General features: G+C 70.4%; 60 protein-coding genes (2 of these 60 only partly in view). 39 read left to right on the top strand and 21 right to left on the bottom strand.

Annotated features, from left to right (window positions below; translation table 11 throughout):
• The 3 genes from DMP23_RS06120 to DMP23_RS06110 all read left to right on the top strand — a co-directional run.
• Window positions 1–48 carry the end of an L-aspartate oxidase gene (locus DMP23_RS06120; RefSeq protein WP_337820414.1) on the top strand. 1602 nt of this gene lie to the left of the window's left edge, so the window shows 48 of its 1650 coding nt (coding positions 1603–1650); its start codon lies off the left edge, out of view; it ends in the stop codon at window positions 46–48.
• Window positions 45–938, top strand: a complete 894-nt coding sequence (gene nadC / locus DMP23_RS06115) for a carboxylating nicotinate-nucleotide diphosphorylase (RefSeq protein WP_337820413.1) — start codon at window positions 45–47, stop codon at window positions 936–938. Before DMP23_RS06120 ends, nadC begins: the two co-directional genes overlap by 4 nt.
• Before the next feature lie 62 nt (window positions 939–1000).
• Window positions 1001–2173, top strand: a complete 1173-nt coding sequence (locus DMP23_RS06110) for a S8 family serine peptidase (RefSeq protein ID WP_337820412.1) — start codon at window positions 1001–1003, stop codon at window positions 2171–2173.
• A 15-nt stretch (window positions 2174–2188) separates the two neighbouring features.
• Here the strand turns inward: DMP23_RS06110 and DMP23_RS06105 are convergent, their stop codons facing one another.
• The 6 genes from DMP23_RS06105 to DMP23_RS06080 all read right to left on the bottom strand — a co-directional run bounded on the left by DMP23_RS06105 (window position 2189) and on the right by DMP23_RS06080 (window position 6293).
• The gene (locus tag DMP23_RS06105) at window positions 2189–2566 is read right to left on the bottom strand and encodes a hypothetical protein (protein ID WP_134733519.1); all 378 of its coding nucleotides are present in this window, start codon (window positions 2564–2566) and stop codon (window positions 2189–2191) included.
• Complete coding sequence (locus tag DMP23_RS06100) at window positions 2563–3840, bottom strand: alpha/beta hydrolase (protein ID WP_337820411.1); 1278 nt, start codon at window positions 3838–3840, stop codon at window positions 2563–2565. The genes DMP23_RS06105 and DMP23_RS06100 overlap by 4 nt, the downstream gene beginning before the upstream one ends.
• Complete coding sequence (locus DMP23_RS06095; RefSeq protein ID WP_337820410.1) at window positions 3837–5159, bottom strand: WXG100 family type VII secretion target; 1323 nt, start codon at window positions 5157–5159, stop codon at window positions 3837–3839. The genes DMP23_RS06100 and DMP23_RS06095 overlap by 4 nt, the downstream gene beginning before the upstream one ends.
• On the bottom strand, window positions 5156–5539 hold the full coding sequence (locus DMP23_RS06090) for a hypothetical protein (protein WP_337820409.1): 384 nt from the start codon (window positions 5537–5539) through the stop codon (window positions 5156–5158). The genes DMP23_RS06095 and DMP23_RS06090 overlap by 4 nt, the downstream gene beginning before the upstream one ends.
• A 96-nt stretch (window positions 5540–5635) precedes the next feature.
• Window positions 5636–5935, bottom strand: a complete 300-nt coding sequence (locus DMP23_RS06085) for a hypothetical protein (RefSeq protein WP_037809581.1) — start codon at window positions 5933–5935, stop codon at window positions 5636–5638.
• Between the two features lie 16 nt (window positions 5936–5951).
• The gene (locus DMP23_RS06080; protein WP_337820408.1) at window positions 5952–6293 is read right to left on the bottom strand and encodes a WXG100 family type VII secretion target; all 342 of its coding nucleotides are present in this window, start codon (window positions 6291–6293) and stop codon (window positions 5952–5954) included.
• A gap of 214 nt (window positions 6294–6507) precedes the next feature.
• Here DMP23_RS06080 and DMP23_RS06075 point away from each other — a divergent pair, with 214 nt between their 5' ends.
• Together DMP23_RS06075 and DMP23_RS06070 are read left to right on the top strand one after the other, a co-directional pair.
• Entirely contained in the window at window positions 6508–7482 is a 975-nt protein-coding gene (locus tag DMP23_RS06075) for a hypothetical protein (protein WP_134733514.1), read from the top strand.
• Window positions 7483–7531: 49 nt separating this feature from the next.
• Window positions 7532–8974: a class I adenylate-forming enzyme family protein gene (locus DMP23_RS06070; RefSeq protein ID WP_337820407.1), complete on the top strand. Its 1443-nt coding sequence runs from the start codon at window positions 7532–7534 to the stop codon at window positions 8972–8974.
• Window positions 8975–9029: 55 nt separating this feature from the next.
• Here the strand turns inward: DMP23_RS06070 and DMP23_RS06065 are convergent, their stop codons facing one another.
• Window positions 9030–9734, bottom strand: a complete 705-nt coding sequence (locus DMP23_RS06065; protein WP_037809585.1) for a S1 family peptidase — start codon at window positions 9732–9734, stop codon at window positions 9030–9032.
• 138 nt (window positions 9735–9872) lie between these two features.
• On the opposite strand from DMP23_RS06065, the gene DMP23_RS06060 reads away from it, so the two are divergent.
• The 7 genes from DMP23_RS06060 (at window position 9873) to DMP23_RS06030 (ending at window position 13745) form a co-directional block, all read left to right on the top strand.
• Complete coding sequence (locus DMP23_RS06060; protein ID WP_337820406.1) at window positions 9873–10031, top strand: hypothetical protein; 159 nt, start codon at window positions 9873–9875, stop codon at window positions 10029–10031.
• Window positions 10032–10042: 11 nt separating this feature from the next.
• Window positions 10043–10489, top strand: a complete 447-nt coding sequence (locus tag DMP23_RS06055; RefSeq protein WP_337820405.1) for a hypothetical protein — start codon at window positions 10043–10045, stop codon at window positions 10487–10489.
• A gap of 173 nt (window positions 10490–10662) precedes the next feature.
• Entirely contained in the window at window positions 10663–11211 is a 549-nt protein-coding gene (locus tag DMP23_RS06050; protein WP_337820404.1) for a hypothetical protein, read from the top strand.
• Window positions 11208–11966, top strand: a complete 759-nt coding sequence (locus DMP23_RS06045; RefSeq protein ID WP_337820403.1) for a hypothetical protein — start codon at window positions 11208–11210, stop codon at window positions 11964–11966. The genes DMP23_RS06050 and DMP23_RS06045 overlap by 4 nt, the downstream gene beginning before the upstream one ends.
• 43 nt (window positions 11967–12009) lie before the next feature.
• A complete protein-coding gene (locus tag DMP23_RS06040) occupies window positions 12010–12774 on the top strand; it encodes a colicin immunity domain-containing protein (protein WP_337820402.1) in 765 nt (254 codons plus the stop codon).
• On the top strand, window positions 12764–13129 hold the full coding sequence (locus DMP23_RS06035) for a hypothetical protein (RefSeq protein ID WP_337820401.1): 366 nt from the start codon (window positions 12764–12766) through the stop codon (window positions 13127–13129). The genes DMP23_RS06040 and DMP23_RS06035 overlap by 11 nt, the downstream gene beginning before the upstream one ends.
• Before the next feature lie 163 nt (window positions 13130–13292).
• Window positions 13293–13745, top strand: coding sequence for a hypothetical protein (locus DMP23_RS06030; protein ID WP_337820400.1), 453 nt, complete (start codon window positions 13293–13295; stop codon window positions 13743–13745).
• 8 nt (window positions 13746–13753) lie between these two features.
• Here the strand turns inward: DMP23_RS06030 and eccCa are convergent, their stop codons facing one another.
• Entirely contained in the window at window positions 13754–17698 is a 3945-nt protein-coding gene (gene eccCa, locus DMP23_RS06025) for a type VII secretion protein EccCa (protein WP_337820399.1), read from the bottom strand.
• A 135-nt stretch (window positions 17699–17833) separates the two neighbouring features.
• Here eccCa and DMP23_RS06020 point away from each other — a divergent pair, with 135 nt between their 5' ends.
• Genes DMP23_RS06020 through eccD form a run of 6 tightly spaced genes read left to right on the top strand, consistent with a single transcriptional unit; the run spans window position 17834 to window position 23226 of the window.
• On the top strand, window positions 17834–18613 hold the full coding sequence (locus tag DMP23_RS06020; RefSeq protein ID WP_037809590.1) for a WXG100 family type VII secretion target: 780 nt from the start codon (window positions 17834–17836) through the stop codon (window positions 18611–18613).
• 27 nt (window positions 18614–18640) lie between these two features.
• Window positions 18641–19690 carry a WXG100 family type VII secretion target gene (locus tag DMP23_RS06015; RefSeq protein WP_337820398.1) on the top strand — a complete coding sequence of 350 codons (1050 nt, stop codon included), beginning with the start codon at window positions 18641–18643 and terminating at the stop codon, window positions 19688–19690.
• Between the two features lie 3 nt (window positions 19691–19693).
• Entirely contained in the window at window positions 19694–21040 is a 1347-nt protein-coding gene (locus DMP23_RS06010) for a WXG100 family type VII secretion target (RefSeq protein ID WP_337820397.1), read from the top strand.
• Between the two features lie 5 nt (window positions 21041–21045).
• On the top strand, window positions 21046–21537 hold the full coding sequence (locus DMP23_RS06005) for a hypothetical protein (RefSeq protein ID WP_337820396.1): 492 nt from the start codon (window positions 21046–21048) through the stop codon (window positions 21535–21537).
• Window positions 21530–21853: a YbaB/EbfC family nucleoid-associated protein gene (locus DMP23_RS06000; protein ID WP_037809598.1), complete on the top strand. Its 324-nt coding sequence runs from the start codon at window positions 21530–21532 to the stop codon at window positions 21851–21853. The genes DMP23_RS06005 and DMP23_RS06000 overlap by 8 nt, the downstream gene beginning before the upstream one ends.
• Window positions 21850–23226 (top strand): type VII secretion integral membrane protein EccD, encoded by a 1377-nt coding sequence (gene eccD / locus DMP23_RS05995; protein WP_337820395.1) that lies wholly within the window; start codon window positions 21850–21852, stop codon window positions 23224–23226. Before DMP23_RS06000 ends, eccD begins: the two co-directional genes overlap by 4 nt.
• Here the strand turns inward: eccD and DMP23_RS05990 are convergent.
• Complete coding sequence (locus tag DMP23_RS05990; RefSeq protein WP_337820394.1) at window positions 23216–24169, bottom strand: Lrp/AsnC family transcriptional regulator; 954 nt, start codon at window positions 24167–24169, stop codon at window positions 23216–23218. The two genes, eccD and DMP23_RS05990, sit on opposite strands and share 11 nt — an antisense overlap.
• A gap of 96 nt (window positions 24170–24265) precedes the next feature.
• Between DMP23_RS05990 and DMP23_RS05985 the strand changes: the two genes are divergently transcribed.
• Window positions 24266–25585, top strand: coding sequence for an MFS transporter (locus DMP23_RS05985; protein ID WP_337820393.1), 1320 nt, complete (start codon window positions 24266–24268; stop codon window positions 25583–25585).
• Here the strand turns inward: DMP23_RS05985 and DMP23_RS05980 are convergent.
• Window positions 25530–26483 (bottom strand): helix-turn-helix domain-containing protein, encoded by a 954-nt coding sequence (locus DMP23_RS05980; protein ID WP_134665769.1) that lies wholly within the window; start codon window positions 26481–26483, stop codon window positions 25530–25532. The two genes, DMP23_RS05985 and DMP23_RS05980, sit on opposite strands and share 56 nt — an antisense overlap.
• An 84-nt stretch (window positions 26484–26567) precedes the next feature.
• Here DMP23_RS05980 and DMP23_RS05975 point away from each other — a divergent pair, with 84 nt between their 5' ends.
• The gene (locus DMP23_RS05975) at window positions 26568–27161 is read left to right on the top strand and encodes an NIPSNAP family protein (protein ID WP_337820392.1); all 594 of its coding nucleotides are present in this window, start codon (window positions 26568–26570) and stop codon (window positions 27159–27161) included.
• 475 nt (window positions 27162–27636) lie between these two features.
• A complete protein-coding gene (locus DMP23_RS05970) occupies window positions 27637–27918 on the top strand; it encodes a hypothetical protein (protein ID WP_037809604.1) in 282 nt (93 codons plus the stop codon).
• A 31-nt stretch (window positions 27919–27949) separates the two neighbouring features.
• Here the strand turns inward: DMP23_RS05970 and DMP23_RS05965 are convergent, their stop codons facing one another.
• Both DMP23_RS05965 and DMP23_RS05960 read right to left on the bottom strand, forming a co-directional pair.
• Window positions 27950–29224: an MFS transporter gene (locus DMP23_RS05965; RefSeq protein WP_337820391.1), complete on the bottom strand. Its 1275-nt coding sequence runs from the start codon at window positions 29222–29224 to the stop codon at window positions 27950–27952.
• A 103-nt stretch (window positions 29225–29327) separates the two neighbouring features.
• Window positions 29328–30575, bottom strand: a complete 1248-nt coding sequence (locus DMP23_RS05960; protein WP_336159204.1) for an ROK family transcriptional regulator — start codon at window positions 30573–30575, stop codon at window positions 29328–29330.
• Window positions 30576–30727: 152 nt separating this feature from the next.
• Here DMP23_RS05960 and DMP23_RS05955 point away from each other — a divergent pair, with 152 nt between their 5' ends.
• The 4 genes from DMP23_RS05955 to DMP23_RS05940 are packed head-to-tail and all read left to right on the top strand — an operon-like array spanning window position 30728 to window position 35254.
• Window positions 30728–31876, top strand: coding sequence for a Gfo/Idh/MocA family protein (locus DMP23_RS05955; RefSeq protein WP_337820390.1), 1149 nt, complete (start codon window positions 30728–30730; stop codon window positions 31874–31876).
• Complete coding sequence (locus DMP23_RS05950) at window positions 31873–32805, top strand: sugar phosphate isomerase/epimerase family protein (RefSeq protein WP_337820389.1); 933 nt, start codon at window positions 31873–31875, stop codon at window positions 32803–32805. The genes DMP23_RS05955 and DMP23_RS05950 overlap by 4 nt, the downstream gene beginning before the upstream one ends.
• Window positions 32802–34328: a GMC oxidoreductase gene (locus DMP23_RS05945; RefSeq protein ID WP_337820388.1), complete on the top strand. Its 1527-nt coding sequence runs from the start codon at window positions 32802–32804 to the stop codon at window positions 34326–34328. The genes DMP23_RS05950 and DMP23_RS05945 overlap by 4 nt, the downstream gene beginning before the upstream one ends.
• Window positions 34325–35254, top strand: coding sequence for a sugar phosphate isomerase/epimerase family protein (locus DMP23_RS05940; protein WP_337820387.1), 930 nt, complete (start codon window positions 34325–34327; stop codon window positions 35252–35254). Before DMP23_RS05945 ends, DMP23_RS05940 begins: the two co-directional genes overlap by 4 nt.
• 6 nt (window positions 35255–35260) lie before the next feature.
• On the opposite strand, the gene DMP23_RS05935 is transcribed toward DMP23_RS05940, so the two are convergent.
• On the bottom strand, window positions 35261–36343 hold the full coding sequence (locus DMP23_RS05935) for a type VII secretion protein EccE (protein WP_337820386.1): 1083 nt from the start codon (window positions 36341–36343) through the stop codon (window positions 35261–35263).
• A gap of 152 nt (window positions 36344–36495) precedes the next feature.
• Here DMP23_RS05935 and eccB point away from each other — a divergent pair, with 152 nt between their 5' ends.
• From eccB to DMP23_RS05915, 4 genes are read left to right on the top strand one after another with little or no spacing between them, the layout of a single operon-like run.
• Entirely contained in the window at window positions 36496–37902 is a 1407-nt protein-coding gene (gene eccB / locus DMP23_RS05930) for a type VII secretion protein EccB (protein ID WP_337820385.1), read from the top strand.
• Between the two features lie 38 nt (window positions 37903–37940).
• Window positions 37941–38612, top strand: a complete 672-nt coding sequence (locus DMP23_RS05925) for a response regulator transcription factor (RefSeq protein ID WP_337824368.1) — start codon at window positions 37941–37943, stop codon at window positions 38610–38612.
• Window positions 38609–39262, top strand: coding sequence for a response regulator (locus DMP23_RS05920; RefSeq protein WP_037809611.1), 654 nt, complete (start codon window positions 38609–38611; stop codon window positions 39260–39262). The genes DMP23_RS05925 and DMP23_RS05920 overlap by 4 nt, the downstream gene beginning before the upstream one ends.
• On the top strand, window positions 39259–40344 hold the full coding sequence (locus DMP23_RS05915) for a TIR domain-containing protein (RefSeq protein ID WP_337820384.1): 1086 nt from the start codon (window positions 39259–39261) through the stop codon (window positions 40342–40344). Before DMP23_RS05920 ends, DMP23_RS05915 begins: the two co-directional genes overlap by 4 nt.
• 3 nt (window positions 40345–40347) lie before the next feature.
• Here DMP23_RS05915 and DMP23_RS05910 read toward each other — a convergent pair whose 3' ends face one another.
• Window positions 40348–41142, bottom strand: coding sequence for a carbon-nitrogen hydrolase family protein (locus DMP23_RS05910; protein ID WP_337820383.1), 795 nt, complete (start codon window positions 41140–41142; stop codon window positions 40348–40350).
• An 84-nt stretch (window positions 41143–41226) separates the two neighbouring features.
• On the opposite strand from DMP23_RS05910, the gene hisD reads away from it, so the two are divergent.
• From hisD to hisB, 3 genes are read left to right on the top strand one after another with little or no spacing between them, the layout of a single operon-like run.
• Window positions 41227–42552 (top strand): histidinol dehydrogenase, encoded by a 1326-nt coding sequence (gene hisD / locus DMP23_RS05905; RefSeq protein ID WP_337820382.1) that lies wholly within the window; start codon window positions 41227–41229, stop codon window positions 42550–42552.
• Entirely contained in the window at window positions 42549–43658 is a 1110-nt protein-coding gene (locus DMP23_RS05900) for a histidinol-phosphate transaminase (protein ID WP_336159195.1), read from the top strand. The genes hisD and DMP23_RS05900 overlap by 4 nt, the downstream gene beginning before the upstream one ends.
• Complete coding sequence (gene hisB, locus DMP23_RS05895) at window positions 43655–44254, top strand: imidazoleglycerol-phosphate dehydratase HisB (RefSeq protein ID WP_037367102.1); 600 nt, start codon at window positions 43655–43657, stop codon at window positions 44252–44254. The genes DMP23_RS05900 and hisB overlap by 4 nt, the downstream gene beginning before the upstream one ends.
• A gap of 178 nt (window positions 44255–44432) precedes the next feature.
• Here the strand turns inward: hisB and DMP23_RS05890 are convergent, their stop codons facing one another.
• Complete coding sequence (locus DMP23_RS05890) at window positions 44433–45170, bottom strand: MBL fold metallo-hydrolase (protein ID WP_337820381.1); 738 nt, start codon at window positions 45168–45170, stop codon at window positions 44433–44435.
• 17 nt (window positions 45171–45187) lie between these two features.
• Here DMP23_RS05890 and DMP23_RS05885 point away from each other — a divergent pair, with 17 nt between their 5' ends.
• Window positions 45188–45346 (top strand): hypothetical protein, encoded by a 159-nt coding sequence (locus tag DMP23_RS05885; protein WP_162836028.1) that lies wholly within the window; start codon window positions 45188–45190, stop codon window positions 45344–45346.
• Window positions 45347–45819: 473 nt separating this feature from the next.
• Here the strand turns inward: DMP23_RS05885 and DMP23_RS05880 are convergent, their stop codons facing one another.
• Together DMP23_RS05880 and DMP23_RS05875 are read right to left on the bottom strand one after the other, a co-directional pair.
• Window positions 45820–46464: a GNAT family N-acetyltransferase gene (locus DMP23_RS05880; protein ID WP_337820380.1), complete on the bottom strand. Its 645-nt coding sequence runs from the start codon at window positions 46462–46464 to the stop codon at window positions 45820–45822.
• Between the two features lie 33 nt (window positions 46465–46497).
• On the bottom strand, window positions 46498–48681 hold the full coding sequence (locus DMP23_RS05875; RefSeq protein WP_337820379.1) for an MMPL family transporter: 2184 nt from the start codon (window positions 48679–48681) through the stop codon (window positions 46498–46500).
• 195 nt (window positions 48682–48876) lie between these two features.
• On the opposite strand from DMP23_RS05875, the gene DMP23_RS05870 reads away from it, so the two are divergent.
• Both DMP23_RS05870 and DMP23_RS05865 read left to right on the top strand, forming a co-directional pair.
• On the top strand, window positions 48877–49455 hold the full coding sequence (locus DMP23_RS05870) for a TetR/AcrR family transcriptional regulator (protein WP_037809627.1): 579 nt from the start codon (window positions 48877–48879) through the stop codon (window positions 49453–49455).
• A 64-nt stretch (window positions 49456–49519) separates the two neighbouring features.
• On the top strand, window positions 49520–50335 hold the full coding sequence (locus tag DMP23_RS05865; RefSeq protein ID WP_337820378.1) for a class I SAM-dependent methyltransferase: 816 nt from the start codon (window positions 49520–49522) through the stop codon (window positions 50333–50335).
• A gap of 63 nt (window positions 50336–50398) precedes the next feature.
• Here DMP23_RS05865 and DMP23_RS05860 read toward each other — a convergent pair whose 3' ends face one another.
• From DMP23_RS05860 to soxR, 3 genes are read right to left on the bottom strand one after another with little or no spacing between them, the layout of a single operon-like run.
• Complete coding sequence (locus tag DMP23_RS05860; protein WP_337820377.1) at window positions 50399–50617, bottom strand: hypothetical protein; 219 nt, start codon at window positions 50615–50617, stop codon at window positions 50399–50401.
• A gap of 35 nt (window positions 50618–50652) precedes the next feature.
• Window positions 50653–51201 carry an RNA 2'-phosphotransferase gene (locus tag DMP23_RS05855; RefSeq protein WP_337820376.1) on the bottom strand — a complete coding sequence of 183 codons (549 nt, stop codon included), beginning with the start codon at window positions 51199–51201 and terminating at the stop codon, window positions 50653–50655.
• Window positions 51202–51247: 46 nt separating this feature from the next.
• Window positions 51248–51709, bottom strand: a complete 462-nt coding sequence (gene soxR / locus DMP23_RS05850; RefSeq protein WP_037809633.1) for a redox-sensitive transcriptional activator SoxR — start codon at window positions 51707–51709, stop codon at window positions 51248–51250.
• Window positions 51710–51763: 54 nt separating this feature from the next.
• Between soxR and DMP23_RS05845 the strand changes: the two genes are divergently transcribed.
• Window positions 51764–52462 carry a thiamine pyrophosphate-dependent enzyme gene (locus tag DMP23_RS05845; protein WP_337820375.1) on the top strand — a complete coding sequence of 233 codons (699 nt, stop codon included), beginning with the start codon at window positions 51764–51766 and terminating at the stop codon, window positions 52460–52462.
• Window positions 52462–53352 carry a transketolase family protein gene (locus tag DMP23_RS05840; RefSeq protein WP_134730369.1) on the top strand — a complete coding sequence of 297 codons (891 nt, stop codon included), beginning with the start codon at window positions 52462–52464 and terminating at the stop codon, window positions 53350–53352. The genes DMP23_RS05845 and DMP23_RS05840 overlap by 1 nt, the downstream gene beginning before the upstream one ends.
• A gap of 33 nt (window positions 53353–53385) precedes the next feature.
• On the opposite strand, the gene DMP23_RS05835 is transcribed toward DMP23_RS05840, so the two are convergent.
• Entirely contained in the window at window positions 53386–53571 is a 186-nt protein-coding gene (locus DMP23_RS05835) for a hypothetical protein (RefSeq protein ID WP_037809637.1), read from the bottom strand.
• A 130-nt stretch (window positions 53572–53701) separates the two neighbouring features.
• Between DMP23_RS05835 and hisH the strand changes: the two genes are divergently transcribed.
• Both hisH and priA read left to right on the top strand, forming a co-directional pair.
• Window positions 53702–54325 (top strand): imidazole glycerol phosphate synthase subunit HisH, encoded by a 624-nt coding sequence (gene hisH / locus DMP23_RS05830; RefSeq protein ID WP_134730385.1) that lies wholly within the window; start codon window positions 53702–53704, stop codon window positions 54323–54325.
• A gap of 145 nt (window positions 54326–54470) precedes the next feature.
• Window positions 54471–55044, top strand: the 5' portion of a protein-coding gene (gene priA, locus DMP23_RS05825) for a bifunctional 1-(5-phosphoribosyl)-5-((5-phosphoribosylamino)methylideneamino)imidazole-4-carboxamide isomerase/phosphoribosylanthranilate isomerase PriA (RefSeq protein ID WP_037370068.1). The gene runs 158 nt beyond the window's last position; only the first 574 of its 732 coding nucleotides appear in the window; the start codon lies at window positions 54471–54473; its stop codon lies off the right edge, out of view.

The raw sequence follows: 55044 nt of genomic DNA, 5'->3' as shown, positions 1-55044 counted from the left end.
GGACAGCCGGTGCTGGTCGAGGCGGCGTCGTTGGAAGGGGTGGCATGAGCGGGGAATTCTCGGAAGCAGTCGTGCGGGCACTGGTGGTGGACGGGCTGGACGTCGCCGATGTCCGGCGGGTCGTGACCACTGCGCTGGAAGAGGATTTGCGGTACGGGCCGGACGCGACGACGGCGTCCACGGTCCCGGCGGACGCCCGCGCGGTGGCGGAGCTGACGCCGCGCGTCGCCGGGGTCGTGGCCGGGATTCCGGTGGCGCTGGCGGTTTTCGACGAGGTGCTCGGCTCCGACTACGAGGTGGTCTCGATCCGCGAGGACGGTTCGCCCGCCGTCGCGGGGGAGCCGGTGCTCGTGCTGCGCGGTCCGGTGCGCGGGCTGCTGACCGCGGAGCGCACGGCGCTGAACCTGTTGTGCCTGCTGTCCGGAGTGGCGACGGCGACCGCGGCGTGGGTGGCCGCGATCGAGGGAACCGGTGCTGCGGTAAGGGATTCGCGCAAGACGATCCCGGGATTGCGGCTGCTGCAGAAGTACGCGGTGCGATGCGGCGGCGGCGTGAACCACCGGATGGGTCTCGGCGACGCGGTGCTGATCAAGGACAACCACGTGGTCGCCGCCGGTTCGGTCACTGCGGCGCTGGCGGCGGCCCGGGAACTCGCGCCGCAGCTGGCGTGCGAGGTCGAGGTGGACGATCTGGCCCAGCTGGACGAGGCGCTGGCCGCCGAGGCGGACGAGGTGTTGCTCGACAACTTCACGCCGGAGGACTGTGTGAAGGCGGTCGCGCGGCGGAATGAAGTGTCGCCGAAGACGCGGCTGGAGTCGTCCGGCGGGCTGACGCTCGACCGTGCGCGACCGTACGCCGAGTCCGGAGTGGACTACCTGTCCGTCGGCGGGCTCACGCATTCCTCGCCCGCTCTCGATCTCGGGATGGACCTGCGGTAACCCTGTCGCCGCGGCCCGCTCTCCACTAGAATCTCCTTGTCCGACAAGGGGAGGGGGCCGCGGTGCGGGGAATTGCCGCCGGAGCGGTGGCCGCGCTCGTGGCGCTCGGCCTGCCCGTCACGGCTGTCTCGGCCGGAGCGGCTTCGTGCGCGAATCCGTCCGGTCCGTACACCGGGGCGGTGTCCTGGGGGCAGCGCCTGGTCAACCCGCCGCGGCTGTGGGCGCTGACCAGGGGCGAGGGCCAGACCGTCGCGGTGATCGGCACCGGGGTCGACAAGCAGAACGCGCAATTCGGGCCCGGGCAGGTGCTCGGCGGCGCGGGCACCGCGGATTCCGATTGCGACGGCCGGGGCACGATCGCCGCGGGCATCGTCGGCGCGCAGCCGGCGAACGAGACCACCTTCACCGGTGTCGCACCCGGGGTGAAGCTGCTTCCCTTGCGCTACACCGAAAGCAACGGTTCGTCCTCGGACGGCGGCGGTGATCCGGGTGCGCTGGCGGGCGCGATCGACACGGCGGTCGACCGCGGCGCGGGAGTGATTCTCGTGGCGGTCCCGGCGGGTTCGGACAGCCCGGCGCTCGGTGCGGCGCTCGACCACGCGAAGTCGCGCGGGGCCGTGGTGATTTCGGCCGCGGCGGCGACTCAGCAAGGGGCGCATACTTACCCGACTGCGTCGAAGGGCGTCCTCGCGGTCGGTTCGACGGACGAATCCGGCGCGCCGGTGCAGTCCGAAGCCGGGGATTACCTCGGAATCGCCGCGCCTGGCGCGAATTTGGTGAGCACGTCGGCCGGCGGCGGAGGCGCGGTCGCGCATCGCTGGCCGATCACCGACCCGAGCCTCGCCGCGGCTTATGTCGCCGGGGTGGCGGCGCTGGTTCGTTCGGCGCATCCGGAGCTGAAGGGCGAGGAAGTGGTGAACCGGTTGATGCTCACCGCTTCCCGTCCGCCGTCCGGGGCGCACGATCCGCGGCGCGGTTGGGGAATGCTCGACGCTTACGCCGCGGTGTCTTCCACCTTGCCTGCCAACGCGCCGGGTCCGAGTGCGGCTGCGGTGCGGTCTGAATTGCCTGCGGTGGTTCCGGCCGCGGCTCAGGTTCGGCCGAGGTCTGATGTGGCGGCTGGAGTTGTTGCGGTGGGCGGGGTTGTGGTGGCTGCTGGGGCGGGGATTGGTGTCGCGGCGTTCCGGCGGGGGCGGCGTCGCGGGTGGCGGCCGTCGCGGTTTCGGGCGTCGTGAGCGGCGATCGCGGTTCTATTCGGGATCGACAGTCACCAGACGCGTCGAGCCGATGATCGCCACCCCGCGTCCGTCGCGGGCGATGTGTACGCTGAAATCCGCGCCGTCCCGGGAAAACCGCGCGATCACTTCCCGGTAAGTGCTGCGGTCGTAGGATTCCCAGCCCGCCTTTTCCAGCGTCGGCCGCACCGCTTCGGTCAGCACTCGCAGAGCGGCGGGGCTGTCCTCCAACCGAACCCCGTACTGCCAGCACACCAAATGCCCCGGCTGCGCGGGATCGCAGTCCAGCTCACCGTCCACTGTGGGCAGTGCGCGCGAGCCGAACGCGGCGGCGACGCTGTCGATGACGTTCGTCAGCTCAGCAGCCAAATCCTTCAACTCGCGCGTGATCACGGCAGCACCGCCGGAACTGGCACGGGCGCTTCGGTGACGTGGCCGCCGGTCAGCACGCCGTAGATGTTCTCCCACGAATCCGAACCCGGTTTGAGCACGCCGCTGTGCGAGGACAAGCCCCACTGCACGTTTCCGGCGGCGTCGCGGCCGGTGGTCAGATCAGTGACGCCAGGGAAGGTGTCCGGGTCGGCGCCGTGGCCGATGCCGGTCCATTCCAGTGCCCCGGCGTTGCCCTGGGCGAGGATGATCGGGTCCAGCGGGGCGGTCATCGAGTACCGCTGCACGCCGGCTTGGCTCGGCGGCAGGTCTGCTGGGCTCCATACGCCGTGTCCCATGCCCGCCGACTCTACGTGCAGCACCCGGTCCACTGGCAAGCCTTGCTGTTCAGCGAGCCCGACGGTGGCGCCGCCGTAGCTGTGGCCGATCGCGGTGATCGTGGCCGCGCCGCCGGTCCGGGAGTCGACCTGGCCGCGCAGTTCGTCGCCGAACGCCTTGAGGTTCGGGGCCATTGTCTGTGCGTAACTGGCTTCGGCGCCCTCGGTGGTCACGTTCTGCGGGAACACCCCGTCGGCCCAGACGACCATCGCGGTCCGGCCGCTCGGGTCGGCGGCGACGAGGCTGCGGCCGAGGTCGGCGTAGGACTGGAAGGTGTCCATCCGGGTGTGCACGCCGGGCACGAACAGCCCGACGTTGCGCGTGCCCGGCTGGATCGTGCCGACCAGTTCGGCGATCCGGCCGTTGCCGGACGGATCGAACCGCAGGATCTGGCGATGGTCGTCGATAATGCTTTGATACAACGCGATCCGCCGCTTCGAGCGGGCGACGGCGTCCGGATCGGACAGTCCGGCCAGCCGGGTCCGTTCGGCGGCGAGCGCGTCGGACACCTTCATCCGGTTGGCCGCGATGGTCCCGGCCCAGCCGTCGCTCGCGGCCGATTTCCCGGCTGCCGGCACCGGGTCTTCGGGCAGCAGCGCACGGTACATCGCCGCCACCTGCTCGTCGGCGCGCCGGTAGCCCGCGGACGAAGCCGTGAGGCCGTCGCGAAGGACCTGGGCGCGGACGACGCGCTGGTCGACGTCCGCGGCGAGTGCGCTGACCGTTTTCGCGAGCCCTGCGGCACATCCGGACGACGCGGACACCTGGCCGAAGGCCGTGGCGGGGATTCGTTCGCCCGCCACGGCCTGCTGCCCGGTCCGGAGCGCGCCGGCGCGAGTGTCCAATTCGGACGCCGCGGTGGCGAGTTTCGCCGGTGCGACCCGGTAGCCGTCGGTCACGGCTGGTCGGCCGGCTCTTCGCCGATGACCGAGGGCGCGACCGGAGCCTGCTGGCCCCACACGTTCTCGGTTTCGACGAGCCACGCCGGGATCCGGCGGCCGGAGCCCAGGTCACCGCCCGCTCCCATGCCGCCCATCGGCATCATGGGCATCATCGGCATGGCGCTCTTGGCCGCCGCGCCCGCCGCCCCGGCGGCGCCGCCCGCGAGTCCGCTGAGGACGTTCGACTGCGCGTTCCCGGCGAGCCCGGAGTGCGCGGCCGGAGCTTCCCCGGTGCCGCTGAGACCGCCGCCGGACGGAATGCCGCCGCCGTCGATCGACGGGGCTTCCCCGCCGCCGACCGGGATCCCGCCGCCGCCACCGCCCGCGGGGCCGGCCCCGCCGCCGAGCTTCGTGCCCGGAGGCGCGTCCTGCTCCTTGTCCTTGCCGTCCTTGTCTTTGTCCTTGCCCGAGGCCCACGGCGGAACCTTCGGCATGATCGACCCGAACCGGCCGAACGCCGCCGCGGAAGCGGCCGCGAGACCGGCAGTAAACATGTCGCCGAACAGCGGGCTGCCCGGATTCTGAGCCGGGTGTCCGGGCTGCGAAGAGCCGGGAACCTGCGTGCCGTCGGTGGGCAGCGGGTGCGAGTCGACCGGCGCGCCGACCGCGGTGCCGCCGTCCGGGGTGTTGCCGATCGCGCCGGCGCCGCCGGTCGAAGCGCCGCCGCCGGGGACCGGCTTGGGCGGCGGGGCGGCCGCGTTCGGCGAGACCGGGATCGCGTCCTCGGCGGTGTCGTAGTTCGTCGCGAGGTTGTTCATGACGACGATCGCCTTCGCGTGCGCGGAGCCGGCGGCGTTGGCGGCCTGTTGCTGCGCTTCGACGTTGGCGATCGCCTGCTGCCGCTGCTGCGTCGCGGCGACGATCGTGGCCGGCGGGGTGTCCGCCGGAAGCAGCGGCGGGTTGACCGCGAGCGCGACGTCGGCGGGCGAGACGTCCGGCACCGCGACCGGCGGCGGCATCTCGGCCTTCGCCTTGACCAGCGCGTCCGCGGCGTCCTCCAGCATGTCGCGCATGCCCTGCGCGGTGACCGCGACCTTGCGGATGCCGCCGACCAGGTCGGTCATCATGGTCCGGTACTGGTCGGCCGCGCCGCCGGTCCACGAGCTGGAGAAGTCGGTGAGCTGGTCCGACAGGTTCTCGGCCTGGTCGTAGAGCCCGCGCGAGGCCGAACTCCACTGTTCGGCCGCGGCGCGCGCGGTGGTCGGGTCGCCCGCCTGCAGCATCGCGTAGAGCTGCTGGTGGGTGTAGCCGGCGAAGGTGGTGCGAGGCCCGCTCATGCGTTCTTACCCCCTGAAGAATCAAGGCCCAGCAACGAAAAAAGCGGGTCGAGCAGACCGGTCTGCTGACCCGATTGGTGCAGATCGCCCGCGACCGACTGGTCGGCCTGGGCGTATCCGTCGGCGACGGTGGTGGTGACGTCCTGCGCGAACGCGATCGCCCCGCGGACCTGCTCGAGCAGGCCCTGCATCTCGGCGACCGCGGCGCGGTGGGCGTCGGCGAGCGAAGCGGCTTCCCCGAACTCCCCGAACAGCAGCGGATGCTCCCCGAGGGTGCGCAGGAAGTCGTTCGGCCGGGACATCGCGTGGATCTGGGTTTCCAGCTCCCGGACGAAGTCCGTCAGCGATTCCAGGTGGACGTAGTACGACTGGTCGGGCATCGGCCGGTGACCTCTCGTGCGGCAGGACGCGGGAAAGCCGGCCGTCCGGAGCGGGCGGGGGTGGTCCCGTCCCGGACGGCCGGCGTCGGGGCCGGATCAGGCGAACAGGCCCTGGTTGCGGTTCTCCAGCTGGTGCTGGAGATCGTGGGCGTCGCCGACCTTGGTGCCGAACTGCGCGATGATCGCGACGATGTCGGCGGTCGCCTGGCGGAGCCGGGTCTCGGACGCGCGCGCGGCTTCACCGGCGGAGCTGCCCGAGGCGTACCAGGTCTGGGTGATCGGCTGCAGGTTCTGGTGCAGCTGCTCCAGCTGGGAGGTCAGCGCCTTCGCCTTGGCGGCGAGCGACGCGGAGCTGTGCTGCAGGGCCCCGAAGCTGATTTCTACGACGTCAGCCATGGTGTCTTGTCCTCTCTCAGGGGTTGAGGCGAGGGATCACGTTGCCCTCGACGGTGTGGCTGACGCTCTGGAAGCTCTGGTGCACGTCGGAGTCGCCCGAGTTGTAGTTCGCGTGGCTGGCGTGCACGAGCTGCGACATGGTGTCGAGCTCCCGGACGGCGGCGCCCATCTTCTCCTGAAGCCTGCGCTGCAGGTCCCAGAAGGCGACCGCCTGGTCGCCCTTGTAGTTCCGCAGCGTCTCGGTCAGCTCGGACTCCAAGCTGGCCATGGTCGTCTTAGCGTTCGAAGCGGTTTCCTCGAAGCCCTGGACGGCGCGCGTCATGGCAGCGGAATCTGCCTGGAATCCCGGACTGGACATCTGACGGGCCACCTCCTTCCCTCTCGTGGAAAATCCCGGTGCGCGGCGGGCCGCGCGGTGTGAATGTCACGCTAGAAAAAGAGCGGGTGTGGTCAAACGGCACAACTGCCGGTCGCTTTGACGGCACTATTACCCACAGGTGGGGCGCTCCCTACCGGCAAGACGGGGGACGACGCCAGTGCTCGCGGCCCCGCGCGCGGCCAGGCTGACCCCCATGACTTCCTGGGGATCACGGCTGTTCCGGCTGCACCGCCCGCTCGGCGTGCTGGCCGGGGCGATGGCGGTGCTGCTGGTCGCGTGCGGGTTCGGGTTGCTCCTGGATGATCGCACGCTCGTCAACGCGCCGTTGTGGGCGAAACCGTTCAAATTCGCGGTTTCGGTGGCGTTGTACGCGCCGACGCTGGCGTGGTTGCTTTCGCTGGTGAAGCGCGGCCGCCGGGCCGGCTGGTGGATGGGCACGGCGTTCGCGGTCGGCATGGGCACGGACATGGCGTTGCTGGTGTGGCAGGTGCTGTTCCAGGACCGGCCGCTGCACTTCAACCACGCGACGCCGGCCGACGTCACGATCGGCAACATCCTGGCCACCGGCGCGTTCACCGCGTGGGGCGCGACCGCGGCGGTGGTCGTGCTGCTGTTGTTCCAGAAGCTGCCGGACCGCGCGCTGACGTCCGCGCTGCGGTGGGGAACCGCGCTCGCGGCAGGCGGAATGGGGTTGGCGCTCCTGATGTTCTCGGCCAGCCCGGCGCAGCAGCGGGTGCTGGACGGCGGTGGGAAACCGGCGATGATCGGCGGGCACACGATCGGTCTCGAGGACGGCGGGCCGGGGCTGCCGCTGCTGGGCTGGAGCACGGCCGGCGGGGACCTGCGGATCCCGCATTTCGTGGGGATCCACGCGATTCAGGCGTTGCCCCTGCTCGCTTTGGCGTTGGTCGCGTTGTCCCGGCGGTATCCGGTGTTGTCGCACGAACTGGTGCGGCGTCGGCTGGTGTGGACCGGGGCGGTCGGGTACGCGGGGGTCATCGCGATTACGGCGTGGCAGGCGATGCGCGGGCAGTCGATTGTGCGGCCGGACTTTTGGACACTGTCGGCGGCATTTGGGTTGGTCGCCGTGGTGGCGCTCGGCGGCTTGCTGTCGGTCCGGTCTCGCGCGGGTGTTCCCGATGAGCGGCATGCGCTGAGGGGATTCTGAGATCTCTCCGGTACGCCTTGGCGGGTTGGCCCGACGGGAGGACGGTGTGATGGCATTTCCTCAAGACCTGCTGGATTCGCTGCGGCGCGCGCCGGACGCGATCGCGTTCGAGCACGGGGACCGGCGGGTGCGCCGGGGCGAGGTGCTCGACCTGATCGGCCGGTTCACCGCGGGGCTGCGGGCGGCCGGGATCCGGCCGGGAGACGGCGTCGGGCTCGCGACCGGGGTGACGCCGGAGGGCTGGGCCGCCCAGATCGCGGTGCAGACGCTGGGGGCCCGTGCGGTGGGGGTGCGGGCCGGGTTGCCCGCGGCGCATCTCGACGCGGTGCTGGACGGGGTGGCCGCGGTGGTGACCGACGCCGAACTCCCGGAGTTGGCGGGAGTGCGGACGCTTCCGCTCGGGCCGGAACTCCTTGCCGCGTATGAGGAACCGGTGCCGTGCGGGGAACCGTCGGACGTTGGCTGGGTGGTGTTCACCAGCGGGAGCACGGGGGTGCCCAAGGGGGTCGCGTACCGGTTCGACGCGTTGGGGGAGTTCGGGCTCGAGCAGCGGGCCGGGGATTCGGCGACGGACTATCGCCGGTTTCTGCTGTTCGGGACTTTGAGCAGCGCGGTGATGGTGTTGCATTTGCAGGCTTGTTTGCTCGCTGGCGGTACCGCGGTGATTCCGGAGGGATTGCCGGACTTTCCCTGGATTCTGCCGCGGTTGGACATCACGGCGGCGCTGGTGACGGTTCCCCGGTTGTACCGGATGCTGGATGTGCTGCGGGAGGAGGAAATCGATCTTTCCGGGCTGCGAATGCTGACTGTCGCCGGGTCTCCGGTGGAACCCGGGTTGCTGGCTGAGGGATTCGAGCGAATCGGATCCGCGTTGCGGCAAGGATACGGGCAGACCGAGACCGGGAAATTGACGGTGCTGGACACGGCGGACGTGGCTGCGCATCCGGAGGCGATCGCTTCGGTCGGATTGCCGGTCGAAGGGGTTTCGCTGGAGGTGCGGGATGCTTCGGGCCGTGCGGTTCCCGCTGGGACGACGGGGGAGGTTTTCGCCCGTACCGCAAGGGCTTTCGCGGGCTACTGGCGCGATCCTTCGCTGAGCGGGACGGTGCTGGCCGACGGCTGGGTCCGCACGCAGGACATCGGGCGTCTCGACGAGAACGGTTTTCTGTATTTGACCGGTCGCGCCCGGGATGTGGTGATCGTGAACGCGGTGATTCATTACACCGGGCCGATCGAGCGGGCGCTCGCCGCGCATTCGGCCGTGGATCAGGCGTATGTCGTCGCGGTTCCGGACGAACGGACCGGGGAAGCGGCGCACGCGTTCGTGGTCGCCGCGCCGGGGCGCACTCCGGATCCGGGGGAATTGCGGGCGGCGGTGGCCGCGGAATTGGGGGAGGCCGCGGTTCCGGCTTCGTTCACGGTGCTGGACGAGGTTCCGGTCGCGGAGTCGGGAAAACCGGACAAGGCCGCGCTGCGCGCCCTCGCCCGGTGACCGCCGCGGGGTTCCGGCCTGCCGCGCACGGGGGCGGCAGGCCGGAACGCGCGGATCAGACGCCCGCGGTCTGCTTGATCCAGTCGCGGCTGTTGGCGACGCTGGCGTAGTTCTGGGTGCCGTGTTCGTCGCTGCCGGAGTTCTCGCCGGTGGAGCAGACGCCGACCTGGACGCCGTCGGCCAGCTGCGGGCCGCCGGAGTCGCCGTGCCACGACGAGCCGGTGACGCCCTTGCTCGCGATCGCCTTGCCGTTGAAGGCGTCCGTGCTCTCGCCGGTCACCTGGACGTCCGCGGTCTTGAGCGTGTCCGAGGGCGGGCTCTGGTCCTTGGTGCGGCCCCAGCCGTAAATCTGGTTGGTGGCACCGTTTTCCGGGTCCTTGTCGGCCAGCTTCATGAACGTGGTGTCCACAGCGGACTTGAGGTGCAGCAGTGCGATGTCGCCGTTGGGCGAGGCCTTCTGCTCGTCGACCGCGGCTTCGGTGCCCTGGCCCAGCGCGACGTCGCCGACCTTGACGTGCATGCCGCCCTTGTTCAGGCAGTGCTGCGCGGTGAGCACCCACTGCGAGGCGATGATCGTGCCGGAGCATTCGAAGCCGCCGTAGTCGGTGACGTCGTCCCAGAACACCTGGGCGCCCCACGGGGCCGACTTCACGGTGTCGCCGCCGATGATGTGCGTGTCGGCACTCGCCGGGACGACCGCCCCGACCCCGAACGCCATCGCAGCCCCGGCGACCACGGCCGCCGCTTTCGCGTAACGCATGGAAAATCCCTCCGCCTCGGTGGTGATTTCCCGACCGTAGGCGGCAAGTGGAAATCTGGTAACCTACGGAAGTCGGTCTTCGATCCACGTTTCGCGGAGCGTGCCGTCGGGGTCCAGCCGCCGGTGGAGGACATCGGCTTGCTCCGGACGGGTGAGCACCGCGACGGCGGCTTCCTGCTTCCGGTGCAGGGCGTGCACGGCGACGCGAAGCTTGCGGATCCGGCCGCGGGTGCGGAGCCGAGCTCGCCACGGGTGCCAGAGGACGGCGAGCAGGAGGCCGGTGGTTTCGTCCGGTAGTCCTGGGCGGCTTGGGCCAGTTGACCGGAGTCGGCGATTCCGCCGAGTTGACGGTCCACGGTGGTCACTACTGCGCTTTCCAGGACGCGTTCGTGCGCGCCGGCGGCGAAATCGGCTACCCGGCGGGGGATTCCGGCGACCAGCACGGCGGTGAGCAGTTCGGAGAGGGCGTCGCGGAGGGCGCGGTGGGCGTCTGTCCCGTCTTCGAGGACGGCGACGATGCCGAGCGCGTCGGCGAGGTTTTTCCGGCTGGTCAAGGTATTCGGGGGCAAACCGATCCGGATTTCGCGCACACCGCCGGAGATTGCGCGGGCCGCTTCGAGTCGCCGGTAGACCTCGGCGCGAAGCTGGCGGCGGTCTTGGATCTTGGTGAGGTAGTTCGTCAGTGCGGCGCCGACGACGCCTCCGCCGGTGGGGTAGGCCAGTTATCCCGTGCTTGGGCTTTCGTGACGTCGTGAGGGGAACCCTGAAGGAATCAGAATTCCTATGCGATCCTCAAGGACGGTAGCCTCGTGGTCGTGCCGCATACCCTTCAGACGCAAGAGATCTCGCAGGCTGTTCGCAGCATGCGTTCGCCAGGCGAGGACGACTCGATCCGGCCGATGGGCATTCAGTTCTGATGTGGCCCGGGATGGAGCCGTTGGCCGGGTTGTCCTGGCAGGAGCGGTTCGAGTGGTGGATCGGCGGGGGACGGCTGCCCGACGGGACCCATCCGCGCGGGTGGAACTCCCTGCTGGGGATGCTGGTTCCCAGCCTGGCGTCGGCGCTCAGGTCCGGCGAACCGGCGCTGTCGACGGCGGAGAAGGAGCGGTATCTGCGTGCGGTGGGCGACCTGTATTCGTACCTGGAGGACCATGATCTGATCGAAGCGGACGACCTGCTCAACCGGCGGCTGCAGCTGGCGCTGATGATCGGCGAGTCCGGGATTTCGCTGCCGGGCAGCGGGTGCGAGCCCGACGACGCGATCCAGCGGGTCATCGCCATCCTGACGCCGGAGCGGATCGATGAGTCGGTGCGGCTGAGTCCGGGGTGGAAGACGTTGTCCACCCCGGAGATCGCTCGGCTGCACCGGGTCCGGCAGCTCGTCCGGGTCGCGGTGGGGCTGCGGGACCATCTCTCCGATCCGGAGGTCAGTGCCCTGGTGTCGCGCTGGGAACCGCTGGATCAGGTACTGCCGTGAACGGGGAGCGCGAGACTGTCCTTGCCGGGCCGCGGCGCTTTGCCGACGAATGGCTTGCTGCGGGCGGGAAATCGGTCGTTCCGATCATCGCTCCGTCCGGGTTGGACGATGCGGTGCTCGATCGGTTGCGCGCGGGAGCGCGGTCGGCCGGTGCGGACGAGGTGTTGCGCTGCGCGCTCGAACCGGGGTCGGTTCCGGTGCGGCTGACGGTGGATTCCGCGCTGGCGCCGGAGGAACTGCCGGTGCTGTTCGTCCTGCCGGATCTTTCCGGGGCGCTTCTCGCGAGTGGCGAGGGATACGTGCTGGCGGCGGGCGCTCGGGAGTTCCTCCTCGGAGTCACGCTCGCGGGGGTCGACTACGCCCGGGACGCGTTCGAGGAGGAAGCTCAGCGGTGGGCTGGGCAGTATCCCGGCTTGCCTGCCGTGGCGGCGGAGTACTCGCCGGTGGTGCGCGCGTGGGCCACGCGGAGCGAAGTGCCCGCTGATTCCTTCGTGGCGCGGCAGCTGGCGGTGATGGAGTCGTTCGTCCGCGGGGAGGTGTCCGGGCCGGAGTTCGCGAAGGCGTGGGGCACCGCTTGGCGGTTGTCCATCGAAGGAGGGGAACGGGTGCGACCGCCGTTCGCGCGGGTGTTGCACGAGGTTTTCTATCTGCTGGAGGACTATCCGATCGACCCGGCGCTGCGAGAGCCGGGCGACCCGACGGACGAGGAACTGGTCGCCGGGGCGCGCGAGGCGCTGCTGCGGCTGGCTTCGTGACCAGGTGGGGGAGGGGAGTTCGATGGGGGTGACCTCTGCGGCGGTGCCGTGGCCCGGCGAGGCTGTTCTTGCCGGGCCGCGGCGCTTTGCCGACGAATGGCTTGCTGTGGAAGGGAAATCGGTCGTTCCGATTGTCGCTCAGTCCGGAGTGGACAGTGTGGTTCTGGACCGCTTGCGCATGGGGGCACAATCCGTCGGCGCGAGTGAGCTGCTGCGCTGCGGTCTTGAGCCGGGCACGGCGGTGGAGCGGTTGGCCGTGCCATCGAGGCTGACCGGTGGTGCCTCGGTGCTGTTCGTCGTCCCCGACTTGTCCGGGGCGGTACTCGCCAGCGGCGGAGGATACGTGCTGGTGGCGGGGGCCCGGTCGTTCCTCTCTGGTGCCGTGCCCGGAGGCGTCGACGCTGCTCGGGCTCGCTTCGGGCGGACGGCGCGGCGGTTGGTGGCGCGGTACCCCGAGTTGCCCGGCGTCGCGGCGGAGTACCCGTCGGTGGATCATGCGTGGGCCAAGCCGGGTGATGTACGTGCTGATTCCTTCGTGGCGCGGCAGCTGGCGGCGATGGAATCGTTCGTCCGCGGGGAGTTGCCGGGGCCGGAGTTCGCGAGGACGTGGTTCGCGGCGTGGCGGATGTCCCAGGAACGAGGGGAACGGCTGCGGGCGCCACTCGATCGGGTCTTGAATCACCTCTTCTTCGTGCTGGAGGACTATCCGATCGATCCGACCCTGCGTGACCCTGGCGACGTCACGGACGCGGAGTTGCTCGCTGAAGTGCAGGCGGCATTGCGAGAGCTGGCGCCCGATGGCGTATGAGATCCAGCTGTACTGCCGGACCGGCGGGCTCGACGCTGCTGCCGGGTTCGAAGCGTTGACAGCGGGGCTGCCGGTCGAGGATCGGTGCAGCGGCGAAGGCTGGGTGTCCGCGGAGGCGGGCTGCCGGATCGAGTTCTCGGCAGGCACGCCGTTGGTCGCGGCGATGATCGCGGAGGCGGCGCCGGACGACCCGTCGGGCCGGGTCGGCGCGGCTGACGCGCTGGTGACGCTCACGGTGATCGGTGACGACGAATGGCCGACGGTAACGGCGGTGTGGCGGGCGGCGAAGTCTTTGTGGGACGTGGTTCCGTACGACGACGGCTCCGGCTTCGCGGTGGACCTCGACGAACTGTGACTGTGGGGGCCGGATGAGTTATATCTTCGCTGTCGGCGACGAGGTCGTTTGGAGTCCGTCGCTTCGGGTCGGCCAGTTGTCCGTGAACTCGCCGTGTTCGTCCGGACGATGCTCTACGGCTCAGCGCCGTCGCATCGCGTGCTGATGGCGGCTGTGCGCTCCCATGCCTGCGCCAGAGCCTGAGCGGCCCGTCAGCTTCTGGGATTTCCACCGGATCTCGGACATCTTCTCCTGGCCCACGCGCCGGAAGTCGCTCCCCGTGGAACGGCCGGACATCCCGTGGCAGTCGATCAAGGTCATGGCGGAATGGAGCGCCGACCCGCTGTGGGTCTTCGATCCGTACGCCCACGACGTGACCACCCCCGTCGACCCCGCGTCGCCGGAGCTGGGGCTGAGCGCGGAGCTGGCTCGCGACCTGTCCGCCTGGAAGGACGAATGGGAAGCCACGATGAACCACGACGACCCGGCTTCCTCCGCGTTCTCCTCGGCGGAAGCCGAGCGCAGCTTCGACGAGCGCGGCTGGGAACTCGCCCGGCGGGTTCGGCGGGAAGTGCCCGCGGACTGGGACGTTTCCTACTCGAGCCATCTGTCGAGCCGAGAGATCTTCCTCGACTGAGCCTCCCCTCAGTCCTCCACCGGCTTGGTCCACGCCACCTGCACCAGCTCAGTTCCGTGCCGACGCGACACCAGCGTTCCCCGGCCCGCGGGCTGCGGCGAAGGTTTCACATCGCCCAGCAGCGCGCCTTCTTCCTTGCCGCCGGACATGACCAGGCCTGGCGAGCCCAGTTCCCGCACTCGCTGGATTACCGCCTCGTACAGACCGCGTCCGGCGCCGCCGGAGGAGCGGGCCAGGATGAGGTGCAGGCCGATGTCCCTTGCTTGCGGGAGGAATTCCAGCAAGGGCAGCACGGGGTTCCGGCCCGCGGTGGCGACCAGTTCGTAGTCGTCGATGACCACGTACAGGTCTGGGCCGCGCCACCACGAGCGGTTGCGTAGCTGGTCGGGTGTGACGTCCGGGCCGGGGAGGCGGTTGCGCATCGCGGTCGCGCATTGGTTGACCAGGTCGGTCAGCGTGTTCTCGGCACCGGCATAGCCGAGCAGGTGCGGTTGGTCTACCACGCCTAGCAGGCCGCGGCGGTAGTCGCCGACCAGGATCAACGCCTCGTCGGGGGTGTTCGTCTGGCAGATGCCGGTGACGAGCGCGCGCAGCAGCGAGCTCTTGCCCGATTCGACGTCGCCGAAGGCCAGGAAGTGCGGGTCCGTCCGGAAGTCCAGGTGGACGGGGCGCAGGGTGGATTCCGCCAATCCCAACGTGATCCGGCCGGACGGGGCTGCGGGCAAGGAGTCCAGCGGGACTTCCGGCGGGAGGAGGCGAACTTGAGGGGCGCGGGGGCCGGTCCAAGCCGCGGAGACTCGGCGGACCAGGTCCAGGCCGCCGGCGCCGACGGTTTCCGGGCGTTGGTCGGAGTCGATGCGCGGGAGGGCTGCGAGGAAGTGCAGTTTGTCCGCGGTCAGGCCGCGGCCGGGGCGGTCGGCGGGGACGTTTTGTGCGATCTTGCGGTCGATCGACGAATCCGCCGGGTCGCCTAGGCGCAGTTCGAAGCGGGTGCTGATGGCGTCACGCAGCTGCGCACGGGCGCCGATCCACTGGTTCAGCGAGACCAGCACGTGGATGCCGAAACCGAGACCCCGTTGGGCGAGCGCGGTGATTTGTTCTTCCAGGCGTTCGTATTCGGACCGGATGGTGGTCCAGTTGTCCACGAACAGGAAGACGTCGCCGAACTCGCGGTCGTCGCTGCTTTCGGTGAACTCGCCGCGGCGGCTGCGGAAGGCGGCCATCGACTCGATGCCATGCGCGGCGAAGAATTCTTCCCGCTGTTCCAGCAAAGTGACCAGTTCCGCGACGACCCGGCGGCAGCGTTGCGGGTCGCGGCGGGTGGCGTAGCCCGAGACGTGCGGGAGGCCGGCGATCGGGGCCAGTGCGCCGCCGCCCATGTCCAGGATGAAGAATTGCACCTCGGCGGGGGTGTGGGTGAGCGCGAGCATCGCCGCGATGTCCTTCATCAATGTCGACTTGCCGCTTTGCGGTGCGCCGACGATGACCGCGTTGCCCGCGGCGCCGGAGAAATCCGCCCACAGCATGTCGCGGCGCTGTTCGAAAGGCTTGTCCACCAACGCGACGGGAATGGTCAGCTTGCCGTTGCCGCCCCAGCCGAGCGGGCACAGACCGCGGCGCGGGTCTTCGCCGATGGGCGGCAGCAGCTGGTCCAAAGTGGGCGGTTCGGCCAGCGGCGGCAGCCAGATCTGGTGTGCGGCCGGGCCGCGTCCCTCCAAACGGGACAGCATCGCGCCGATGATGGTCTCGCCGGTGCCCTTCTCCGGAGCCTCGGCGGCGGGTTGTTCGGCGACCGGGACCTCAACCGGGCCCAGGGTGAAGGGCAGCACACCGAGTTGTTGCCCGTCCGAGCGCACGATCCGGCTGCGCGGCGGGAGTTCGCCGGAGACGTAAGCGGCTTTGAGCCGGATCAGGGTGTCGTTGTCGGACTTCAGATAAGCCGATCCGGGCACCGGCGGCAGTTGGTAGGCGTCCGCGACACCCAGCACCGCACGGCTTTCCGCGGCGGAGAACGTGCGCAGGCCGATCCGGTACGACAGGTGCGAGTCGAGCCCGCGAAGGCGGCCTTCCTCCAGTCGTTGAGAAGCGAGCAGCAGGTGGATTCCGAGGGAACGGCCGAGTCGTCCGATCGCGACGAACAGGTCGATGAACTCCGGCCGTGACGAAAGCAGCTCGGAGAACTCGTCGATGATCACCAGCAGCGACGGCAACGGTTGCAGCGGCGTACCGTCCGCGCGCGCCTTCTCGTAATCGCGCACCGACGCGTAGTTCCCGGCCGCGTGCAGAAGTTCCTGACGTCGCAGCAGTTCGCCGTTCAGCGCGTCCGCCATGCGGTCGACGAGCGCGAGGTCGTCGGACAGGTTCGTGATCACCGCGCAGGTGTGCGGCAGGTTGGTCATGCCCGCGAACGTCGCGCCGCCCTTGAAGTCGATCAGCGCGAGGTTCAGCTTCTCCGAAGAATGCGTGACGGCCAGCGCGGTGACCAGCGTGCGCAGCAGTTCGCTCTTGCCGGACCCGGTCGCGCCGATCACCAGCCCGTGCGGGCCCATGCCGCCCTCGGCGGATTCCTTGAGGTCCAGGTCGACCGGGCGGCCGTCGGGGTTGACGCCCAGCGGGATCCGCAGCCGGTCGCGTGCCGGGCGCGGGGCCCAGGTGACAGTCGGGTCGGTGTCGCGCGGGTCGCCGATGCCGAGCAGCCCGGCGAGCCCGAACGTCGAGGACATCGGCTGTTCGCTGACCACCGCGCCGCCTTGGTGCAGCGGCGTCAGCATCCGGGCCAGCGCTTCGGCCGCGCCGTGGTCGAGCCGGTCCGGCATGCCGAGGAACCCGAGCCGCGCTTCGGTGCCGTCGAGCACCACCATGCCGAGCTGATCCGGTGCGACGTGCAGGCTCAGCAACCGGTCGGTCGACGTCGCGCGCGGCTGGTCGCCGCCGATCTCCAGCACCGTGACGCCCAGCCGGCCTTCTTCGGCCAGCAGCCGCGGTTCGCCGTGGGAGTCTCCGCCGTCGACGACGAGCACGATGTGCGGCAGGTCCGCAGCGGCGCCACGGCGCGAGAACGCTGGGCGGTCGCCGAGGTCCGGGCCGAGCAGGCGAGCCAGTTCCGCCGCGCTGTCGGCGAACAACCGTCGCGGGCCGGTCGCGTCGGACAGCACCGGCGCGGTGGCGTGCGGCAGCCACTTCGCCCATTCCCAGTCGTGCGAACGGTCCGGAGCAACGCAGAACGCGACGCGCAGATCGGTCGGGGAATGGAAAGTCACCAGTTGCGCCAGCACCGCGCGGGTCATCCCGAGCACCTCGAACCGGCGTCCGGACAGTGTCGCGGCCGCGTACGAGCGCAGTGAGATCGAAACCGGCAGGCCCTCGACGGTCGAGAAGGTCTGGATGAAGTGCTTGAGGTTGGTGGACGAAACCGGGTCCAGCTCTTCCAGCGGCGCGATCTGCGGCGCGCGCAACGGCGTCGCGAGCGGCTGCGGGCCGGTGGCCGCGCGCACCATCGCGAACGAGCGGTCGCCGCGGCGGCGGTCCCAGTGCTGGTCGGTTTCGACGTACGCCCACAGGTCGGCCGGATCCGGCTGCTGCGCGATCAGCGTGGCGCGCTGCGAGTCGGCGACCGCGCGCACGCGCGTGCGCAGACCGGCGAGATACCGCTGGTAGTCGCGGCGCTCCTCGTTGATCTGCGCCTTCTTCGCCATGCCGCCGCGGCCGAGCGACATCACGATCATGCCGCCCATCGCGGTGACGAACAGCGCGCCGAAGATCCACGTCATCACCCCGCCGTCGCGTCCGATGTAGACGAACGACATCGCGCCCATGCCGAGCATCATCGGCAGGAACATCATGAGCTGCATCACGCCGCCGGAGCCGCTCTTGGGCAGCATCGGCGGGGACTGCAGCATGATCTCCCCAGGCTGCTCGCCGAGCAGGCCGAGGCGGTCGCGGGGGGCACTCATGCCCCGTATTTTGGCCGTCCGCTGTCCGGTCGCGGTGGGTACTTTTGCCGTCCGCTCGCCCGGCGGCGCGAACTTACGCTCTGCGCTGACGCCCCGCACCGGTGCGTCGATCGCGGGAGAGCGGGAGGGAGAGCCATGGGCACGACCGGCGAGTACCGGGCCGAGCCGGAGGCCATGCGCTCCACCGTCGGCAACGTGGGCGCCGTCATCGCCCACGGCATCAACGCCGTCGCGGACCTGGAAAAACTCGTCCTGCAGCCGACGACGTTCGCCAGTTTCGGCAGCGTCGTCGCGGCGGCGAACGAGGCGCTGCACTCGCAGCAGGTGACCGCGGTGCGCTCGCTGCTGCAATTGCTGCAGGAGATCAACGGCCTGGTCAAGCACAGCGCGGACGCTTACCAAAGCGCCGACGAAGCAGTATCCGACGGCTACGGCGGCGGCCATGCACAGTCTTCTTCGCCGTCGTTGACGTCAATCTGGGGAACACCGCACGCCGCACACCTGGCCGAGGCAGCGATCACCGACAGCGCCGGTGCGCACGGCGAACCGTCGTCGGTCGGCAACGTCCTGCGGTACCTCGGCGACGCGGACCTCGGCAGGCTCGCCGAGCATCCGCTCACCGACGCCCGGTTCCACGGCGTCGCGGACTTCAACGACTGGCTCGCCGGCGACGCCGACAACCAGGCGCGCGTCGGCCTGATCGAGGTCTATTCGGGCACCGCGCGCACCTTCGGCGACGTGCCCGGCGGCGTGCACAGCGGCGATGTCGTCGTGGTGGAACCGCTTCTGCTCGCCGACCAGCATCCGGTGATCGGCGTCGCCGGGGACGGCGGCGCTCTCTACAACCACGGCCCTGTCGATCCGGGCCTCGGCGGACTGGCCAAGGTCAGCGTGTACCGGCCCGCCTCCGTCTGACCCCGAACCCCGACCAAGTGAGGTCCGATGCTCTTCCCGAACTCCAGCGCGATGGACGCCACCGCTTCCGGCGGCGGCCCGATCACCGTGCTGCCGCAGATCGTCACCGGCCAGCCGGAGCAGATCGCGAAGCACGTCCTCGACCTGCTGCACAAGGCCGCCGAGCTGACCTCGCTCTATACCGAGCTCAGCAAGGCGGCCGACCAGCTCGGCAAGGTCTGGTCCGGCGGGGCGTCGGAATCGGCGCTGCAGAAGATCTCCCATTCGCTCGACCAGCTCACCAAGATCATCAACGTGATCGAGAAGGGCGCTGAACTGCTCGGCGTTTCCGGCACGCTGGTGAAGACGGCGCAGGAGGCGTACCGGTCGGTGGTCGCGGCGGTGAACCCGACCGTCGCGTCGCTCATGTCGAACTGGTGGACCTACGGGGCCGCGGTCGCGCTTTCCACTGCTACCAGCGCGACGCTGCGCGGATTCATCACCGCGGTCGGCGGGTTGCTGAAGGCCCTCGGCGCGGGCGACCTCGCGAACCAGATCACCCAGGTCGCGACGATCATCGGCGACCTCGAAAAGCTGTTCCACCACGGTTCTTCCGACGGAGGAGGTGCGGCGGGCAACGCGGCGGTCTCCGGCACGCCGGTCACCGCGCCGCAGATGCCCGCGCCGGTTGCGAGCGCGTCCGGGCAGGCGGCCATCGGCGGCAGCGGCGGGGGAGTGCCCGGCGGCAACCCGTCGTTCACGAACTACACGCCGCCCGCGTTGGCCAACGGCGGCTGGCCGACTGGCAGCGGTACTGGTGGCTGGCCCGCTGGCGGCGGTGCGGGTGTGGGGGCCAATGCGGGGAACAGCTGGATTCCGGTGGACCACCCGGCTCCAGCCCCGTCCCCCGCGCCTTCGGTGCCTTCGGTACCGGGCCAGTCGACCGGTGCGCACGAGGTCGTGATCCACACCGACCTGAACACCGGGCAGTCGACCGTCGAGGCCCCGGCCGGGCAGGACGTGGACATCGATGTCGACGTCACCTACCAGGGCAAACACTTCCAGCAGCACGTCGACATCGACGCGAAGGGCGCGTAGCCGGTGGCCGTGGACGCGTCCGGAGTCGTCAGCTCGGTGCTGTCGAACTACCGGCAGGTGCTGGTCGAATACCAGCGCCGGGTCACGGGCGACCCGGCGGCGCTCGAAGCGGCGGCGAACCGCTGTGGCACCAACGCGTCCACGATCACCGGCAAAGCCACCGAAATCGCGGACGCTGCCACGGCATTGCACGCTGACTGGGACGGTGCTGCGTACACCGCGTACGCGACAGCAGCGGCCGATGTCGCGCACGCGTTGACCGAAGACGGCACGAAGCTGGCTGACCAGAGCAAGCGGTTGTCGATGGCCGGACAGCTGTTGCGGTGGGCGCGTTCAGGGGTCGATTCCGTTGTCGCGCAGTTCGATCAGTACGGCGCACAGCTGATCAACCAAGCCCGGTCGGCGGATCCGAACGCGGTGGGCGCTTTTATCGCTGCGGCAAGGGATTTGGGCGAGCAAGCGGTCGCAGCGGCCGGGCAGGTTGCCGACGAGCTGTCGGACGCGCTGGCCGAGTTGTTCCCCGCGCCGTGGGCCGGGCCGATGAGCAAGCCGGGCAAGCTGGGCAAACGCGTTTACGGCCCGTTGTCCTGGGTCAACGGCGACACGCTGGACGGACGGAAGCGGCCGCGGTCGGTGCCGTCGTGGTTCGGCAATTCCGGCTGGAAGAAGCTGACCTGGAACGGGCTCGAAGGCACCCGTGCGCCGAAGAAGGCGGACACGCCGTTCGGGCAGCCGAAGCAGAAGAGCGCGATCGCCCGCGCCACCGAGATCACTTACCTCAAGGCAGCGCACGAGCAGGACGGCTTCATTCCGGAGTACGACGGGAAAATCTCCTCGCAAGGCTGGGACGCGAAGGCGTCCGGCCATGCGGAGCTGGGGTTCCGGGAGGACATCGGGACCAGCGGAAGCTACGGCGTCGCGCACGGCAGCGCTCGCGGTTCGGCTTTCGCTGGCGGCGAAGTGAGCGGTTCCGCGCAACTCGGCGTACACGGGCTTGGCGTGCACGCCAACGCTTTCGCGGGCGGCAAGCTCGAGGGCCAGGTCGCGGCGGATGTCGCGGGGGTCGGCGTCGGCGCGAGCGGGAGTGTCCAATATGGAATCGGCGCGCAGCTCGACGGCCAGTTCGTATATGACAACGGGCATCTCAAGATGAACTTCAAGGCCGGTGCCGCGTTGGGGCTCGGGGCCGGAGTCGGCGCGAAGATCGACATCGACCTGCCGAAGGTCGGCGCGGCGGTCAGCGAATACGGCGGCGCGGCGGTCGACGCGGTCGGCGACGCCGCTGGTCAGGCGGCGGACGCGCTCGGCGGGGCTTGGGACGACGCCGTGCAGTATGTGGGTTCGTGGTGAGCGCCATGGCGGATCTGGTGACGCTCCCGCTGGGTTTCGACGTCCCGGAGGGCTGGACGCCGGTGCCGCCGATCGCACCCGGTCTCGTTTTCGTTGCCGTGCACCCGAATCCGCGGGCGGAGTTCACCCCGAACATCACGCTCGGCATCCAGCAGCGCCAGGATTCCCTGCCGATGAAGGACATCGCCGACGAGGCGGTTGAACGGCTCGGCCGGACGATGGCGCTGCTGGACGTCGTCGACCGCCAAGAGGTCGGCAGCGCGGTCGCGCCCGGCTGCACCCAGACCTTGCGGCTGCGCACCGGCGAAGGCCAGGATCTGGTGCAGATCCAGGTGTTCCTGACCGTGCCCGGCCCGGCCGGGCGGGTCGTGCTGGAACTGGTCTGCACGGCCGATCCGCAGGACGCGCGCACGCTCGTCCCCGACTTCCGGAAGTTCGTCGCCAGCGTGCACGTCCGCCGCGAAACCCCGCAGGAGAAGGAGAACGACGGTGACTGAACCGTATGCCGTGCCGGACATGGACGAGCTGCTCGCGCAGGTCCGCAAGCAGACCGAAGAGGTCCAGCGGATCCAGCGCACGGTCGAGGCGATGGAGGTCAAGGCCGCCTCGCGGCAGAACGAGGTGACCGTGACGCTGCGCGGCGACGGCCGGTTCACCTCGGTCGACATCGACCAGCGCGCGATCCGCGAGTACGACGCGCGCACGCTGTCGGAGATCGTCCTCGAAGCGGTGAACGCCGGCCTGCAGAAACTCGCCGAGGCGAGCAGCGCGAAGTTCGCCCCGGTGATCGAGGCGTCCAGGTCCCAGCAGTGAGCGCGCCGGCCGTCGCCGGGTCGACCCGGCGCGTCACGATCGTCACCCCGCGCGCCAGGGTGGACGTCGCGCTGCCGCAGCAGAGCACGTTCGCCGAACTGGTGCCGCAGCTGGTCCGGCTCGCCGGGGCGGCCGGGCAGGCGTCGGCCGAGCATCCGGGCTGGGTGCTGTCGCGGCTCGGCGGCGCGCCGCTCGCGCTCGGGCTCACCGTGGCCGCCGCGCAGGTGCGAGACGGCGAGGTGCTGCACCTGACCCCGCGCGAACGTCCGCGCGGCCCGCTGTTGTTCGACGACGTGGTCGACTCGATCGCGAGCGTCGGCGAATCCGCGTCGACGGCGTGGGGGCCGAAGGTCGCGCGGCGGTCCGGGATCACGGCGGCCGCACTGCTGTTGTTCGCGGGCGGGCTGCTGATCCAGGCGTCGCTGGCGGGCAGCGTGCTCGCGCCGATCGGCACCGGGCTGCTCGCGGTCGTGCTGCTGCTTGGCGGCGGCGCGCTGAGCCGCGCATACGGCGATTCGGGCGCGGGTGCGGCCGGTGCGCTGGCCGGGGTCGGAGTGGCGTTCCTGTCCGGAATGTCTTTGCTGCCACCGCATTCGATGTTCTCGCTCTCCGCCGGACCGCTTGCCGCCGGGCTCGCCGCGGTGACTGTTTACGGGGTGTTGGCCGCGGTTTCAGTGGCGGACCGGCTGCCGTTCTTCGTCGCGGTGGTCGGTTCGGCCGGAATCGGCGCGATCGCGACCGGCGTCGTGCTGCTAACCGGCGCGAAGCCGGTTGCCGCCGCGGCTGTCGCGGCCGTGCTGGCGACCGCGTTGGCGGCTGTCGCGCCGATGCTCGCGCTGCGATTGGGCCGGATGCCGCTTCCGCGCGTGCCGGACGACATGGAATCCTTCCGCGCCAACGAACAGCCGTCGCTCGGCGCGGAAATGGCCGGGCGGACGACGTATGCGCAGGCGTTGCTCACCAGCCTGCTGGTGGCGCTCGGGCTGGTGGTGATCGGTTCGTCGATCGTGCTCGCTACCGGCGGACCGTGGGAAGCCGGGCTGGCGGCGTTGGTCGGGATGGCGTGGATCCAGCGTTCGCGCGCGTACGCGGGCCGCACGCAACGGCTGGTGCTGGTTGGGTTTGGTCTTGCCGCGTTGCTGACCGCGGGTTTCTGGCTGATCGCGGACAACCAGCGGATCGCGCTCCTCACGGCCGGACTGGCGCTGGTGCTGGCCGCGGTGGTGTCCCTCTTCTACGCGACGCGGGTCGCGCGCGGGGTGCGGTCGCCGTACTGGTCGCGGTTGCTGGATATTTCCGAGTTTCTGGTGTTGTTGTCGTTGGTGCCGTTCGTGGCGTTGATCGCTGGGGTGTACGAGGCGGTCAGCGGGTGAGTGGGCTGGCGGCTTTGAGGGTGCGCAGGACTGGTGCGGTTTCGCAGGAGCGGATGCCGGGGAGTGCGCCGAGTTGGTGGGTGAGGTAGCGGTGCAGGGCTGGGGGATCGGCGCAGAGGGCGTGCGCGAGGAGGTTCGTCGGCCCGGTGGTCGCGGCGACGACGGCTAGTTCGCGGTGGGTGGCGAGTTCGGTGGCGACCGCGTCGAGGTCGGCGGGGGCTACGGCCATCCACAGCAGCGCCTGCGTGGTCGCACCGAAGAGCCGGGCGTCGATTTCCACGTCGAAATAGAGGGTTTCCGCCGCGCGCAGGTCGGCGATCCGGCGGGCGACGCTCGCGGCGGACCAGCCGGTGATGGCTGCTAGTTCGGTCTGGCCGAGGCGGCCGTCTCGCTGCAACGCGGTGAGCAAGGGCTCGTCGGCGGCGGTCGCTTCGGTAGCTGTGGCGCGGGTTTCGGGTTTCAGTTGGCGACGTTGGGCGTCGGTGAGAACTTCGGCGCGGCCTTGCCAGGCGGTCGGCCCGCCGTGGTACAGGTGCAGCAGCTGGTGCGCGGACACGGCGGTGATGCCGGTCGTGCGCGGGATGTCGTGCAGCAGCAGGCCGTGCTCCGGGGCGGACCCGTTGGCGGTGTGGACGATGACGCAGATTTCCGTACCGCCTCCGGCGAGCTTGACCCAAGTCGTGTCGGTGCGCCGGACCAGCGCGTCGGCGACCCGTTGCGCGACTGCCGGGACGACGGTGAGCCGCACGAGCCACTGCGTCTGTCCGGCGCGATGGGGCGCGGCGAGCCCGACGACGCGCAGTCCGGCTTCAGCGCGCAGCCGTCGGTAGCGGCGTGCGACGGTCTGCGTCGAGACGCCCAGGACGGTGCCGATCCGCGCGAACGGGGCGCGGCCGTCGATCTGGAGTGCGTGGACCAGGGCGTGGTCTAGGTCGTCGAGCATGGCTTGATTCTGCACCAGACTGCCCTGAGTGGAAGATTTCTGTTCCTTTGAGCCGGTGGCTGGAATCCTGTCTTGCCGCTCGCCCAGGCTGGCGGCATGAACGATTCACGTCGCTGGGCCGCGCTGGCGGTCCTGCTCGTCGCGGAGGCGATGAACCTCCTCGACACCACCATCGTCCAGGTCGCCGCGCCCGCGGTGCACGCCGAACTCGGCGGCGCGCCCAGCACGCTCTCCTTCTACACCGCCGGGTACACGCTGCCCTTCGCGCTCCTGCTGATCACCGGCGGACGCCTCGGCGACATCATCGGCCGACGCCGCACCTTCCAGCTCGGCGTGGCCGGTTTCGTGCTCTCCTCGGCCTTGTGCGCGGCCGCGACCACACCCGGGTTCCTGCTGGTTTTCCGGGCCCTGCAGGGAGCTTCGGCCGCCTTGGTGATCCCGCAGACGATCGGCCTCATCCGCGTCCTGTTCGACGGCGCGGCCCGGGCACGCGCACTCGGCATGATCGGCCCGGTGATGGGGCTGGCCGCGGTGAGCGGTCCGGTCCTCGGCGGGCTGCTGACCGACGCCTGGTCGTGGCGGTCGGTGTTCCTGGTGAACGTCCCGCTCGGCGTCGCCGTGCTCGCCGCGTCCGGATTGCTGACCGAAGACCGGTCCGCCTCCCGGCCGCGGCTCGACCTGCTCGGGACCGGTTTGGTCGTGCTGGGGGCCGGGCTCGTGGTCTATCCGCTCCTCACACAGTGGAACGGTTATCTCGTTGCCGCCGGAGTGGCGGTGCTCGTGGTTTTCACTCTGCAGCAACGGTTTCGCGGCGGTCTGATCGAGCGCAGCCTCTTCCGCGGCCTCGGTTTCCCGGCCGGATTGACGACGTCAGTGCTGTTCTTCGCCGTGATGACCGGTCTGACCCAGGTTGTCGTCCTGTTCCTGCAACTGACCCAGCACGCCGACGCCCGGACCGCCGGACTCTCGTTGCTGCCGTGGTCGTGCGGACTGGCAGTATCGTCCTTTGTGGCCGGACGCTGGCTCGTCCCGCGCTTCGGCACCCGGATTCTCTTTGCTGGCGTAGTTTTCCTGGCCGCGGGGATCACCGGTATCGCGCTGGGCTGGCCACTGCTGCTCCCGCTGGCGATCGCGGGAACGGGAACCGGGTTGTTCACCGTGCCGTTCTTCACCGCGGCGCTCGCCCTCGTCCGTCCCTCGGAGACAGGTTCGGCGGCCGGGCTGCTGAACGCGGTGCAGCAACTCGGCGGAACCGTCGGAGTCGCCATGCTGACCACGGTTTTCCTCGACGCCGGCGTGACGGTCGCGTGCTGGACAGCGGTCGTCCTGACCGCTGCGGCCGGGGTGACCGCACTCGGCCTCATCCGCGGAACGCGCGCCGATATTCCGTCGGAGCCGTCCCCAGCCGGAGTGTGAAATGGCGGCGGAGATTGGCCGCCGAGCCGAGGCCGCTGCGTTCGCCGATCAGGCCGACCGGCAGATCGGTGGATTCCAGCAGGCTGCGGGCGCGCAGGACGCGCTGGTCGAGCAGCCATTGCAACGGCGTGGTCCCGGTGGCGTCGTGGAACCGGCGGACGAAGGTACGCGGGCTGACCCCGGCTCGGCGGGCCAGTTGCTCGACAGTCAGCGGCTGGTCGAGGTGGCGCGTCGCCCAGTGCAGCACCGGCCCGAGCCCGGCGTCGTCGGTGTCCGGCACCGTCGCGGAGACGTACTGCGCCTGCCCGCCGCCGCGATGCGCGGGCAGCACCATCCGGCGGGCGACCTCGTTGGCGACGTGCGCGCCGAGGTCGCTGCGCACGACGTGCAGGCAGAGGTCGATGCCCGCGCTGCGTCCGGCACTGGTGAGCACCTGCCCGTCGTCCACGTAGAGCACCGACGCGTCCACCTGGACCCGCGGATGCAGCATGGCGAGCGTGGCGGCGTACATCCAATGCGTCGCCGCTCGCCGACCGTCCAGCAGCCCCGCCGCCGCGAGCGCGAACGCGCCGGTGCACAGTGAAACGATCCGGGCGCCATGGGCCGCTGCCTCCTGGATGGCGTCGACCAGGTGCGCCGGGATCGGTTGTCCAGTTTGGACACACGCGTACGGCAAAGCGGGAACTAGCACGGTATCGGCATCTTTGAGCGTCTCGAGACCGTGACTGGCGTGCTGCCGGAAGCCGAACTCGGTGCGGGTTTCCGGCTTCTCCGCGCAGAACCGCAGCTCGTACCAGGGGTCGGCGAGGTCGGTCCGGGACGGCCCGAACACCTCGGCGGCGATGGCCAGCTCGAACAACGGCATGTCGTCGACCAGCGCGACCGCGACGGTTCGCATGCGGTGAGGATACGGCAGGAATTTTGCGGAAGGAGTCAGTCCTGCCACTCGCTCGCGCCGCAACGGGGTGGCAGATTCGCTCGCGTGACCGTCGTGGAACTCCGCCAGTACACCCTCCGGCCCGGGCAACGGGACGTCCTGATCGACCTGTTCGACCGTGCGCTGGTGGAACCGCAGGAGGCCGCGGGCTGCACCGTCGTCGGCCAATTCCGCGACGAGGACGCCCCGGACCGGTTCGTGTGGTTCCGTTCCTTCCCGGACATGGCCGCCCGGCACGCCGCGTTGACCGCTTTCTACCTCGAAGGCGAGGCCTGGCGGAAACACCGCGCCGCCGCGAACGCCACCATGCTCGACAGCGACAACGTCCTGCTGCTCCGCCCCGAAACCGACTTCCCGCCGATGTCCCGGCCCGTCGATGCCGTCGAACCGCCCTCGCGAATCCTGGTCCTGATCGGCCCGCCTGGTGCTGATTTCGTTGCGCCGCTTGCCTCCTTCGCCACCGAGCCCGCGGAGAACACCTTCCGTGCGCTGCCGGTGCGCGAAGGGGAGAACGTCCGCGTCGGGGTCTGGGTTTTCCCGGATCTCGCGGCGTTGCGGGTGTTCGAATCCCAGCTCGCTATTGGTGCCGAGGTGCAGCGGCTTCGCTTGGCTCCGACGGCGCGTTCTTCGCTTCGCTGATCCGCTGGGCGACGGCAGATCAGACGGCAACGTCATCCGCTGGCCGAGCTTGGCGGCTGCGTCGGCGATCGTTTCGAGCCAGGGGATCGTCGGGACTCCACTCGATCGCCTCGTCGTACGCGCGGAGAACAGCGACGTACTCCGGATTGTCCTGCGGGTGGCGAGAACGACGCGGGCGACGTCCGGCTCGAGCGCGCAGACAAAGGATCCAGCCGTCGCGGATGGCATTCTCGTGCAGCTCGGACAGTCCTGCTCGCTTCAGCCGGTCCATGAACGCGATGGCGTCGGACGGCAGAAGAGGCGGCCGGGCTGATCGAGGCCCCGCAACCGGGCGCGGCGTTGTTCGCGTTGCCGGATGTGATCGCGCAACTCCGCGTCGATCCGGTCGAGCGTGACGATGCGGGCCAGATCGATGACCGCCTGCGCGTCGTAGCGGCGGTATCCGGAGGCATCGCGCGCGCTCGGGCAGGAGCCCTTGCACGATTACGACACCCTGCGCGCCCTCGCTGACGAGGGGAACGAAACCGCACTGGACCGCCTCGCCGATCTCGCCGACCGCCGCGGCGACCTGGCCGAGCTGTCCGAGCTGCTCGACGAGGGCAGCGAACACGCCGGACGCTTGCTGACCCGCCGGGCGGTGGCGAAGAGTGATCTGCGGGAACTGCAACGGCTTTCGGACGCCGGAAGCAGCGAGGCTGAAACCGAACTGGAGCGCCTGCTTTCCCCAGGTCGTGAGGGGAACCCTGACGGAATCTGATTCCTTCAGGGTTCCCCTCACGAACCTCCCGTCATCCCGCAGGCGGCCGGTTGAGCCCGCGGATCTTCCGCATCACCGGAATCGCCAGCAGACAAGCGACCACACCCGACCCGAACAGCAGCGGGTAATTCGTGCTCGTGCTCGAACCGAACGACAACAACACCGGCCCGTAAACCGGCACCAGCGAACTCGGCAGCGTGAGCGCGATGTTCACCACTCCCATCTCGCGCGCCGCCTCGCCGTCCCCCGACAGCAGTGCGGCCGGGACCGCGAAATGGCCGCAGAAGTACCCGCCCAGCCCGACTCCGGCGATCGCGGCGCTGACGTAGAGCATCGGGACGCTCTTCGCCACGATCAGCACCGCCAGCGCGAGCGCCAGCATCACCGCTGACGAGAGCATCATCAGCCCGCGGCGGCCGAACCGGTCGGTGATCCAGCCGCCGGCCAGGCTCGCGGGCAGGGCGATGCCGAAGGCGATCAGGTTCACGACGAACGCGGCGTGCGCGACCTCGCCGCTGCCCACTCCCAGCACGTCGGACAGGTAGTAGACCAGGTAGGTGGTGAAGGTCGAGAACCCGATGGACAGCAGGAAAACCATGAGGCAGGCCCACGCGAACGGCGGGTTGTGCCGGGGCCGGAACGAGAACATCCGGCCGAGGTCGCGGATGCCGAACGGGGTCCGCTCCGCCGGGTCGAGGCGGCGGTCCCGCAGGACGGCGCACAGGATGACGACGGTGATCGGCGCGGCGATCGCGGGGAGCAGGAACATCCAGAACGGCGGCAGCCCGGTCACGGCCTGCGCGACGTAGCTGCCGCCGATCATCGAAACCGGGAAGCAGACGCCCATCAGCGCGCTCACCACGCCGCGCCGCTCCGCCGGGATCTGGTCGGGCAGCAGGGCGACCATCGCGGCGAGCGCGGCGTTGAACAGGATCTGCGTCAGGCACCAGCCGACCACGACCATGGCCGTCGTGGTGGCGAACGCGACCACGAGCAGCCCGCCGGTGCCGCCGAAGATCCCGGCGATCAGCCAGGGTTTGCGCATGCCGAACCGGGACGTGGTGCGGTCCGACAGGTGGCCGAAGAGCGGGTTGGCGACGACGGCGAGCAGCGCGCCGAGGCCGAGCGCGAGCGCGAGGGCGCCGACCTTGTGCTCGGGGTCGATCTGCTGGAGCCGGAGGGCGACGGTGACCGACGCCGGGGTGATGAGGGCGAAGTAGCAGCCGAGCAGTGCCGCGATGTAGGCGACGACGAATTTCGGGCCTGCCGTGCGAACGGACCGGTCCGCACTGACCGTGTGCGTCATGGCTTTCTCCGAGAGGGGATCGGTTCCGCGGGTCGCCGGGGCGACGCAGACGCCACCCGCGGTGGCGGTTCCGACGTTCTCGGGCGTGAGACAGCAAGGATGTTCACCTCGCGCCGGGCACCCTGTCAAGTACGGATTCCTTCAGCGCCCGGATCCCGGACGGCGAAAGGGTGTGCTCGACCGCCGAGACGATCCCGCCCGCGACGCCCGCGTGCCTGCCGAGTTCGCTGTGCGTCAGCACCAGGTTCCGGGTGGCCAGCGGCAGCGCGCGGCGGTAGACGACGCTGCGGATCCCGGCCAGCACGTCGTCGCCGGCGGCGGTGATCAGGCCGCCGAGCGCGATCGTGCGCGGGTTGTAGAAGTGCACCAGCATCGCGACGACCTCGCCGATCGTTTCGGCCGCGGTGCGGACGTGGCGCACCACGGTCGGCTCCCCGTCGCGGAGGGCGCGGGCGAGGTCCTCAATGGACTGAAGCGCGGGCAGTTCGGCCTGGACGATGCGCAGCACGGCTCCGGCGGAGGCCACGGCCTCGACGCAGCCGACGTTGCCGCATTGGCAGACGGTCTGGTCGTCGCCGGGGACGCGCACGTGCCCGATGTCGCCGGCCGCGCCGTCGGAGCCGCGGTGGATGCGCCCGTCCGCGAGCACGAGACCGCCGCCGATCCCGGTGCCGATCTTGAGGAACAGCAACGGATTCGCTTCGGCGGGCCGGGCCCGTGCCTCGCCGAGCGCCATCAGGTTCACGTCGTTGTCCACGAGCACGGCGCAGGAAAGCCGCTCGCCCATCACCTGCCCGACCGGATACCGGTCCCAGCCGGGCATGATCGGCGGCCGCACCGGGGAACCGGTCCGCGCGTCGACCGGGCCGGGCAGCCCCATGGCGAGCGCGGTGACCTCGCCGGGCTCGACCTCGGCCTCGCGGAGCAGTTCGCGCAGCCGGTCGGTCAACGCGTCCAGCGCGGCTTCCGGACCCTGCTCCAGCGCGAGCGGGAACTGCTGCTCGGCGAGGATCGTCTGCGCCGTGTCGGCGACGGCGACGCGAGTGCTGTGCGCGCCGAGGTCCGCCGCCAGCACCACGCCCGCCCGCGCGGCGAGCCGGAGCCGGTGGGCCGGACGGCCGCGGCCGGCGTGCGCCGAGGTGCCCGATTCGACCAGGACGCGGGAGCGCAGCAGCGCGTCCAGGTGCCCGTTCAGCGTGGACCGCGACATGCCGGTCGAGCGCACGAGCGCCGCGCGCGTGTCCGCCGAACCGGACGCGATCAGCCGCAGCAGCTGGCTGTGGGCCCGGTCGGCTGCGTCGTTTTCCGGGGCGGGCGGGGAGGAGAGCCGGACGGGGGTCCAGTCGGTCATAGCCCGGATGTTAGACCATTAATGCCGTTCTTTTTGACTGAAAGTGCCTTTATTTTTGACTTGATCCGACATAAAGCGGCGGCTTAGCGTGGGGCCACGACGGAGCAGGGCGTGAGACCCCAGGCCACGTCTTCGCAGGTGAAAGGACACGTATGGCGGAGCAGGACCCCCGGAAGAAACCCCGGCGAGGCGTCGCCGTGCTCGGTGCGGGGATGATCGCCGCCGTGCACCGCCGGGCCGCGCTGCTGGCGGGCGCGGAGGTGACCGGGGTGCTGGCCTCGACGCCAGAACGGTCCCGCGAGGTCGCCGACCAATGGCGAATCAGCACCGGATACCGGGACCTCGCCGAAGTGCTCGAAGACGAGCGCGTCGAGGTCGTGCACGTCTGCACGCCCAACGCCACGCACGCCGAATACGCCGAGGCCGCACTGCGGGCGGGCAAGCACGTGATCTGCGAGAAGCCGCTGGGCGTCTCGGTCGAGCAGGCCGGGCGGATGGCCGCCCTCGCCGAGCAGAGCGGGCTCGTGGCGACCGTGCCGTTCGTCTACCGCTACCACCCGATCGTCCGCGAACTGCGGGCCCGCGTGCGCAGCGGCGAACTGGGCGACCGGTTGCTGCTGGTGCACGGGAGCTACCTGCAGGACTGGATGCTCTCCCCGGACGTTTCGGGCTGGCGCGTCTTCCCGGACTCCGGCGGGCCGTCGCGCGCGTTCGCCGACATCGGCTCGCACTGGTGCGATCTGGTCGAGTGGATCACCGGCGACCCGTTCGCCGAACTGACCGCCGCGACCTCGGTCGCCGTGCCCGACCGTCCGGGCTCCGGCGGCCCCAGCTTCGGCGGATCCGGTTCGGGGGAACGGGTCCCGGTGCGGACCGAGGATTCGGCGACGCTGCTGCTGCGCACCGGAACCGGGGTGCTGGCCTCGGCGACGATCTCGCAGGTCGCTGCCGGCCGGAAGAACCGGCTGTGGTTCGAACTCGACGGCTCCCGCGGCAGCGCGGTCTTCGACCAGGAACGGCCCGAGTCGATCTGGCTCGGCGGCGCGGAGGAGTCCCGGATCGTCGTGCGGGACAGCGGAACCGGCTCGCCGGAGCAGCGCAGGCTGTCGCAGCTTCCCGCCGGGCACGCGCAGGGGTACGCCCAGTGTTTCGAAGCGTTCGTCGCCGACACTTACGCGGCGGTGGACGGCGCCGTGCCCGACGGCCTGCCCGGTTTCGCGGACGGGCTGCGTTCGGCTCGGCTGGTCGACGCGGTGCTGCGCTCGGCCCGCGACGGATCGTGGACGAAGGTGGAACGATGAAACTCGGAATGCTGACCGCCTGCCTGCCCGGATGGGACCTCGAACGGATCGCGAAGTGGGCCGCGGGCGCGGGATACGAAGCGCTCGAAGTGGCGTGCTGGCCCTCGACCGGCGGCCGTGATTTCGAAGCGTCCCACCTGCCGGTCGCCGAGTTCGGGCCGGAGCAGGCCGACCGGACCCGGGAACTGATGGCGCGCCACGGTCTCGGCATTTCCGCGCTCGCCTACTACGAGAACAACCTGCACCCGGATCCGGTGCGGCGCGCGGAGATCCACGCCCATCTGCGGGCTTCGATCGGCGCCGCGCAGGAGCTCGGCGTCGGGCTGGTCGGCACCTTCGTCGGCCGGGACCCCGGCAAGTCGGTCCGGGAGAACCAGGCCGAGGCCGAGACCGTCTTCCCGGCGCTGGTCGAGTACGCGGGGGAGCGCGGGGTCCGGCTGATCATCGAGAACTGCGTGATGGAGGGCTGGCATCCGGACGGCTATCCGGGCAACCTCGCCTACTCGCCCGAGCTGTGGGAGTGGATGTTCGGCCTCGGCCTGTACCTGAACTGGGACCCGTCGCACCTCACCTGGATCGGCATCGACCCGGTGGAGACCATCGCCCCGTACGCCGACCGCATCCTGCACGCCCAGGCCAAGGACGTCGAGCTGGACCCGCGCGCCCGGCAGCGCTACGGCTTCTTCGGCAAGACCGCCAAGGCCGACCCGTGGGAAACCGGCTGGTGGCGCTACCGGATCCCGGGGCTCGGCCAGGTCGACTGGGCGAAGGTCGTCGACCGGCTGCACGAGCACGGGTTCGACGGCACGCTCTCGGTCGAGCACGAGGACCCGGTCTGGGGCGGCACTCCGGGGAAGGTCACGCGCGGTCTCGAGATCGCGCACCGGACGCTGCGGCCGCACGTGATCGAAACCCCGGAGGAAGCGTGAACGACGTGCTCATCGTCGGCGGCGGGCTCATGGGCGCCGCCGTCGCCCGCGAACTGCGCGACGCCGACCCGGACGTCCGCATCGTGATCGCCGACGGCGGCCCGGTGATCGGCCCGATCCCGGGCCAGCACCTGCACGACGTCGCCGACCCGGAGATCTGGGAGCGCTACAACCAGCGCGTCGCCTCCGGCATCCAGGGTTTCTACACCGGCGTCGCGCCCACCGAGGACGTCGGCGCCACCCTCGTGGACGTCGAGCCCGGCATGTACCACCTCACGTCGCTCGGCGAGAACGCCGCCGAGATGCCCGCCGCCTCGATCGCCTGGAACGCGGGCGGAATGGGCGTCCACTGGACCGCCGCCACCCCCACGCCGTGGGGCGACGAGATACCGTCCTTTGTGGACTCCACGGAATGGCGGAACGACCTGGACCGGGCGGGAGAACTGCTGCGGGTCAACCGAAACCCCTTCCCAGACACCGAAGCGGGCCGGGTGGTGACCGCGACCATCGAGAAGCTGTTCGCGGACGTCGACGCTCCTGGCCGCGGCATCCAGCCGATGCCGATGGCGGCCCAGCGGGACGCCGAGGGAGTGCTCCGCCGCACCGGGCCCAACGTGATCTTCCCGCCGATCGCCGACGCCGCAACGGATCCGAACTTCACCCTGTTGACCGACACCCGCGCGATCCGGCTGATCCACGAAGGCGGCGAGGTGCGCGGTGCCGTGCTGCAGGACGTGCGATCCGGTGCCACCCGGGAAATCCGGGCCGCCGCCACCGTCGTCTGCGCCGACACGATGCGCAGCCCTCAGCTGCTGTTCGCCTCCGGAATCCGGCCGCCCGCGCTGGGCCGCTACCTCAACGAACACGCCTTCCTCACCGGACGCGTACTCGCCGACCCCCAGCGGCTCGGATTCGACCTGTCGGCGCTACCGACGCCAGCCGACGGCGAGATCATGGTCGAGCACTACTGGCTGCCGCACAGCGGTGCCGCACAACCGTTCCAAGCCCAGATCGGCACGCAGACGTTCACCGCGGAGGACGGCACCCGCCTGGCGTACCAGGTCGGCGCGAGCTTCTACATCCCGACGGAAATCCAGGCGGACAACCGGCTGGAATTCTCCGACGAGGAGACCGACGCGATGGGCATGCCGCGTCTCACTGTCCACTTCGGATGGTCCGAGCGCGACCGCGAACTCATCGAGCAGGCCCGGCGCACCCAGCAGGCGCTCGGCGACGCGCTCGGCTCGTTCGACCCGGCGACGGAATCGGCGCTGCTCGACCCGGGATGCTCGCTGCACTTCACCGGAACCGTCCGGATGGGGCCCGCCGACGACGGCACGAGCGTCTGCGATCCGGACTGCCGGGTGTGGGGCTTCGACAACCTTTACGTGGCAGGCAACGGCGTCGTGCCCACCGCGCTGGTCTGCAACTCGACCCTCACCGGCATGACGACCGCCGTGCGCGCCGCCCGCGCCGTGCTCGGCCGGACATCTTCGACTTCGACGAAGCAGGAGCAGCCATGACGCTCGACCGTTCCCAGTTCGCCATCAACACCCTGCAGTGGACGGACCTGGCCAAGGGCTGGGAGTACGACGACCCGGCCTTCCTGGACAAGCAGCCGCGGGTGCTCCGCGAGGCCGCCGAATCCGGGTTTTCCGCGGTGATGATGGAAGTCCTGCCCACCCAGACCATCCGGGCCTACCGCGAACTGCTCGCCGAGAACGGCCTGCGCGCGGCCCCGGGTTACCTGCAGGTCCCGCTGCCGGAATCGCACGGCGTGACGCTCGAACCGGGTTCCGCGGCGGAATTCCGCTGGTTCGACGGCGTGCGCCGCCGCGCCGACGAAACGCACGCCCTCGGTCTCGACACGATCTTCCTGTCCGCCGAGATGGTCACCGGCGGAGGAATGCCGCGCTTCGACGAGGCGGCGGGTGTCGGACACGCCTTCGACCGGGCCCGGCTGGAGCACTACACCGACCTCCTCGGCCGGGCCGCGGAAATCCTGACCGCGGAAGGGATCCGGCCCGCGTTCCACAACCACGTCGGCTCGTGGGTCGAGACGCGGGAGGAGATCGAGCACGTCCTCGCCGGGATCCCGGATTCCGTTCTCGGCGCGGGCTTCGACCTCGGACACCTGTTCTGGGCGGGCGCGGACGTCCGCGGGATGCTGCGCGAACACCGCGACCGGATCGCCGCACTGCACATCAAGGACCTCGACGTCGACCGGGTACGCGCTCTGCAGGCTTCGCCGGGGCCCTACACCCGCTCGACCGACAACCTGTTCCTCGAACCGGGCCTCGGCGGCGTGCCGCTGCTCGACTGCCTGGGCGAACTGCCCGCCGCGTTCGACGGCTGGATCATCGTGGAGGTCGATCGGCCGTCGATGGAACCGCTGGCCAGCGCGCGGGCGAGCTGGAAGTGGGTGGAGAGCAACTTCGCTGCCGCGTGAGGCCTGTCAGGTGAGGGCGAGCGGCAGGGTCCGTCGTACTGCGGCGGCGTGTTCGCCGTGCAGCGGGACGACCGAAACCCCTTGCGGCACAGGCACTTCCGCCGCCCTCGCCCCCACCCGGACAGCCAGCTCCAGCTTCTCCCGCCCGCCCGGCGTCCGCCGCACGGTCGCCGACGTGGCGGTAAACGCCGCCCCCGGCACCGCCAACCCGAGCGTCCGGGCAAGCCCCCGCGAGGACCGCGGCGAGTAGCACGTCTGCGTCAGCCCGCCCCATTGCCAGGCGCGCCAGAAATCCCCATCAGACTCCGGGTTGCCGGCGGAAACTCCCAGCGCCACCCGGAGCTCGTTGGTCAGCTCGCCAGCCTCCAGCACCGTCGAGGGAAAGCCCGCCTCCGCCAGCGCCACCATCAAGCTCAGCGCCGCGCTCGCCGTGCTCCGCAGCGCCCCCAGTTCGCCGCCGCCGCGGGCGAGGGCGGCGATCGGCGCGTCTTCCGGCCGGTAGCGCACCGCGAGCCAGCGCACCCGGTACACCCGCGAATCCCTGGGCACCGCCCACGTCAGCAGCTGCACGGCGGCCAGCGGGATGTCCGGGTTCCGGAACGTCGTGCGGAGGATGGCCAGCAGTTCGTCCGTGGAAGGTTCCCCGGCACCGGGCGTGAGGCGCACGATCGCGCTCCAGTCACCGTCGACCTCGGCGACGCCGAAGCGGTTGCCCGCGCGGTCGACGTGCTGACGCACCTTCACCGGACCGGCGATGCGCAGCAAGGCGTCCGGGCTGTCGCGGCGGCTGTCGTGGCGACGCAGCCGATGCGCGAGCCACGTCCACGCCCAGCCGGCGAAATGCCGTCCGGCGACCCGTACCGACGTCGTCACCACCAGCAGCCCGGCCAGCGCGGCGATGGTGATCCGCATTGGCTGGGCCAGGCCGTGCACGGTGAACGCGAGCAGCAGCGCCAGCCCGGCGATCTCCCACCCGGCCGCCTGCAACGGGCGGATCGGCAGCAGCCACGGCCACGGCGCGGTGCCCGAAATCCCGGCGGTCCCGGGGGCTCGGGCAGGAGCCGGGGCAGGCGGCGCGGACACGGACAACGCATTCCCCTCTTCCCCGGGCGGAGACCCGGCCCCGCGAACGCTAGCGTCCCCGCGCGGGCGCGTGGGCGTAAAAATTACCCTCGTGCGCGTCCGGAGAGCTGTCTAGCCTGCGCGGGAAGCGGATGTGATCTCCAGGGGGCCGGGACAGCGTGTGGACGCAGCGGGACCAGATCCAGGCGTACCAGTTCCTGCGCCGCCGTCTCGTGTCCGCGCTCGTCGCCGCGGACGCCAACCATCCGGTGTCGCCCAGCCGCCGTCTCGTGCTCGGCACGCTGCTCGGCGTCGGCGCGGCCCTGCTCGTGACCGCGGTGTTCGGGGTGATCGGCCTGGTCAGCCCGTTCGGCGGGAAGGACTGGCTGGCCGGCGGCAAGGTGATCGTCGAGGAGGACAGCGGGGCGCGGTTCGTGCTCGGCGCGGACGGCGCGGTGCACCCGGTGCTCAACTACGCGTCCGCGCGGCTGCTCGCCGGCGGCAACGGCCACGAGACCGTCACGGTGCCCGCCGAGAAGCTCGGCACGGCCCCGCGCGGCACTCAGATCGGCATCGTCGGCGCGCCGGATTCCTTGCCCAGCACGCTGATCACCACCCCGTGGGCCAGTTGCAGCCGCACCACCCAGGACGCGCCCGCGTCGGCCGAACCGCTCGTCGCCGTGCTGCTGGAACCGGCCGCGTCCGGGGTCGAGCTGCCGCGCGATTCGGGCGTGATCGTGCGCGTCCCGCAGGGCGGCCGGTTCCTGCTCGCGGGCGGCCACCGGTACCGGCTGAGCGACGAAGCCGCGGCGGCCCTGCAATTCGACAGCTACCCGACGATCACCGTGTCCGCGCGCTGGATCGACACCGTGCCCGCCGGACGCGACCTCGGCGAGATCCCCGTCGATGGCGCGGGAAACCGCGGCCCGCGCGTCGGGACGCTGGAGACGCGCGTCGGCCAGGTGCTGTCGGTCGTCGACCCGATGGCCGGGCCCGCCACCGCCTCGACCTACTACCTCGTCCGCCCGGACGGCCTCGAACCCGTCGGCCAGACCGAGGCCGCGCTGCTCGTCACGACCCCGGCGAACGAACCTGCGTATCCGGGCCGTCCGGAACCGGCGCGGGTGCGCGCCGCGGACGTCGCCTCGGTGAAGAAGGTGAGCGAACCCCGTTCCGGCGGCGCGGATCCGGCGGCGTACCCGGACCGGATCCCCGGGAAAGCGCCGATCACCGGCAGCGCGGTGACCCTGTGCGCGCAGAACGGCCGCGTGACGGTCTCGGCGGATCTGCCGGTCCCGCCCGGCGCCCGCGCGCTGCCGGTGCAGAGCCGGACCGACGCCCGGGTCGCGGATGTCGTCTACGTCCCGCCCTCGCGCGGCGCGGTCGCGACCGATCCCGGGTCGGGAACCATTTATCTCGTCACGGACACGGGGCGAAAATATCCGGTGGCGAACGGGACGGCGCTCACGTCGCTGGGCTACGGTTCTGGGTCCGGGCATCCGGTCGCGGGCGGGCTTCTCGCGCTGATGCCGACCGGTCCCGCGCTCGATCCCGCCGCGGCCGGGCAGCCTGCGGGAACGGGGTGAGCGAGCCGGTGACCACGACAGCGCAGCGACCCAGCGACGTGCCGGACCGCCCCGAATCCGCGGCGCCAGGCAGCGTCCAGGTCGCCGTGATCGAAGACCATCCGCTGTACCGCCGGTCGGTGGAACGCGTCCTCATGGAGGCCCCGGACGTCGAACTGGGCGCGGTGGTCGATTCGGTCGCGCGCTTCCACGTCGCGCGCCAGCCCGTCGGCAGCGTCGTCCTGCTCGACCTCGGTCTGCCGGGCGTCGCCGGCGCGGCCGCGGTGCTCGAGGTCGCCGAGCTGGGCCATCACGTGCTGGTGGTGTCGGCGCAAGCAGAGCCGGAGACGGTGCTCGCCGCGATCGCCGCCGGGGCCAAGGGATTCCTGTCGAAGGACGTCGACGTCGACGAGCTGCTGATCGCCATCCGCGCGGTCGCGGGCGGCGGCGCGTACGTGTCGGCCGTGGTCGCCGGAATGATCATCAAGGACAACACCGACCGCCCGGTCACCCGGCCGGAAATGGAACTGTCGCCGCGCGAAGTGCAGGTGCTGCGGCTCGTCGCGGCGGGCGAACGGGACGTCGACATCGCGCGGATCCTCGGCATCGGCGTCCGCACCGTGCGCGGCTACCTCGACCGGATCCGCGACAAGACCGGCGAACGGCGGCGCCCCGGCCTCGTGAAGGAAGCGATCCGCCGCGGCCTGGTGGGGAAGGAAACAGTGACGTGAAAGCCGACGAGGGGCGGCGCCGGAGCGGACCCATCCAGGTCGGGGTGATCGAAGACCACCCGCTGTACCGGGACGCGGTCGCGCGCGTGCTGAACGACGCCCCGGACATCGAACTGGGCGCGGTAGCCGACTCCGTGGCGCGATTCGCGGTGCAGGACCAGCCGAAGGGCAGCGTGGTCGTGCTCGACCTGAAACTGCGCGGCGTCCAGGACGCGGCCGCGGTGCTTGAGGTGGGGCAGATGGGGCACAAGGTGCTCGTGGTGTCCGCGCACGCGGAACAGCCCGAGGTCCTCGGCGCGATGCAAGCCGGCGCGAAGGGCTTCCTGTCGAAGGACGTCGACGGCGACGAACTGCTGCGCGCGATCCGGACGATCGCGGAGGACAACGCATACGTCTCGCCGACCTTGGCCGGCATGATCATCCAGGACAGCGACGAACGGCACGCGGGACCGAAGATCGTGCTGTCGGAACGGGAAAAACAGGTCCTGCGCCTGGTGGCGGCGGGGGAGCGGGACGTGGACGTCGCGGAGATCCTGGACATCAGCGTCCGGACGGTGCGGTCGTATCTGGACCGGATCCGGGACAAGACGGGAGAGCGGCGAAGGGCGGGATTCGTGCGGGTGGCGATCCGGGAAGGGTTGCTGCGTTGACGGCGAGAGACCCGGCGCGGGCCTACGACTACGACGTCGCGGTGTCCTTCGCCGGGGAAGACCGCGTTTTCGTCGAGGCTGTGGTCCGCGAGGTGGTCGACGCCGGGTACAAGGTGTTCTACGACCAGGACGAGCAGGTCGCCCTCTGGGGCGAGGAGATGGTCGAGTACCTGCCGAAAGTCTACGAGGAACGCGCGCGATACGCGGTGGTGTTCGTTTCCCGGCACTACGCGGCGAAACCCTGGACGAGATTCGAGCGGCGAAGCGTGTTGCTGCGGGCGCTCAATCAGCCGGAACCGTATCTGCTCCCGGTGCGATTGGACGCCACCCGGCTCGACGGTGTCCGGGAGAGCATCAGCTACCTGGACGGGAACATCGTCGGGACGAGCGGCATCGCGAGCGCTATCTGCGAGAAATTGGGCAGCGAAGCGGCGGCGGGCGGAAGAGGAGGCTTCAACGGGTACGTCCCCCGTAATGAACACGAAGCCACGGTGCTGATCGGCGAACGCCCCGCGGCCTGGGAATACCTCTTGTTTTCGTATGAATTGGTGTGCGGAATCGAGCGGTTGCACGACGCCTATCTCGATCATCGCATGGGTTTTTCCCATCCGGCCGATTACGTGCCGGTCGACCAGGTCCCGTCGACCATACAGCGAGAACTCGCGACGGTTCTGAGCGTGATCAGAAACTTCGCCGCGGTGCTTTCCGACGACGCGCAAACGGCCGCGTTCGGGGTTGTCGGCGAAGCCGGGGATGTCCCGCGAATAATCCACGTGGCGAGCCGCTACGTCGCCGTCTACCGATCATTCCTCGAATGGTCCTACCGGCTCCGCGGCTATGCGACCCCGTCGGACGAGGTGCATGAAGTCTTCGCGGCGCTCGCCCGGTACGCGGATCGGCCTGTGGAGCGGTTGAGATCCTTCGTGTACGAGCTCCGCGACCGTGCGGACCCCCTGCACGCGCAACTGCTCAACGGCGAGGACGTCACGATCCAGCTGACGCTTCCGCTGGAAATCGCTCCCGAAGCGTCAGCCCAGTTCGACCAGGCGCTCGAAGCCTTCCAGCGCCACCTGCAGAACTGACCTCTACAGCCGCCGGTTGGCCAACGCCCCAGTAGCCGTCCGAGCCTTCCCCGCCACCTCCGGGTCCACGTCCACCACCAGCATCTCCACCCCGGCCCCAGCCTGCGCTTCCACCCGCCCGAAACCGTCCGCCACCAGCGAGTACCCGATGCCGGTCGGTGCCTTCGGATTGACCTCCACCCCGGTCGCCGCCGGGTCGGCCTGCCCGCAAGCCGCTACCCAGCAGCCCGAGTCCAGGGCCCGCGCTCGCACCAGGACTTCCCACTGCTCCCGCTTCCCGGCCCCCGCGCCCCACGAAGCCGGGACCGTCACCACGTCCGCGCCGTCGTCGGCCAGGCGTCGGAACAGTTCCGGGAACCGCAGGTCGTAGCAGGTCGCGACCCCGAACACGGTCCCCTCCGCGGAGAACGTCACGACCTCCGCACCCGGCGCGACGGTGTCCGATTCGGCGAAGCCGAACGCGTCGTAGAGGTGGATCTTGTCGTAGCCGAGATGCTGCCCCAGCCCGGTGATCAGCAGCGTGTTCCGCACCCGCCCGTTGTCCGCTGGCGTGAACATCCCGGCGATCACCAGCACGTCGTGCTCCGAGGCGATCGCGGCGACCGCCGACGCCCACGGGCCGTCCAGCTGCTGTGCGACCGGCGCGAGCGGGCGGCCGAAGCGGGCCATCGTCGCCTCCGGGAACACCACCACCCGCGCTCCGGCGGCCGCCGCGGCCTCCACTCCGGAGCGAACCGTTTTCAGGTTTTCTTCCGGGTCGTCGCCCGAGTTGAGCTGGCACAACGCGATCCGGGGCACACGAGCCTCCCTGGTCCGGGGACAGCGGGTCGGCATCGAGTATCCCTGCCGGGCGCGCGCGGGCCACCTCGTACCCTGGTGTCCATGTTGAACCGCACCGACCTGCGCGGGCAGGTCCCCTCCGCTGCCGAGCTCCGTGCCGCGCTTCCGCGCGCCGAGTACGACGTGGACGCGGCGCTGCATCAGGTCCGGCCGGTGGTCGAGGCGGTCCGCGACCGCGGGGTCGAGGCGGTCCTCGAGTTCACCGAGCGGTTCGACAAGGTGCGCCCGGAGACGGTCCGGGTGCCCGCCGAAGAGCTGTCCAAGGCGCTGTCCGAGCTGGACCCGCAGGTCCGCGCCGCGCTGGAGGAGTCCATCAAGCGCGCCCGGAAAGTGCACTCCGACCAGCGCCGCCAGGACGTCACGACGCAGGTCGTGCCCGGCGGCACGGTCACCGAACGCTGGGTGCCGGTCGACCGCGTCGGCCTGTACGCGCCGGGCGGGCTGGCGGTGTACCCGTCGACCGTGGTGATGAACGTCGTCCCGGCGCAGCTGGCCGGCGTGCGCTCGCTGGTCGTGTGCTCGCCGCCGCAGGCCGCGTTCGGCGGGCTGCCGCACCCGACGATCCTGGCCGCGGCCGCGCTGCTCGGCGTGGACGAGGTGTGGGCGGTCGGCGGCGCGCAGGCGGTCGCGCTGGTCGCCTACGGCGGCGTCGACACCGACGGCGCCGAACTGGCCCCGGTGGACATCGTCACCGGCCCCGGCAACATCTTCCTCACCGCGGCCAAACGCCTGGTCCGCGGCGTGATCGGGATCGACTCCGAGGCCGGTCCGACCGAGATCGCGATCCTCGCCGACGAGACGGCCGACCCGGCGCACGTCGCCGCCGACCTGATCAGCCAGGCCGAGCACGACCCGCTGGCCGCGAGCGTCCTGGTGACCACGTCCGAGAAGCTGGCCGACGCGGTCGAGGCGGAGCTGGCCGCCCGCGTCCCCGCGACGAAGCACTCCGAGCGGGTCGGCCAGGCGCTGGGCGGCAAGCAGTCCGGCGTCATCCTGGTGTCCACTGTGGACGACGGACTGCGCGTCGTGGACGCGTATGCCGCCGAGCACCTGGAAATCCAGACCGCGAACGCCCGCGAAGTGGCCGCACGGGTGCGCAACGCCGGAGCGATCTTCGTCGGCGCGTACGCCCCGGTTTCGCTGGGCGACTACTGCGCCGGCTCGAACCACGTGCTGCCCACCGGCGGGTTCGCGCGGCATTCCTCGGGCCTGTCGGTGCAGAGCTTCCTGAAGGGGATCCACGTCGTGGACTACTCCGAGGACGCCCTGCGCGAGATCGCCCCCCGCGTCGTCGCGCTCGCGGACGCCGAAGACCTGCCCGCGCACGGCGAAGCCGTCACCGCACGTTTCGAAGGAGACGGCCGATGAACGAAGCCACTCCCGGCGGCGAGGTCACCCTCGCCGAACTCCCGCTGCGCGAGGACCTGCGGGGCCGCACCCCGTACGGCGCGCCGCAGCTGGACGTCCCGATCCGGCTCAACACCAACGAAAACCCGTACCCGCCGCCGCCCGAACTGGTCGACGACGTCGCCGAGGCCGTGCGCGCCGAAGCCGCGTCGCTGCACCGGTACCCGGACCGCGACGCGGTGGCGCTGCGCACCGATCTGGCGGACTACCTCACGGTGTCCACCCGGGTCGTGCTGTCCGAGGCGAACGTGTGGGCGGCGAACGGGTCGAACGAGATCCTGCAGCAGATCCTGCAGGCGTTCGGCGGTCCCGGCCGCACCGCGCTGGGCTTCGAGCCGTCGTACTCGATGCACCCGATCATCGCGACCGGCACCCGCACCGACTGGCTGCCGGTGCCGCGCCGCGCGGACTTCTCGCTCGACACCGAGCAGGCCGCGCGAGCGGTCGCCGAGCGGAAGCCGGACATCGTCTTCGTGACCAGCCCGAACAACCCGACCGGCGGGTCGATCCCGCTGGACCAGCTGCGCGGCGTGCTCGACGCGGCCCCGGGGATCGTCGTGGTGGACGAGGCGTACGCGGAGTTTTCGTCGCAGGCCAGCGCGATCGAGCTGATCGCGGAGTACCCGGCGAAGCTGATCGTGTCGCGCACGATGAGCAAGGCGTTCGCCTTCGCCGGCGGACGGCTGGGCTACCTCGCCGCCGCACCGGCCATCGTCGACGCCCTGCAGCTGGTCCGCTTGCCGTACCACCTTTCCAAGGTCACCCAGGCGGCCGCCCGCGCCGCCCTCCGGCACGCCGACGCCACCCTCGCGTCGGTGCACCGGCTCTCCGCCGAACGCGACCGCGTCGTGGAAGCCTTGCTGGGCTTGGGATTCACCCCGGTGCCGAGCGACGCCAACTTCGTCCTCTTCGGACAGTTCAGCGACGCGCCGGCCAGCTGGCAGTCCTATTTGGACCACGGCGTGCTGATCCGGGACGTGGGCATCGAAGGCCACCTGCGGGTGACCGTCGGCACCCCGGAAGAGAACGACGCTTTCCTCGAAGCGAGTAAGGAAGTCAAGCGATGAGCCGCGTCGGCAAGGTGGAGCGCACCACCAAGGAATCGTCCATCCTGGTCCAGCTGGACCTCGACGGGACCGGCCAGGTGGAGATCGCCACCGGCGTGCCGTTCTACGACCACATGCTCACCGCGTTCGGCGTGCACGGTTCGCTGGACCTGAAGGTCGAAGCGACCGGCGACGTCCACATCGACGCCCACCACACCGTCGAGGACACCGCGATCGTGCTCGGCCAGGCGCTGCGCCAGGCCCTCGGGGACAAGAGCGGCATCCGCCGTTTCGGCGACGCGTGGATCCCGATGGACGAAACCCTCGCCCACGCCGCGATCGACGTCTCCGGCCGCCCGTACTGCGTGCACGTCGGGGAGCCGGAGCAGTTCAACACCTTCACGATCGGCAACAACTACCCGTTCGTCCTGACCCGGCACGTCTTCGACTCGCTGGCGTTCCACGCGCAGATCGCCCTGCACGTCCGCGTCATCCACGGCCGCGACCCGCACCACATCGCGGAAGCGGAGTACAAGGCCGTGGCGAGGGCACTACGTGCGGCCACGGAACCGGACCCGCGCGCCGGTGGGATTCCGTCCACGAAGGGCGTGCTTTAGCGGCTTCGGACGTGCGCGGCGTTGCTGCTGGACGCCGCGCACGGTGGCCGCGCCGGGGAATGCGGCCCGCATCGAGCAGGAGAAGCGGGAATCGACCTCGCGATATTCAGGTCGGTAATTCGCGGGGAAACTCGCTCCAGCGGACCGGCACCGCGCACTCGGTTCTCGTTCTGACCGCTCACACGCGGAACACCGTCCGCGGAGCGGCATAAGCCACCGGCCCGGGAAAGTGTTCGGCGGCAAGGCGAACCGCGTCGCGGGCGGTAACCGTGTGGCCGAGATGCGTGAGTACCAGCCGTGCGGCACCGGCAGCCGCGTGGCCCGCTTCCGCCGGAGTCAGGTGTTCCGCGGACGGCTCGATGCTGTCCGCTTCGCACAGGAACAGATCCGTCCCCTTCGCCAGCTCCGAGAGCGCCGAGCACGGCCCGGTGTCTCCGGAGTACGCGAAAGTCCGCTCTCCGTCAGTGATCCGCACCCCGAACGCCGGGAACCCGTGCGATACGGCCACCGTCTCGAGGCGCAGCCCGCCGACCCGGGTCCGATGTCCGTCGTGGAGTTCCCGGACGGCGAACGCCTCCTCGATCGGCGCGCGGCCGGTGTTGCTCAGGAACGCGGAGATCCGCGCCGCCGTCCCCGGCGGGCCGTAGAGCGGGATCGGCCGCCGCAGGCGGAGATCCGCGAACAACAGTGCGTACACCGCCGGTAACAGATCCGCGACGTGGTCCGCGTGCAGATGCGAGATCCAGATCGCGTCCAGCTCGGCCGGCGAGACGTGTTCCTGCAGGGCAGCGAGGGTGCCGGGCCCGGCGTCGAGCCAGATCGCGGTGTCCTCGTGGCGCACCAGGTACCCGGAGCACGGAGCGTCCGGGCGCGGGTACGGCGTCGCGCTGCCCAGTACCGTCACGGTGAAAGCCATGTGGCACGCTAACCCCTGTGAGCAAAGAACTGATCGCGGTCCTGCTGCTGGCCCTCGGCGGCTTCCTGGCCGGCGGGGTCTACTCGCTGTGGAAGACCGCGAAGTTCTTCGCCGTGGTGCTGGGCATCGCGGCAGTGCTGGCGATCGGCGGGGCCATCGCCTGGCTGGTCAGCTGACCACTCCCGGGATCTTCCCGCTTCCGATGCACGCTTCCCGCACTGTTGACGCGGGCTTGCTCGCCGACGCGGGCTTGCTCGCCGACACGGGCTTGGTCGCCGACGCGGACCTTCTCGCGCAGGCGCGTGCCCGCGCCTGCCCTGTGCCGCCCAGCAATCGATGCGGACCTTCGCGCCTCCCGACGCTTGCCCAGGCAGCTAACGCGAGCCCTTCCACAGCAGCCCGTGGTTCGCGGCGGCTAACGCGGCCCTTGTCGCTCGTGGTGCCCTCCCAGCAACGAAACGCGGACTTCCCCTCCCACCGCATGCCTCCCACAGCTAGCGCACGCCCCTCACGGCAAGCGCGTAACTCGCGGCGACGTGCGCGGTCCTAGCCGCCTTCGACGCACGCCTTCCCGGCAACGAAAGCGAATCTCCCCACGCCTAGCCCGTGACTCCTGTCAATAAAACACCTCCCCAAGCGCACCCCGCGACTAAGCCGCCAACGGCTCAAAAATGCACTCAGCCAGCGTCGCGTGCTTCTTCCACCCCAACGTCTCGTACAGCGCCCGTCCCGCATCCGTCGCCCCGAGCACGCCCAGCACCGCTCCGTCCGAGACCGCGCGGTCGGCGAGCGAGCGCATCACGAACCCGCCCAGTCCGCGGCGCCGGTGGGCTTCCTCAGTCACCACCCGGTCCACAACAACCGCGTCGCCGACAGTCGCCATCTGGCCCTTCGCTGCCTGCTCTCCCGTCGCGTCCAGCACGCGGAGGAACGTGACGGCGCCGCTGACCTCCACCGTCACCGTGTAGCCCTCCGGCGCGACCGGGTTCGTCGCCAGCAGATCGGTCGCCATCAGGTGGCCGGTTTCTTCCCAGGCGACTATCCAGCCATCCGGCATCCACGGTTCGATCGTTTCCGGCTCGGCAGGCGTTTTCAGCCACGTCCGAGGTTCGCTGACCGCGCCCGCAGCAGCGCGGACCAGCGATTCCTCAGCCGCGGGCAGGACGTGCCTGCCCACTTCCGCGGGATTGTCCGGCACCTCGACGAAAAGCCCCCATGGCTTCTCGACCGGCACCGGTGTCTGCCGTGACAAGGCCCATCCCGCGACCCAAGTCCGTACCGTGTCCTCGATCATGAAACCAGGGTACGAACCACCACCGACAAAAACTCAGACTCGAGTCAGCTCGCGTTCGTCGTCGCCGCGGGCGCCGAGTTCGCGGACGAGGCCTTCGCCTTCGACGTCGACGTTCGGCAGGATCCGGTCGAGCCACTTGGGCAGCCACCACGCGCCGCGGCCGAGCAGGGACATCACCGCGGGCACGATGGTCATCCGGATCACGAACGCGTCCACCAGCACGCCGAAGGCCAGCGCGAACCCGATCGACTGGATCAGCGTCGACTCGGCCAGGACGAACCCGGCGAACACCGAGATCATGATCAGCGCGGCCGCCACGACGACCCGCGCGCCGTGCCGGAACCCGGTCACCATCGCTTCCTGCGGCTCGGCCCCGTGCACGTGTTCCTCGCGCATCCGGGTCACCAGGAACACCTGGTAGTCCATCGCGAGCCCGAACAGGACGCCGATCAGCAGGATCGGCAGCATGCTCATGATCGGGCCGGTCGAGGCGACGCCGAGCAAATCGGTGAGCCAGCCCCACTGGAACACCGCGACCACCGCGCCGAACGTCGCGACCACCGAGCCCAGGAACCCGAGCGTCGCCTTCAACGGCACCACGACCGACCGGAACACCAGCATCAGCAACAGGAACGCCAGCCCGACGATGAGCGCGAGGTAGGGCAGCATCGCGTCCGACAGCTTCTGCGACACGTCGATGTTGGCCGCGGTCTGGCCGGTCACCGCGAGGCTGCCGCCGGTGTTTTCCTGCAACGGCGCGGATTGCGCGCGGATCGCGGACACGAGGTCCTCGGTCTGCGTGCTGCTCGGGCCGCTCTTCGGGATCACCGTGAGCACCGCGGTGTCCCCGGCCGGGTTGACCCGAGGCGGCGTCACCGCGGCGACGTCCGGCAGCTTGCCGATGTCCGCCGCGGCCTGCTTCAACGCGGCCGGATTGTGGTTCGGGCCGGTGTCGACGACGACCAGCAGCGGTCCGTTCGCGCCCTCGCCGAATCCCTTGCTGACCAGGTCGTAGGCCTTGCGCTGGGTGGTGTCCGGCGCGGCGGTCGAGTCGTTGGGCAGGCCGAGCTGCATGCTCAGCGCGGGAACCGCGACCACGGCCAACCCGACCAGCGCGGTCAGCAGGACCGGAACCCGGTGCCGCGCAACGAAACGCGCCCAGCGTTCACCGTGCGTCGGGCCTTCGGTGCGGCGGCGCACGCGGATCTTGCTGCTGGCGACCCGGGCACCGGCGAAGCCGAGCACGGCGGGCAGCAGCGTCAACGCGATCAGCACGGCGATCACGACGGTCGCCGCGGCGGCGACGCCCATCTGGCCAAGGAACGGAATACCGACGACGGTCAGCCCGGCGAGCGCGATGATCACCGTCAGCCCGGCGAACACCACGGCGGAACCAGCGGTGCCAACGGCTCGGCCGGCGGCTTCCTCGGGTTCGCGGCCCTCGGCCAGTTCGTGCCGGTAGCGGGAGACGATGAACAGCGCGTAGTCGATGCCCACCGCGAGCCCGATCATCAACGCCAGCACCGGAGTGTTGGAGTTCAGCTCCAGCGAACCGGACGCCAGCATGATGCCCGCCATCCCGACGCCGACCCCGATCAGCGCGGTCAGCAACGGAATCCCGGCGGCGAGCAGCGAACCGAAGGTGATGATCAGGACGACCGCCGCGACCGCGACGCCGAGTCCCTCGGTGGCCCCGGTCGCCGGGATGCCCTGCACCGCGTCGCCGCCGTACTCGACCTGATATCCCAGCTGCTTCGCGTGATCACCGGTCGCCAGCAGCGCGGACCGGTCGGAATCGCTGAGCTCGAAACCCTTGACCTGGTAGCTCACCTGCGCAAGCGCGACCCGGCCGTCGGGGGACACCGACTTCGCCTGGAACGGGTCGACCACCGCGGCCACCTTCGGCGCGGACTTCAGCTTGCCCACCACCGACTCGACAGCCGCCTGCCCCGCCGGGTCGGTGACCTTGTGCCCGTCCGGCGCGGCGATCGCCACGCGCGCGGTGCCGCCGCCCGCCGCGGCCTGCGGGAAGTGCTCGGCCAGCCGGTCGATCGCCTGCTGGGATTCGGTGCCGGGGATGGTCACCGAATCGGACAGCTTGCCCGACAGCGTGAGCGCGCCCGCGCCCACCGCCGCGAGGACAAGCGCCCAGACCGCCGCCACGAGGACCCGGCGGCGGAACGACAGCCTGCCGAGCCGGTACAGGAAGGGTGCCACGAGTCGTCTCCGTTTCGCGCCCGAAGCGGGCTCTCCGCACTGGGAATCGCCCTTTCGAAGCTAGCCGTTCGGCAAGGGGCTGCCAAGCCGATCGGCTAGGATGTGACTAGCCGCACGGCAAGTTTCGGACTAGTCGCCCGGCAAGTACGATGATGTGCTGCGGAGCAGCGCACTCCGCTTGACGAGGAGGGCGCGATGACGACCGTCGAACCGGTCGCGGACACCCGGACCAGGCTGCTCGCCACTGCGCTGCGGCTGTTCTCGGAGCACGGCGTGGAGGGCACGTCGCTGCAGATGATCGCCGACGAGCTGGGCGTCACCAAGGCCGCGGTGTACTACCACTTCAAGACGAAGTCGGAGATCACCGAGGCGGTCGCGGAACCGGGCATCCGGGAACTGGACGAACTGGTCGTCGAGGCGGCGAAGCACCGCCGGCACGGCGCGCGCGTGGACCATCTGCTGGACGGTTTCGTCGATCTCGTGGTGCGGCACCGGGTGCTGGTCGCGCTGTTCTCCAGCGACCCGGGCATCGACGCGGCGCTCGCGAAATCGCGGCACGGTGTCGAAGGGTTCAAGCAGGCGCTGATTTCGATCGTGGCCGGGGAGCCGGAGCCGGACGTGACCGCTCGCGTGACGGCGATCGTGGCGTTCACCGGCATCGCGATGGCGGGCGGCGCGCCCGATCTGGCCGAGGTGGACGACGAAACGCTCCGCCAGGAACTGGTCGGAGTGGGGCGGCGGCTGCTGGGCAGGCCGCGCCGCCGGGTCTGCTGAGCCAGCTTCTCAACTGTTGAGAACCCTGTTGCAGTATCTGGGACGAGGCTCCTAACCTCGAAGCATGTCTTCGGATAGCGCTTACGGGCAGGGGCACGCGGAAAGCGTTGTACGGTCGCAAGTTTGGCGAACCGTCGACAATTCGGCCGCCTACCTCGCACCGGAGCTGCTTCCCGGGCGCCGCGTGCTGGACGTCGGCTGCGGGCCCGGGACGATCACGGTGGATCTCGCTCGCCGGGTGGCTCCGGGCGAGGTCGTCGGCATCGACGTGTCGGAATCCGTTCTGGAGCAGGCGCGGGCGCACGCGCGGAGCGAAGGCGTGTCCAATGTCCGGTTCGAGCGCGCCGACATCACCGCGGGCCCGGCGATCGGCCGGTTCGACGTCGTGCACGCGCACCAGGTGCTGCTGCACCTGACCGAACCGGTGGAAGCGCTGCGGCACATGCTGGCGCTGGCGAAACCCGGCGGTGTGGTCGCCGCGCGCGACACCGACTACGCCGCGGCGTTCTGGTGGCCGGCGGATTCGCGGCTGGACCGCTGGCTCGAGGTGTACCGCGCGGTCGCGCACGGCAATGGCGCCGAGCCGGACGCGGGACGGCGATTGCTGGCCTGGGCGCACGCCGCGGGCGCCCGCGACGTCAAGCCGAGCGCCTCGATCTGGTGTCATTCCACGCCCGAGGAACGCGCGTGGTGGGGCGGCATGTGGGCGGAACGGATCCTGGATTCCAAGATTGCCGAACAGGCCGTGGCGGGCGGGCACGCGTCCGCGGAAGACCTCCGCGAGATCTCCGCCGCGTGGCGTGCGTGGGCGGCCGATCCGGACGGCTGGTTCTCGATCCCGCACGGGGAAATCCTGTGCCGGGTCGGCGAAGCTGGCTGAACCGCGGAAGCGCTCACGCACCTCCGCAACGTCCGCCCCCGGAAAACTCGCCGAGGCGGTCGGTTACGGCAGCCGGGAGTCCTTCAGCGCTTCAGCCGCGCGCCGTTCCTCGGCCGTCAACTGATCCGCGGGAACCCGGACGACAGAGCGGAAACGGCGGCACACCGGACAGCGCTGCAGCCGCCGGTCGCCGAGCCGGATCGCCTTGAACGACACCAAGGGCAGCCAGATCGTGGAGAAATAATGGCCTTCGCTGCACTGGACGATCGTGTAGTCCGGCATGGCCACCTCCTCGGGCGCGACCCGTTCAGTATGCGCTACTCGGGCGCCGTCAGAAACTCCGCCGGAACCGCCGAAGTCAGCCACACCCCGTTGTCGCTCACCTGAAACACATGCCCGCGCGCGGCCATTTCCCCGGCCGCCACCGTGAGCACGACCGGTTTCCCGTGCCGCGATCCGACCTTCCACGCCGTCTCGCGGGTCGCCGACAAATGCACCGCGTGCCGCTTCATCGGGCGCAATCCCTCCGCCTGGATCGAGGGAAGGAACCGCGTCGCCGTGCCGTGGAAGAGGATTTCCGGCGGCGGCGCGTCCGCCAGTTCCAGATCCACCCGGACGCTGTGTCCCTGGCTGGCGCGGATCAACGTCCCCGTCTCGTCGAAGGCGAACCGCTGTTTGGCGCAGTTCGCGACGACCTCGTCCAGCTCCGCGCGGCTCACCGGGAACCGGTTCCGGGCCAGTGCCGTGAGCAGCTCGTCGACCGGAACCCAGCCGCCAGGGGAGAGGGTGAGCCCGAGCCCGCCGGGGTCGTGGCGCAGGTGCCGGGACAGCCGTTTGGACACCCGGGTTCGATTTTTCTCGTTCATCTCTGCCCGCAGTAACCCACACCGAAGCACTGGCGCGCAACGGAATTCAGATGCCGCCCTCCAGGACCGGACGAAGCTTGCTGGCCCCGGGCCCGAACCGGGAGAGTTCGTCGTCCGCGTTGTACAGGCCGCAGCTGCGCAGCGACAGGCATCCGCAGCCGACGCATCCGGTCAGCCGGTCCCGCAGCCGCTGGAGCGCGTCGATCCGGGCGTCGAGTTCGGTCTGCCATTCGCGCGACAGGCGGGCCCAGTCCGCCTTCGTCGGCGCGTGGTCGGCGGGGAGCGTCTCCAACGCCGCGCTGATGTCTTCCAGCGACAGCCCGACCCGTTGCGCGGCGCGGATGAACGCGATCCGCCGCAGCACCGAACGCGCGTAGCGGCGCTGGTTGCCCGCCGAGCGCTCGGACGTGATCAGGCCGCGCTCCTCGTAGAACCGCAGTGCCGTGTGCGGGACCCCGCTGCGTTCCGCGACCTGGCCGATGCTCAGCTTGTCCGCCAACCTCGTCATTAGTCCAGGTTAGCGCTTGACCTTCAGTTTGGTCGAGGTTGCATGGTCGGGACCATGACCACGACGACGCACGAGCCGGGCTACGCGGACCTGCCCCGGCTGATCTCGCTGATGACCGGCGACGACAAACACCACGCGGCCGCGGAGTCCACAATGGACGTCCTGTGGGTGCTGTTCGACCGGGTCCTCGACCTCGGCCCGGACACCGCCCGGCAGCCGGGCCGCGACCGGTTCCTGCTGTCCAAGGGGCACGGGCCGATGGCGTACTACGCGGTTCTCGTCGCGAAAGGCTGGCTGGACGAGGACGAACTCGCCGGCTGGAGTTCGGCGCGTTCGCGGCTCGGCCACCATCCGGACCGCGTCCGCGCGCCCGGCGTCGAAATCTCCAGCGGTTCGCTCGGGCACGGCCTGCCTATCGCCGTCGGCACCGCACTCGGCCTGCGCGCCCGCCGGTTCCGCTCGCGCATCGTCGCGCTCGTCGGCGACGCCGAACTCGACGAAGGCTCCAACCATGAGGCGATCGTCGTCGCCGCACGGCTCGGGCTCGACAAGCTGACCGCGGTGGTCGTGGACAACCAATCCTCGACGCACGGCTGGCCAGGCGGCATCGCGCGCCGTTTCGAAACCGAAGGCTGGGCCGTGCGCACGGTCTCCGGCCGCGACCACGAAGCGCTGTACGACGCGTTCACCACCCCTCATCCCGGACGGCCGCTCGCGGTCGTCGCCGTCGTGGAACCGAAAGGCGCGCACTGATGCCGAACATGCGGGACACCTTCCTGACCACCGCCGAGGAAATCGTCAACCGCGACCAGGACGTGGCGATCGTCCTCGCCGACATCTCGGCCGCGTCGCTCGCCGAGGCCGCGCGACGGCATCCCGACCGGGTGATCAACGTCGGGATCCGCGAGCAATTGCTCGTGAGCACCGGCGCCGGCCTCGCGCTCGCCGGGCTCCGGCCGATCGTGCACACCTTCAACGCGTTCCTCGTGGAGCGCGCGTTCGAGCAGATCAAACTGGACCTCAGCCACCAGGACCTCGGCGCGGTGCTGGTTTCGTACGGCGCTTCCTACGACATGCCGATGGAAGGCCGCACGCACCAGGCTCCCGGCGACGTCGCGCTGATCGATTCCCTGCCCGGCTGGTACGTGCACGTGCCCGGACATCCCGAGGAGGCGCGTCGGCTGCTGCTCGACTCGGTGCCCGGGGACAGCCGGACGTACCTGCGGCTGTCCGCGCAGGAGAATTCCGAGCCGCACCTCGGCGTCGGGCTCCAGACGATCCGCCAGGGCACGCGCGGCGTGGTGATCGCGGTCGGGCCGATGCTGGACCGGGTGCTGGAGGCGGCCGAGGGCATGGACGTGACGGTGCTCTACACCTCGACGGTGCGCCCGTTCGACGCCGAAGGCCTGCGTGCCGCGATGCCGGAGGTGGCTGATGTGGCGCTGGTGGAGCCGTACCTCAAGGGAACCTCCGCGCATTGCGTCGCCGACGCGCTCGCGGACCGGCCGCACCGGCTGCTGAACCTCGGCACCCGCCGGGACGCCGAGGTGCGGATCTACGGCACGCTCGCCGACCACGATCTCGTGCACGGGCTCGACGCGGGTTCGATCGCGTTGTCCCTCAAGGAATTCTTCACCGGATGAGGAGAGACCCCGGCAACGGGCAACCGTCCGGCGTCACCAGCCGCTGTCGGCGCGCCGCACGGGGTTCACCGTGCGCGCGGTCGACCGGCGCGCGAGGTCGATCTCCGCGCGGGTCTTCTGCAGCGGGATGGTCAGCTCCCTGAACTGCGGGAACGGCACGCTGTCGATGTCTTCCCGCCATGCTTGGAACATCCGGCAGAGCAGATCGGACTCGGACATTTCGTCCTCTTTCCGGGTCCGGGGGCGCCGGCGGCACCCGCACATAGCCCCGTGGGTACCCGTTCGGGGCGAGAACGAAACGGGCTCGGAACGAAATTGTCCGGGAGGCTAGGCTCGGGGCGTGTCTCGTGTGGTGATCCTCGATTACGGCTCCGGAAACCTCCGCTCCGCCGAACGCGCCGTCGCGCGCGCGGGCGCCGACGTGGAAGTCACCGCCGACCCGCATGCCGCGCTCGAAGCCGACGGCCTCGTGGTGCCCGGCGTCGGCGCGTTCTCGGCGTGCATGAGCGGGCTGCTGGGCGTGCACGGGCACCGGATCATCGGCAAGCGGCTGGCGGGCGGACGCCCGGTGCTGGGCATCTGCGTCGGCATGCAGATCCTGTTCTCGCGCGGCGTCGAGCACGGCGAGGAGACCGAGGGCACCGGCGAATGGCCGGGCACGGTCGAGCGGCTGCACGCCGACGTGCTCCCGCACATGGGCTGGAACACCGTCCGCGCGCCCGCCGATTCGCAGCTGTTCGCCGGGATCGACCCGGACGAGCGGTTCTATTTCGTGCACTCCTACGCGGCGCGGAAGTGGGAACTGGACTCCGGCCTCGCCGGGCAGCAGCCCAAGGTGACCTGGGCGAACCACGGCGAGGACTTCGTCGCGGCGGTGGAGAACGGGCCGCTGTGGGCGACCCAGTTCCACCCGGAGAAGTCCGGGGACGCGGGGGCGCAGCTGCTGCGCAACTGGCTGGGCACGCTGGCGTAGCCGGGAGTTTCCGCCAGGAGGCGACTGTGCCGCCGCTCACTTCGCCGGTCCGTGGCGTGCGCCGCATCGCCAGGTCGCCGAGGCCGTCCGGCCGCGCGGATATCCCCCGGAAGGTGCGCCCGGCCGCGCCGCTTAGGCTGTGCGCGTGACTTTCACGCTCCTTCCCGCAGTTGATGTTGCCGACGGCCAGGCGGTCCGACTCGTCCAGGGCGAGGCGGGCACCGAGACCTCCTACGGCAGCCCGCTCGAGGCGGCGCTGCAGTGGCAGCGCGACGGCGCCGAGTGGATCCATCTCGTGGACCTCGACGCGGCCTTCGGCAAGGGCAGCAACCGCGAGCTGCTCGCCGACGTCGTCAAGCGGCTCGACGTGCAGGTGGAGCTGTCCGGCGGCATCCGCGACGACGCGTCGCTCGAGGCGGCGCTCGCCACCGGCGCGCGCCGGGTCAACCTCGGCACCGCGGCGCTCGAGGACCCGGACTGGACGGCGAAGGTCGTCTCCGAATACGGCGACCGCGTCGCGATCGGGCTCGACGTGCGGATCACCGAGGCCGGGCACCGGCTGTCCGCGCGCGGCTGGACGTCCGACGGCGGCGACCTGTGGGAGGTCCTGGAGCGGCTCGACCGCGACGGGGCCAGCCGGTACGTCGTCACCGACGTGAGCAAGGACGGCACCCTGCGCGGCCCGAACCTGGACCTGCTGCGCGAGGTCACCGCCCGCA

Origin of the sequence: Amycolatopsis sp. A1MSW2902 (assembly GCF_017312175.1) — a bacterium.
Lineage (GTDB): Bacteria > Actinomycetota > Actinomycetes > Mycobacteriales > Pseudonocardiaceae > Amycolatopsis > Amycolatopsis nivea.
This window is presented reverse-complemented; position numbering and strand designations above follow the sequence as displayed.

Coding starts and splice junctions, on each gene's coding strand:
- nadC (WP_337820413.1), top strand. CDS start 45: ATGAGCGGGGAATTCTCGGAAGCAGTCGTGCGGGCACTGGTGGTGGAC.
- DMP23_RS06095 (WP_337820410.1), bottom strand. CDS start 5,159: ATGAGCGGGCCTCGCACCACCTTCGCCGGCTACACCCACCAGCAGCTC.
- DMP23_RS06090 (WP_337820409.1), bottom strand. CDS start 5,539: ATGCCCGACCAGTCGTACTACGTCCACCTGGAATCGCTGACGGACTTC.
- DMP23_RS06085 (WP_037809581.1), bottom strand. CDS start 5,935: ATGGCTGACGTCGTAGAAATCAGCTTCGGGGCCCTGCAGCACAGCTCC.
- DMP23_RS06080 (WP_337820408.1), bottom strand. CDS start 6,293: ATGTCCAGTCCGGGATTCCAGGCAGATTCCGCTGCCATGACGCGCGCC.
- DMP23_RS06075 (WP_134733514.1), top strand. CDS start 6,508: ATGACTTCCTGGGGATCACGGCTGTTCCGGCTGCACCGCCCGCTCGGC.
- DMP23_RS06070 (WP_337820407.1), top strand. CDS start 7,532: ATGGCATTTCCTCAAGACCTGCTGGATTCGCTGCGGCGCGCGCCGGAC.
- DMP23_RS06065 (WP_037809585.1), bottom strand. CDS start 9,734: ATGCGTTACGCGAAAGCGGCGGCCGTGGTCGCCGGGGCTGCGATGGCG.
- DMP23_RS06050 (WP_337820404.1), top strand. CDS start 10,663: ATGGAGCCGTTGGCCGGGTTGTCCTGGCAGGAGCGGTTCGAGTGGTGG.
- DMP23_RS06035 (WP_337820401.1), top strand. CDS start 12,764: ATGGCGTATGAGATCCAGCTGTACTGCCGGACCGGCGGGCTCGACGCT.
- DMP23_RS06030 (WP_337820400.1), top strand. CDS start 13,293: ATGCCTGCGCCAGAGCCTGAGCGGCCCGTCAGCTTCTGGGATTTCCAC.
- eccCa (WP_337820399.1), bottom strand. CDS start 17,698: ATGAGTGCCCCCCGCGACCGCCTCGGCCTGCTCGGCGAGCAGCCTGGG.
- DMP23_RS06020 (WP_037809590.1), top strand. CDS start 17,834: ATGGGCACGACCGGCGAGTACCGGGCCGAGCCGGAGGCCATGCGCTCC.
- DMP23_RS06015 (WP_337820398.1), top strand. CDS start 18,641: ATGCTCTTCCCGAACTCCAGCGCGATGGACGCCACCGCTTCCGGCGGC.
- DMP23_RS06005 (WP_337820396.1), top strand. CDS start 21,046: ATGGCGGATCTGGTGACGCTCCCGCTGGGTTTCGACGTCCCGGAGGGC.
- DMP23_RS05990 (WP_337820394.1), bottom strand. CDS start 24,169: ATGCTCGACGACCTAGACCACGCCCTGGTCCACGCACTCCAGATCGAC.
- DMP23_RS05985 (WP_337820393.1), top strand. CDS start 24,266: ATGAACGATTCACGTCGCTGGGCCGCGCTGGCGGTCCTGCTCGTCGCG.
- DMP23_RS05980 (WP_134665769.1), bottom strand. CDS start 26,483: ATGCGAACCGTCGCGGTCGCGCTGGTCGACGACATGCCGTTGTTCGAG.
- DMP23_RS05965 (WP_337820391.1), bottom strand. CDS start 29,224: ATGACGCACACGGTCAGTGCGGACCGGTCCGTTCGCACGGCAGGCCCG.
- DMP23_RS05960 (WP_336159204.1), bottom strand. CDS start 30,575: ATGACCGACTGGACCCCCGTCCGGCTCTCCTCCCCGCCCGCCCCGGAA.
- DMP23_RS05955 (WP_337820390.1), top strand. CDS start 30,728: ATGGCGGAGCAGGACCCCCGGAAGAAACCCCGGCGAGGCGTCGCCGTG.
- DMP23_RS05950 (WP_337820389.1), top strand. CDS start 31,873: ATGAAACTCGGAATGCTGACCGCCTGCCTGCCCGGATGGGACCTCGAA.
- DMP23_RS05940 (WP_337820387.1), top strand. CDS start 34,325: ATGACGCTCGACCGTTCCCAGTTCGCCATCAACACCCTGCAGTGGACG.
- hisD (WP_337820382.1), top strand. CDS start 41,227: ATGTTGAACCGCACCGACCTGCGCGGGCAGGTCCCCTCCGCTGCCGAG.
- DMP23_RS05900 (WP_336159195.1), top strand. CDS start 42,549: ATGAACGAAGCCACTCCCGGCGGCGAGGTCACCCTCGCCGAACTCCCG.
- hisB (WP_037367102.1), top strand. CDS start 43,655: ATGAGCCGCGTCGGCAAGGTGGAGCGCACCACCAAGGAATCGTCCATC.
- DMP23_RS05890 (WP_337820381.1), bottom strand. CDS start 45,170: ATGGCTTTCACCGTGACGGTACTGGGCAGCGCGACGCCGTACCCGCGC.
- DMP23_RS05880 (WP_337820380.1), bottom strand. CDS start 46,464: ATGATCGAGGACACGGTACGGACTTGGGTCGCGGGATGGGCCTTGTCA.
- DMP23_RS05870 (WP_037809627.1), top strand. CDS start 48,877: ATGACGACCGTCGAACCGGTCGCGGACACCCGGACCAGGCTGCTCGCC.
- DMP23_RS05865 (WP_337820378.1), top strand. CDS start 49,520: ATGTCTTCGGATAGCGCTTACGGGCAGGGGCACGCGGAAAGCGTTGTA.
- DMP23_RS05860 (WP_337820377.1), bottom strand. CDS start 50,617: ATGCCGGACTACACGATCGTCCAGTGCAGCGAAGGCCATTATTTCTCC.
- DMP23_RS05855 (WP_337820376.1), bottom strand. CDS start 51,201: ATGAACGAGAAAAATCGAACCCGGGTGTCCAAACGGCTGTCCCGGCAC.
- soxR (WP_037809633.1), bottom strand. CDS start 51,709: ATGACGAGGTTGGCGGACAAGCTGAGCATCGGCCAGGTCGCGGAACGC.
- DMP23_RS05845 (WP_337820375.1), top strand. CDS start 51,764: ATGACCACGACGACGCACGAGCCGGGCTACGCGGACCTGCCCCGGCTG.
- DMP23_RS05840 (WP_134730369.1), top strand. CDS start 52,462: ATGCCGAACATGCGGGACACCTTCCTGACCACCGCCGAGGAAATCGTC.
- DMP23_RS05835 (WP_037809637.1), bottom strand. CDS start 53,571: ATGTCCGAGTCCGATCTGCTCTGCCGGATGTTCCAAGCATGGCGGGAA.